The following is a 52,486-nucleotide window of genomic DNA, read 5'->3' as shown; positions in this document are numbered from 1 at the left end:
CTTCGCGTCGCCTCGGTTCGATTCTCCTCCCGCAGTGAATCACAACAAAACCCCTGCATCCGCAGGGGTTTTGTGTGCTTCATGTGCGGCCAGGGAGAATCGAACTCCCGACTGATCCTTGGCAAGGACCTGTTATACCACTTAACCATGGCCGCTCCATGCGTCAATCTAATATATTCAATCAGTGACGCCGTGTGCCCCCGCCAGGATTCGAACCCAGAATAACGGTTCCGAAGACCGTTGTGATATCCATTTCACCACAAGGGCATTTCTTATTTTTTAACTCCCTCTGGTCGTAACAAAATAAAGTCACACCACAGGTACAATAAAACTGCTTCGCAATTATACGACATATTCGTAAAACAGCCAAACTTGGAGTATTATTGACCTAATGAAAACAATTCCCGCATCGAAAATTCCAAAAGAGATTAATGACACTGCTGAGGTGTTAGAAGGGGCCGGTTTTGAAGCGTACTTGGTCGGCGGATGTGTGCGCGATCTTCTTCTTGGAAAAGCCCCAAAAGACTGGGACTTCGCAACCGACGCCACCCCCGAAGATATCCAAGGGCTTTTTGAGGAAACGTTCTACGAGAACGATTTTGGCACTGTGGGTGTTGTGCTTGAGACACAGCACCCTACACTCAAAGTGCTTGAGCTGACACCATACCGACTTGAGGGGTCATACTCGGATGCGCGCCGACCGGATGAAGTACACTTTTCAAAAAACCTTAAAGATGACCTGAAGCGCCGCGACTTTACCATAAATGCGATCGCATTCCGGCCAAAGACAGGTGAGTTGGTCGACCTTTTCAATGGGTCTGAGGATATTAAGAGAAAGAGTATCGTCGCGGTTGGCGACCCGAACGAGCGTTTTGAAGAAGATGCACTCCGCATGCTCCGTGCGATACGCCTCTCGGCAGAACTCAACTTCACCATTGATCCAGAAACCGCAAATGCTATCGTAAAGAACGCGACACAGCTCGGGAAGATCTCTAAAGAACGCATTCGTGATGAGTTTCTGCGCATCCTTGCTTCAGACACACCAATGCACGCAATTGTTTTTGCGCAGAAGCTCGGTCTCTTGCCATATATCGCACCTGACCTCGAGCGAGGAATCGGTGTTGAGCAAAATCAGGCGCATAAATACGACGTTTTTGAGCACCTGCTCCGCACCATGCAGCACGGCGCTGATATGAAGTGGAGTGTCGACATTCGTCTTGCCGGCCTCTATCACGACATCTCAAAACCGGAAACACGCCGGTGGTCAGAGGAAAAAGGGGATTGGACCTTTCACGGACACGAGGTGGTCGGCGCGCGTATCGCAAAAAAAGCGTTCAACGATCTTAAACTCCCAAAGAAACAGGTCGAGAAGCTGGTAAAACTCGTGCGCTGGCACATGTTCTTCTCCGATCCGGAGAAGATCACGCTCTCGGCAGTGCGTCGTATGATCCGCAACGTGGGTGAGGAGAATATTTGGGATCTCTTAAACCTCCGTATCTGCGACCGTATCGGTTCAGGGCGTCCGAAGGCACAACCCTTTCGTTTTCGTAAGTATAAATCAATGGTTGATGAGGCACTCCGCGACCCAACCTCGGTTGGTATGCTCAAGATTGATGGAGCGTACATTATGCAAGAGCTCAGTGAGAGGCCGGGTCCGCGCATCGGCTACATTCTTCACGCACTTCTCGAGGAAGTGCTCGATGATCCATCGCGAAATACAGAAGAATACCTCGGGAAGCGTGCGAGGGAGCTCACCGAGCTACCCGAGGAGACACTCAGGACACATGGAGAAGATGGTAAGCGCCGACGAGAGAAATTCGAAGAAGAGGCAGTCGCCGAGATCCGTAAAAAACATCACGTACAGTAGTTACCAAAAGAAAAACACCACCTCAGAGAGGTGGTGTTTAGGCATAAAAGGCCTGATTGTGCAGTTTTTTCAATAGAGCGCGGTGTGGTTCAAACTCAAGCAGCGAATCAAGCTTGTGAAGTGAAACAATACGAGTCTCTTCACCACTTGCGCCGTAGTCTTTAAGACCGCGCTCTTTGAATGTACCGGGAAGTGTTGCGCCGAAGAAGATATGCTTATGTGTTCCGCCTTCCCGAGAGGGTCGAAGTTCAGTATCAAGAACCTGAAGGAGGTTTTCTGATACACTAACACCGGATTCTTCTTTAGTTTCCCGTATCACGGCGACCGCAGGGGTCTCCTCGGGTTTTACATGTCCGCCGGGGAACTTCCATTGAGGATCCGTATGTCCCAAGTCCCTAACAAGGAGAACGTCTCCAGCAGCGTCGAGCAAAGCTATGGTAACTGCGGCTTCCATAGCGATTCCTTTCATTTGCTATGTTACCCTTTCTAGCGTAGATTATGAATGAAAAATATAAATATGTCAAGTCCTCCTAGGTAAAATAAAGCCGCATTGCTGCGAACCGGGGTGGAGTTGGGCAAATCCCAGATACGCGCGCATATGCGACTTTAAACATGTGCAAATTCACTCAGCGGCAAGATGTTTCGTGGTACGTAAGTACCTCAAAATCACAAATTGTTTGATGCTTGGTTGTGGATACACGTACAACCATGAAACACTTGTGACCAAATAAACTTGCAAGAGATCTCTTCTCAAGGAACTAAAAAGATCTTCTGTCTTTAAGAATACTCTCTCTAAAGGACATGTAAAGGACATTCATGTGGATAAATGTCCTTTACAAAGAAATCCCTGCCGTTTCGGGCAGGGATTAGTTGTTAAAGGGAACTACCAAAGGGTTCCCGGGCTCAAGAAACCAAGACCGGCTCCGCCTGGCGGGTCTTCGAGAAGCTCCGCCTGTGAACTCAGCACCTGAACAGTTTCTTCAAAGCGGTTGGTAAGCCGCTCAAGTTCTTCACGAAGTGCCTCTTTTGTATACGATGTATACCGAACGGACACTCCCTTGATCTCGCAGCCCACTTTCTCAAGCTCACTCAGGAGCTCGCTGAAATGTTCTTCCGGAACGGATATGATACTCGGCATACCTTGCCAGAGATTATCGTCCGAGACAACGCGAGCAGCGAACTCCTGCAGCTCATGGTGTTTGAGCAGGCTCAGGTCAACATCGGCATACCGAGGCAGAGCTTCAGGTATGCTAATGAAAGTCAGCGCAAGGAGACTGCGCATGCACACGTCTTGAATCGGGTGCAAGACTGAAGGGTTTTCTTCAGACATGTCAAAATCCTCCCTTGTTATCTCTGGGGCAAGACTAGACCCTAGAGAAGCGTCTGTCAAACTACATCTCAAACTCAACCTCAACCGGGCAGTGGTCTGAGCCCATGACCTCAGGGTGGATTTCAGCACTTGTAAGCTTCTTTTCAAACTTTCTGCTTGCAAAAATGTAGTCGATACGCCAGCCAACGTTACGCTCGCGTGCCTTATGCCAGTGGCTCCACCACGTGTAGTAGCCATTGCCCTCGGGGGTGAGGTGACGGAATGTATCGATAAACCCGGCGTTTATCATGTTATCCACGCCCTCACGCTCTTCTCTGGTGAAACCATGCTTGCCTTCATTTGGCTTTGGGTGTGCGAGATCCTGCTCTTTGTGCGCCACATTAAGGTCGCCGCAGAAGATGACTGGTTTTTTCTCCTCCAACTCTTTGCAGTATTCGAGAAAGGCGGGATCCCACTGCTTATAGCGGAGCGAGAGGCGAGAGAGGTCACCTTTTGAATTCGGGGTATAGACCGTTACCACGAAGAACTTCTTAAACTCGGCTGCAATGATGCGTCCTTCGGTGTTTGGATTGCCGTAGCCATCGTCTCCCACCTTGTATTTCTTCGCAATATGCTCGGGAAGGTCATTCATAACCGCGATCGGCTTTTCTTTCGTAAAAATAGCGGTACCGGAGTAGCCTTTTTTCTCGGCACTGTTCCAGTACTCGATATAATCGGGAAGATCGATAGGGGACTGTTCTTGCTGTGCTTTGGTCTCCTGAAGGCAGAGAATATCCGGCTGATGCTTCTTAATGAACGGCACGAATACGCCCTTACGGTCCACCGCACGGATGCCGTTCACATTCCATGACATGAGTTTCATATAAAGTGATTATATCGGCGAATGGTGATAGTACCAAAAGTAACTAAACAAAAAATGTGCTAGTTTTACTTCTTAGAAAGCACCAGAAAGGGGAGACTTCCATGAACACGACAGAAATACCAACCTTACCCGCTCTCAGTACTGCTCCCAATCTCGCCTCAGCACTCGTGCGACTGCGCGATATTGGCGATAGGCGTGCAGTTGCCGCACTCGCAAGAGAACCCGAACTTTACCAGACACTCTTTTCCGGCTGGCTTGGCGGTGTATGTCTGAGCGGACCAGAGATCCTCAGAGAACATGTCTTGCGTGCGCAAGCAGGGGCACTCACCACCACAGAGGCAGAGAACTTGCACCGCTTTGCAACACAGCTTAAGGATGCTCTTTCTCTCAAAACGACCTGTTAGCGCAGGTCGTTTTCTCTGTTTCGTCATTTGTCGTGAAGACTCTGGGTACCGCACCGCCAACCAGAAGCAGAGATGCGGGACGGGTATCACTTATTCATTACTCCGTTTCTTCCCGTGAAATTTCTTGTGAATGTTGTGCAAATGCACATCTGTCACGTGTGTGTACACCTGTGTTGTCGCGATATTCGCGTGACCAAGGAGCGCCTGAACCGAGCGAAGGTCGGCACCGTTCTGGAGAAGATCGGTTGCAAATGAATGCCGGAGTGTATGCGGTGTCACACGTTTGTCGATACCTGCTTTAACAGCATAATGCTTCACAATACGCTCAACACTCCGCGTTGAGAGCTGGAGTGAGCCGGAGTGAGCCTCAGCACGTGACGCACCTCTCCCAAGGTAGATGAAAAGGGCTTCGTCAGTGTCGGTACGCTCCTTCAGATATTTCTCCACTGCCACCTTTGCATCCGGCGAGATGAAGACTGGTCGCACCTTGCCACCCTTGCCTCTGACCGAGATCTCGTCACGAGTCCAATCGAGGTAACGCGAAAGGTTGCAGAGCTCCGAGACGCGAAGTCCGGTCGAGAAGAGAAGTTCGAGCATGGCTTTGTCGCGGAGCGCCTTGAGATCTGAGCCTTTGGGAGCCTTAAGAAGCCGCTCTAGCTCGACCGAGGAGATAAGATTGAGATCGCGCCCTGTTTCTTTCGCAAGCTCAATGGTATCAGGCGGCAATACTTCTTCGCCGCGCTTTACCAAGTATTTAAGAAACTGCCGCAGTGCGATGAGGTAGTAGTTTTGTGTTCGGCGATTGAGCCCAGCGCGATTCAATTCGAGTCGGTAGCGCCGAATCTTATCCTCTGTTATATCCTGCGCCGTCTTTACTTTAGCGAACTCAAAGAAACGACGGAGGTACCGGTCATAATTCTCGACCGTCTTCAGTGCGCGACCGCGCTCGATCTCGATGTATTCGAGAAACTCTTGTTTGCGTGCCTTAAGATCTCTATTCATTGTCTATAGGTGTTTTCTATCAGTATACCATCAGGTGTCGTGCCACAGAGGGTACTTCCATTTTTCTAACTCCCTCCGGTCGTAAGGAAAATTGGTCGCACCATACTTTCCCCCATAAACAGTGCTGACGAGCGCTCTCCTTGTATGGTATACATATATTTAGATATAAGTTGGCTGGGAGGAGTATCATGGTGGCACGCAGGATTATTGCGCAACAGGTTATGGCGGCACGCAGGCGCCTGCAACAAACATTACTACCCAAGGAGAGCGACGAAGACTGAGCTCAGAGCCAATAAAATAGACCGCATCAACCAATACCCTGTGATGCGGTCTCTTTTTTGACACGACGAGGCGCATCTTGCGGCGGGCCTGTATTTATGCTATGCTTTCCCCATGTTAACAAAACAGAAAAAGGCGCGCGCAATCAAGACCGCGCAGAAACACGAGACAGACACCGGCTCAGCCGAGGTACAAGTCGCGCTTCTTTCGAAGAAAATTGACGCGCTTGCGGCACACCTCAAGAAGAACACCAAAGACAAGCATTCGCGCCGTGGACTTCTCCAAATGGTTGCAGACCGACGTAAACACCTTAAATATCTTGAACTAAACAACAAGCGCTCATACAACGCGCTTATCAAGAAACTTGGTCTGAAGAAGTAATCACACCAATTCACCACAAGAAACACACAAAAGGGGAGCGGTAAGCTCCCCTTTGTAGTAGAATAAAGGCAGTCGAGTACTTCGACGGTCGCATTTACATACAATAAGTAATTCTATCAATATGGCAGTTATTAAACACAAGGGTCAGCGAGTTGGTGTATTCATCGACACGCAAAACCTCTACCACAGTGCAAAGAATCTTTACAAAGCAAAAGTAAACTTCGGCGCGATCCTCAAGAGCGCAGTCGCCGGACGAGAACTCATCCGCGCACGCGCATATGTCGTCACTACCGAAAGCGGGGAAGAGGCGAGCTTCTTTGAAGCACTCGAAAAATTAGGGATCGAGATCAAGACAAAAGACCTCCAGGTATTCTATGGCGGTGCAAAGAAAGCTGATTGGGATGTTGGAATCGCTATCGACGCAATCGCAGCAGCGTCAAAACTCGATGCGGTTATCCTCGCGTCCGGCGACGGAGACTTTGTCCCGATGGTTGAGTACCTTAAGAACAAAGAGGGATGCCAAGTTGAGGTTATCTCATTTGGAAAATCGTCGTCTTCACGGCTCCGTGAAGCATGCGACGACTTCATCGACATGTGTGACGATCCAAAGAAGTATCTCATTGGAAACCGCAACTGGAAATTCACTCGCGAGTAACCAGAATGAAGATTGGAGCGCTTAGCTATGTATTCTATGGACCCCAAAGAGAACAAGCCTGCACCAGACACACCACCACAAATAAACTCACCTACTTCGGACCAGCCGACAAGATCGCCCAAAAGTGAGCCGGCACGCACTCAAGTGAATGAGGGCGGGCTTCCGCGTGTTCGAACCTTTAAAGAAGATGTCGCAGAAGCGGTCAAAGGACAGAAAGCATCGCTCACCAGCATTGCGGCTGCCGAGGCGCGATGGCGCGCACGAATGACCTCGCAAGATTCTGCTGAACAAACAGAGTCCCCCGTACAAAAGATTGCAATGGTGCTCGGCGGCATTGTGTTTGTTGCCATTGGTATTGCCGCGGTTAGTTACGGGCTCTTTTTCTACGAACCTGAGCGCCCGACCATAGAAGAAGCGGTTTCATCTTTGATTTTTGCCGAGAAGCAGACGCGTGTTGATATCACTGACCTGAGTGCACGAAGTATTCTCGGGCGCCTTGAAGAGAAAAGACAATCTACACAACTCTCCCTTGGACAGATTGCGCACCTCTACCTCACCACGACAGACGCCACTACCGGGGAGTTGACTCTTCTCACCGCACAAGATTTCCTCCGCGCGATCGATGCGCGCGTAAGTAGTGCGTTTCTCAGGTCCCTTGATCCTGATTTTATGCTTGGTATACATTCGTTTGACCGCAACCAAACATTCCTTATCTTTACCACAGACTCCTACCAGCACGCTTTTTCCGGCATGCTCGATTGGGAGCCATCGATGATACGAGAACTCTCGCCGCTTGTTCTGCGAAACGTCGACAATGCAAGCAAACGCGCGATCGACCCCCAGACCAAAGAAGAGATTGTATACAAAAAGAGTTTCGAGGATGTGATTATACAAAATATTGATGCACGTGTACTCCGCTCAGACACAGAGATAACTCAACTTCTCTACGCATTCCCTGACCAGCGCACGCTCATCATCACGACAAACGAAAATACACTCATCGAGGTCATTACCCGCCTCAGAAACGTTCGTGTGTTTTAATGGACTGATTTAACGCGCCGATGACTGGTGGCTACTGACCGATTGCCCTTTTATGCTATTATTTGTGTATTAACAAATACCGCGTATGAATACAGAACACTATAAAGAAAAATTAGAAACCGAGAAACAGACACTCGAAGCGCAACTTCAGAGTATTGCGCAGCCAAGTGAAGAAACTCCCGGAGACTGGGAGGCGAAAGGTGCGGGACTCGATGTCGATGCAGCTGATCAAAATGAGCGTGCAGACGCAGTCGAAGAGTACGAGACCAATATCGCAACACTTAAAGATCTTGAGTTGCGTTATCGAGAGGTGAAAGATGCTCTCGAGCGCATCAACACAGCGACGTACGGCACCTGCTCGGTGTGTGGTGAAACAATTAGCGAAGAGCGACTTCTTGCAAACCCGGCCGCATCAACCTGTAGCGCACATATGAACGAGTAGCTCTCACTCTCTATGAGTTTCGCCAAGGTCTACAGTGCACAAACCTCGCTCCTCGAAGCTCACATCATCGATGTTGAGGTAGACCTCTCAAACGGACTCCATGCATTCTCGATTGTCGGACTCCCCGGAAAGGCAGTTGAGGAATCGCGCGATCGCGTCTCAGCCGCAATCAAAAACTCAGGGTTCACCTCACCCAAAAACAAAAACCAAAAAGTTATCATCTCACTCGCGCCGGCCGACCTCAAGAAAGAGGGGCCGGCGTTTGATTTGGGTATTGCACTCGCATACCTCCTCGCAAACGAGGATATCTCATTTGACCCGACAGGGAAGCTCTTCTTGGGTGAACTCTCGCTTGATGGCGAGCTCCGCGAGATCAACGGCACACTCCCTTTAGTGCGCAAAGCGCGGCAAATGGGCTTTAAGGAAGTTTTTCTCCCAGCGGGAAACGCGGAAGAAGCCGCGCTCATCGAAGGAATCGCGGTCTTTGGTGCGCGTACACTCAGCGAGATCATCAACCACCTTATTGCTGAAGCGGAAGAAGAGGCGTCTGAGTTGCCGCGACTAAAGAAACAACCGGAAACCAAGATCCCTGAGAGCTCGCACGAAGGGGTGATCGACTTCGGCGACATTCGTGGACAAGAGTCTGCAAAGCGCGGCCTGCTCATTGCGGCTGCCGGTAGGCACAACATTGTGCTCTACGGTCCACCAGGCACAGGAAAAACCATGCTCGCCAGAGCGTTTGCAGACATTCTGCCTCGGCTTTCGTTTGATGAAATACTTGAAGTCACCTCAATTCACTCGATTGCCGGGACACTCGACGAGACACTCCTCACCACACCGCCATTCCGCTCACCACACCATACTGCGTCATATGTTTCACTTGTCGGCGGCGGTACCACCCCGAAGCCGGGTGAGATTACCCTCGCACACCGCGGAGTACTCTTCCTCGATGAATTTCCTGAGTTCGAACGGCGCACCATCGATGCGCTTCGCCAGCCACTTGAAGAGCGCACCATCACCGTGACTCGCGCCAAGGGTTCCGCGCGTTTCCCGGCGAACTTTATCCTTGTTGCCGCAATGAACCCGCCTGAGCGCGACGGTATTGAGCAAGCACGGTTCGAGAAGAAGATCTCGGGACCAATCGTCGATCGTGTCGACATGTGGATCGAGGTTGGGCACATCGACCACAAGATGCTCGGAGACAATGAGGAGCGAGCACGCGAATCGGGTACGCTTCGAGAGAAAGTTGCGTGCGCGCGAAGTATTCAACGCGAGCGATTCTTGGGGGAAGAGAAGACCAACAATGAGATGACGGTGCGCGACCTCGGCACGCATGTCCCACTTGAAGAGAATGTACGCAATCTGCTTAATACCGCCGCCGGCAAACTCGACCTCTCGCCGCGCGCATATCATCGCGTCGTCAAGCTCGCCCGCACCATCGCCGACATCGATGAAAGCGAAGATGTCAAAGATACCCACATCTTAGAAGCGCTCCAATATCGTCCGCGCAGTTTTCGATAAAATACAAGCTGGATACATGAGGGACATTCGATATTCTTCATTAAAAAAACGCCAGGGTGTGCCTGGTGTTTCCTAAACCACAGCTTCAGCAAGCCACAATAAACGCTAACCTCAGGTTGGCGTTTATTTTTTCTTATTTGATCTATAAGCTAGCCTCCTGCGTTGAAACTCATCCCAGATATCCTCAGCCCTTGTTACTAGCCTATCTATATTTTTAAGCGTCTTCTCATCAGTAACAAAAGGTTTCGTTCTGATGAGAATGTTTAATCCAGTATTCCATAAAACAACTAAAGCATGATTCTTATTGCTCTCAGCAAAATCGGGGTGTACGGCAACACGTATCCCAATTGGATTCCCGTGCAATATATGCGAAAGAGATATACGCAAATAATTAAAGTCTGTTTTCTCTCGAAGTATCTCTGGCATATCAACATCTTTAATATACTTGGGAAGTCGATTGTTTGTTAAGTGACGGATCTTTTTAATTTTAGAGGGAGGTGTTTGTCCTCCTTCTTTAAGAATACTTTCAACACTTTCAAAAAGTTTCCTGGATTCCTGGTCTAATTTCTCTCTTTCGTCATTTAGAAGTCTGAGGAAATCTCTTGTGTGTGTCGGCACCTGTACTAAATCAGACAATGATTCTATCCTTTTAAACTCCATCCTATCCTCTTCAGAAACAGGGTCAGCAAATAGGGTGTCGATTCTACTAAAACCGATTTCATGGAGCGTCCTGAGAGCAAAGTAATTCATTCGGTTTCCTGGCTCGCTCAAAATTTGTTCTGCCAGCAGGACATAGCTGTCTAACACCAGTAATTCATGCTCCTCAAGATGGATACGGTGGATTACCGTCTCGATAGGTACCAAAACCCCTTTCTTACGAAAAAAGCCTTGGCGGAAATCGATTTCTCGTTGGTGAGTGAAATCGCTACCGCTCCCTATATCCACACGAATATCTTTAATACAATCCAGAACATCTTGTAGATACCCCTCAGGTTCAGTATTCATATACCAACAATACCCTATGGCATATATAAAACAAAAACTCAGTTTAAGATGAAGTGCGCGGCGCGGAGCGAAAAGTTTGTGAGCAATACTTACCGGTATTGTGAACAAACTTTTCGCGAACGCAACAAAGCAATTCGCTTAAACTGAGCTTTTGTTCTTAGAATGGGTTTTTGGCGCCGCGAACCTCAAAGTGCAGGTGAGGTCCGGTGCTTCGTCCCGTATTACCCAAATATCCGATAACCTGACCTTGGACCACGTACTGTCCTGAGTAGACGATCATGTTTGAGAGGTGTGAGTAGAGTGTCTGCGTACCGTTGTCGTGACGAATCGCAACATATACGCCGTATCCGCCGTTCCAACCTGAACCACGTGCGACGATAACGGTACCTGAAGCCGCTGCAAGAATCGGAGTTCCTGATGGTGCCGCGAGATCAACCGCGTTATAACCATGAAGTCCTTGTGACTTAACCGCGCCGACGACCGGGCGGATATAGTAGCCAGAGTACGACGGCACATTCGTACCACGCACCACCGTACCTGCGCTTGAGTAGGTCTTGGTCTCACCTTCGCCTCCAGGAATCGTGATCACATCACCGACGGCAAGTATTGCATCTTCTGGGAGGTTATTGTATTGGACCACTTCATTAAAATCACCCTTGTACTCCTTAACGATTCCCTTAAGCGTGTCTCCCTTCTTAACTGTGTGCTGCACACCGGAGATAGGAAGGATAACCAATGTTTGACCCTCACGGATGAGTGAGCCGCGCTTAATATCGTTCGCCCAAATGATCGTACCCGTTGAAACACCGAACATATTCGCGATCTGTGAGAGTGAGTCGCCTGAGCGCACGACGTAGATGCTGATCTGCCCGTTGTTCGGATGTTCTTCAATATCCGCTAAGGTGCCGGCAGGTCCGGTCTCTGCAAGAAGCGCGGAGCCATCAACGATAGTGATATCACCACCTCCCTTTGCTGGGTTTGGGTCGACATTAAGCGCACCACGAAGTGCTGAGGCTATCTGTAACCCAGTAGCGGTGGATACTGCTTCACTTTTACTACCCGCAAAAAGACCTGACAAGAAAGAAAAAATTCCGGCGTGCGCAGGGAGAGGAGAAGAAGCAAACAAAGAGAATACCAGCAATACTGACGGCATCACCGAGAAAAGAGCGGTCTTGAGCCGCGTGCGTACCTCTTTTGTCCTCCGACCAAATGTATTATGTGAGGGGTCGGAATCTTGTTGGTTTGATTCGATAAGCTAAAGGTTACTGGGAAATTCTGTCGTTCTATCTGAAGAATGGCTCTGTTAAGCCACAGAAAATAGCGCCCATACAGCTATGCACCCACTATATCCTCCACACATTTAAAGTCAACAGGTTGTACACAGCATGCCACACTCGCTTTTTAAGCCATATTTTAAGCCATATTCTGACGACTTCACCCCGCTTCGTGCTATAGTTTTTTTGTGTTAGATATCGAGCAAAAAAAACCGAGGAACCACCACCTCAACGGCCTCAACCCCGCACAAAGAGATGCTGTTGAGACAATCGAGGGACCGCTTCTTATTATTGCTGGTGCTGGTGCCGGCAAAACGCGTGTTTTGACTCATCGCATCCTTCATCTCATCAAAAACAGGGTCGACCCGAGCGCAATCCTCGCAATCACTTTCACTAATAAGGCAGCAAAAGAGATGCGCGAGCGGGTGATGGAGCTTATTCAGAACGATCGAGAACTCAACCTTCCTCTCGCACAAAGCGCGCGCGATCCAAAGCCGTTCATCTCGACCTTTCATGCGCTCGGTGTACACATCCTCAAAGAACACGCGCGGGAGATCGGTCTCAAGCGACACTTTTCTATTTATGATCGGAGTGATTCTATTCGTGCAATCAAAGAGGCGATGAAACGCAGTGATATCGACCCGAAGCAGTTTGAGCCACGCAAGGTACTCGGGATTATCTCGCGCGAGAAAGGAGATGGCGTATCGCTCAGTGAGTTTCGTGAGTCTGCCGGCAACGACTACCTGAAGCGGGTGACGCTTATGGTCTGGGAACAGTATGAAAAGATACTTAACGGCGAACACGCGCTTGATTTTGACGACCTTCTTCTCAAGAGTATGAAACTTCTTGAGAATAACAGCACAATCCGCAAAGGGTACACCGACACATGGAAGCACATTCTTATTGACGAGTACCAAGACACAAACAAAGTACAATATCGTATGAGTGAGTTGCTCGCTGGTGATGCGAAGAATATTTGTGTCGTTGGTGATATCGACCAAAACATTTACAGCTGGCGCGGGGCCGACATACAAAACCTTCTCGATTTTGAAAAGACCTACCCCGGCACAACGACAATACTCCTTGAGGAGAACTATCGCTCAACGAAGAATATTATTAACGCATCAAACGCGATCATTGAGAAGAACAAGAACCGCGTCCCGAAGACGCTCTTTACAAACGCCACCTCGGGAGAGAGGATCACAATTGCGGGAGCGTACGACGAAGCGGCAGAAGCTGCGTACATCACACAAAAAGTTGATGCGCTTCATCGACAGGGTGTGCCGTATCGCGAGATGGCGGTATTGTATCGGACCAACTTCCAGTCACGTGTACTTGAAGAAGTATTCCTCTACGAGGACATACCGTATCAAGTGCTCGGCACCAAATTCTTCGACCGCAAAGAGGTGAAGGACATACTCGCGTTCCTCCGCGCAGCACTTAACGAAGAGAGTACCGCTGACATCAAACGCATCGTCGACGTGCCACCGCGCGGCATCGGCAAGGTGACACTCCTTCGGATGGTGCAGAACGAAGATCATCTCCTTACACCTGCGACGCGCGCTCGTGTCGAGAAGTTCCGCACACTCCTCAGAGAGATCGGCGAGCACGCACTCAAGAAGAAACCATCAGAGACGATCCGTTTCATACTCACCGCAAGCGGACTCGAGACGCATCTTAAAGTCGGCAAGAAAGAAGAAGACATTGAGCGGCTCGCAAACGTACACGAACTGGTCTCGCTTGCCAGTAAGTACGACTCACTCGCGCCGCAAGAAGGTATCGAGAAACTGCTCGAGGACGCCGCGCTCGCGACCGACCAAGACTCGCTCGCGAAGGATCACGACGCAGTCAAACTGATGACCGTGCATGCGTCGAAGGGATTGGAGTTTGACTACGTGTTCGTCTCCGGGCTCGAAGAGGGACTCTTCCCGCAAGAGCGGGAAGACGACCGCGACTCCGAAGAAGAGCGTCGTTTGTTTTACGTCGCCCTCACTCGCGCACGCACAAAAGTGTTTCTCACGTTCGCTCATATGCGCATGATCTTCGGGTCAAAAGAAGCACACCTACCATCTGAGTTCATAAGTGATATCCCTGAAGAGTACTGCGAGGTCGAGGGCGCTGAAAGTGATACGTACGAGAAGTCTGGCACGACGGAATTCCTCGTGATTGAATAGAGACTATGAGAGCAAAGAAATCACTTGGACAGCATTTTCTCGTCGCACCACAATCCATTATAAAAACGGTCGAGGCGGCGGGTGTTTCACCAACGGACACTATACTTGAGATCGGGCCGGGCGAAGGTGCGCTCACCAAAGAGCTCGTGAAACGGTCGGGGAAGGTGATCGCGGTCGAGAAAGACCTTGAGCTCGCGCGCCGGCTCGAGGAAACATTTACCGAAGAAGTCACGAGCGGGAAGCTTGTTATTGTCCCTGGCGACATACTCGAGATAAACCTCGCTTCGCTCGGACTTCATGACCATGCGTTCATCGTGGTCGCGAATATTCCATACTATATCACCGGTCTTATTTTACGATCACTTCTTGAAAACACAGTCCAGCCGAAAAGTATTGTGTTTATTGTGCAAAAGGAAATTGCGGAGCGTATCGCTCGCGAGAAAAAAGAAAGCATTCTCTCGCTGAGCGTGAAAGCGTATGGCACACCACGTTATGTCGGCACTATAAAAGCCGGCGCATTCCGCCCCGTACCAAGAGTAGACTCGGCGATTCTTGCGATTGAAAATATTTCACGCGACTTTTTTGGAAACAGTACCGAAAGGCGCTTTTTTGAAATAGTGAAAGCGGGTTTTGCGAGCAAACGAAAGTACCTTTTAAATAATTTACAAACACTGACCGAGAAGGAAGCACTCATCAACATATTTAAAAAGATTGACCTTGATGAGAACGTGCGCGCAGAAGACGTGCCGCTAGAGATGTGGAGAGAGCTTACTGAAGAGATCTCTTAGATACCACTTGAACCGACCATTACCATAACCAGTCCAGTAAAGAAGATCGGCGGGTTTATAGAGACAACACAAATACCCGGACCTGCAGCATTCCCCAATACCCATCTACCGGGAGAAGGTGGCCCAAAGAGATATGTCCGTGTTCCCGGTGTCCATATATAAGCGCCTCCAACCGGTGGTCCGACGGTCGCGTGAATAGAACCACCCATACACGGGATGATTGCACCAACCTGACCACCAAATGGTTTGAGCGCGTGTGCGCGAGTTGGCACAAAAAGAAGGGTGAGTGAGAGCACAAAGAGGGAAGCGAGAATAATTATTGATCGCGTATTTAGTGTGTGCGTATACATACAAAAAGTATACACTCTGCGTGATATACTCACTACTATGTATGCACATCTTAAAGGGGTTTCTCTGCTTATTGCCCTGCTTGCACTTGTTTTGAGTAGTATATTTTTGCTTGCAGAAAACACTCAAGAGGGACCTGTTGGAGGACAACTTGAAGATGGGCTCACTGTTTCCGGATCGACAGGGAAACCATCTGGATATGAATCGATCGGCCAACTTCAGATGAACGCAGAGCGTACTTCATACGAACTTAGCCACACAACCCTTTCTGACTTTCTTGAGTCACGCACCAGCAGCACCATGACTCAAGATGAGTATGATACCAAATCCTCTTCGAGCTTTTTTCTAGATGAAGCAGCGGTTGCCTTAAAACGCTACGGCAATAGTGTCGGCACAACAATACAAGACCGCCTCGACTCTGGGCGCGATGAATCTGCGGTGCTTAATTCATTTATCACCAACCCGAAAGACACGACTTCGCGCCAGGCGATGAAACTACTTGCTGATGATTATGCTGCGACTGCCGATTCACTTCTCAGTATTACTCCACCTGAAACCGTTGCCGACATGCACAAAAACCTGATACAAGCATATCTCAGCATCGCCGGCGGCATGAATGCACTTCTCTTAAGTGCGGTATCAGTTGATGATCTTCTTGCCTACAACAACACGCTCACTCCGTTTATCGACGCGTATATGAACCTCGCGCAGACATTCCGCGTCTACGGTATTGTTTTTAATGAAAGCGAACCAGGATTGATATTCAACCTCCCTTTTTAGCGCACCTATTAGCGTTAGACAATTTGTTCACACTCACCAGTGAAAAAGAGTTAGAAACACTGCTATACTAAAGGAGTGGAAGGGCGTTTCGGAAAGAAAAACGTTGTGGCTATTGCCGTTATATGCGGGTTGCTTCTCGTTGGTGCAACATTTATAAAACATCAATTAAAGGAACGTGTTGGAACGACAACCATCACTGTTGGTGATGATTATACGAGCGTTAACACAAACACACTTGCCTCTATTGACTCTGATAATGATGGTTTGAGGGATTGGGAAGAAGTTCTCTTGAAGACTGATCCGAACCTAGCAGACACCGATGGAGATGGCACCTCAGATGGCGACGAAATAGCACAAGATCGCGACCCGCTCATATCCGGACCAAACGACACAAGCACCGGATCGTCACAAGGAATAAGTCGGGAAATGGTTGAATCACTCCCCGATACAGAAAAACTTGCTTTTAAACTATTCGAAGGATATATCGACCTAAAGCAGCGTGGTTATCTCGGTACTTCTATTGAGGAAAATTTTGTCTCGAGTCTTGTTGGAAGCAATGTTGTGCCAATAACTGCACCAATAAACACAGCGGATGATGTGCTTATCTCTCCTGAAGTAACCCCTGAAGCGTATCGCGCTTCGCTTCAGAGTGCTTGGTCGCCACTTTTCAATGTAAAAGAAGATGAGCTTATTACATTCACGCGCATTATTGATAGTGGCGATGAGTCTGGTTTTACAAAGCTCCAGTATGCAAAAGCCCAGTATGAAGCAACAATCACGCTTCTCAAAGGAGTCGCGGTGCCGACTGACGCTGTGTCGATTCATGTTGATATGCTAAACGCATTCAGTTTCTTTGTATCAGTGCTCGATGCTATGGCGAACACAAACAGCGATCCGCTTGCGGCACTTACCGCGATTAGTGGTTACACTGAAGGGGAAGCAAAGATCAAGGCGGCATTGGGGCGATTGAACACATATTTAATCATTAATAGCGTTGATTCATAGGCGTATGCACACATTCACTCACATTAAAAAATCCATTTCTTTCCTTCTTGTCTTGGCACTTGTCGCTCCATTTGGTTTTGGGTTTGTGCCTGAGACTGCATATGCACAAGATGCTGGTGAATTTGGAACAGGAGAGTACAACCCACAGACAGGTACCGGGTCATACGGGTCTGCGGCAGGTGGCATTCTCTCCTGTGTGGGTGGTGGGTATATTGATGCCGCTATCGGTGCTGGTGCGAGCCTCATCGGACTTGTGGTTCCAACAAACGACGCTGCAGTCACCGCAAACACCGGTACGATAAAAAACAAAGACTGTATCCTCGACGGTCTCACCACGGTCATTCGTGAGGTGCTTATCTCGAGCATAACCCGAAGTATTGTAAATTGGATCAATAACGGCTTTGATGGTGAACCAGCATTCGTCTCAGATCTTGAAGGGTTCATGCTTGATGTTGCTGACCAGGTTGTTGGGCGATATATCGAAGGGTCGGAACTCGCATTCCTCTGTAGCCCATTCAAGATTGATGTGAAGATTGCACTCGCACTTGACTACTACTCTTCGGCACGTGATAAAGCAGCGTGTACGCTCACCGGCGCAATTGAAAATGTTCAAGATGCGTTTGATGACTTCTCCAACCAAAGTGCGTGGGATGCGTGGTTCGATCTCACGATTAACCCAAACAACAACGCGCTCGGCTCATTTCTTGGTGCACGGCAGTCGCTCCGTCTTGCGATTGCAGAAGAGCAAAACCGGCAGATCAGTATTCTTAATTGGGGAAACGGTTTTAAGTCATATGAGATCTGTGACCAACCAACAGACGCGCAGGGGAGTGGTGCGCCGGTTATATCGGGCGGGATTGGCAACACACGAATCAACTGCCGCATTGCCACCCCGGGCGTAGTTATTAATGAGCAGTTGAGTAATACACTCGGATCAGGATTCCGCCAACTTGAACTTGCCGATGAGATCAATGAGATCATTGGCGCGCTCCTCGGACAACTCGCACAACAAACACTCGGTGGTCTTCAAGGAGGGCTCCGCGGTCTCAGCTCAAGTAGTTATAGCCGCCCGTCATATGTGGATCAACTCGTCTCGCAATCAGATACCGGGGCTAGAGCAGATTTTAAAAGCTATGCAGTAAGCACTGTTGAAGGGGCAATCGCGACTGAACAGTCATATATCTCAGAGAAACGAGTGTCTCTTGAGCGCTTAAACAACTCTGAATCACTTCTTGAATCGCTTCAGGCCTGTTATACCGGTAAACTAAGCACCACATTCTCACCAACGCTCACCACTGAGGAGCGGCAGACTGCATTGAACGCCATCGCGAGCGCATCTTCAACCATTACTGGAAGTATCACCCCGCTACAAAACCTTATTGAGAGTGAAATACATCAGGCAGAAACCACAATCTCAAAACTTCTTATTATTAAAGAGAACTTACTTGCTGCAAGTTCTCGTACGGGCGTTGAGCGTATTATCGCTGATGAACTTGATCCTCTAGTGAGGGCTGGAGAGATTCGCGACAACCAAGACTTCCTAATCGCACAACAGCAAAAAGAAGACCTGAAGGAAATCACCGACTCAATCAACCAAAGCACCAATACAAAACTTGGCGCATGTGAGTCATTCCCTCAACGCGGAAGTGATATATAAACACCATGAAGAAATTCATATTTATCAACCTTATACTTCTTGCACTCCTTACGCCGGTTTCCTTTAGCAGTGACGTAGTCGACACCCCCGTGCAATTAAACACGGCGTACGCACAAAATACGAGCGCTCCCCCTACAGAGGAGGAGCTGCCGCCTGGCACCCAATATAATAATGATGGTTTCATTGAAAGCAGTTGCAGCTCTCCTGCATGTTGGATTAGGGATGCACTCAACTCGTTCATGGAGACCATTGCGTTCTTGCCGATCTACCTCACGAGCTTCTTCTTGTATGTTGCCGGCGGACTGCTCGACGTTGTAATGGTTGAAACCGTCGTTAAATTAGGGACATACCTCTCAGATATTACCGCCATCACCGAAACATGGGGGGTTTTGCGCGATCTTGCAAATATATTCTTCATATTCGGACTTCTGATCATCGCTATCTCGACGATCCTTGGAGTTGCTAACTACGGCGCAAAGAAGCTCCTTGCGACACTTATACTAGTCGCACTTGTTATTAACTTCAGTCTCTTCTTCACGAAGTTTGTTATCGATGCGTCAAATATTTTTGCACTTCAGTTCTACCAAGGGATTGTTGGGTCACAAGACATATATACCTCCCAAGAGGGCGATTCCCTTACCGGAATCACTGCCAAGTTCATGAATCACTCCGGCATTGGGTCACTCTGGGACAACACAACCATATTAAAAACACTCAACAAGATAAACTATCAAAATGGCGGTATTGGAGTTATGTTCATTTACTCAATTTTCACTGGTATATTCTTCCTGGTGGCCGCGTTCGTATTCTTTTTCGCTGCCGGCATGCTCATTATGCGCGCAGTTGGGTTTATAGGACTCATGATCCTCTCACCAATTGCCTTTGCTGCCTTCGTACTTCCACAAACACAGAAGTGGACGTGGACGTGGTGGAAAAAACTCTGGGAGTACGCGATCTTCGCGCCGGCACTCTTTATCCTCTTTTGGGCAGTGGCAAAGGTCATGCCGGGTGTTACCGCCGCCTTCACTCCAGACGGCGCAGCACTCGCGGGAATACTCGCTGCAGATCCGGGTGGCAGAACAGCCGCCATCAAGATGGTCCTCAACTTCTCCATTCTCACATCACTGATGCTTGGCGCAATTATGGTTGCAAAGAATCTATCAATCGCTGGAGGGAAAGGTGCCTCGCAATTAGCAAGCAAAGCAACCTTCGGCACCATTGGCACCATTGGACGCCACACCTTAGGTCGCGGCTTCCGCTATATTTCCCAGAGTGAGGGGCTTAAAGAAGCTGCATCTCAAGGTGGCGCGCGTGGCTTCGCGGCTCGCCAAGCACTAAAGGCAACACGTGTGGGAGCAGGAGCGAGCTATGATATTCGCGCAACCAGAGCCGCAACTGAGGTAGCAAAGAGTGCAGGGGCAGATCTTGGTAAACCGCAGAAGGGTGGGTACGAAGCCGTCATCAAAAAACAGATTGAAGACCGCAAGAGTTTTGCAAAGACCCTCGGACCCGATGTTGTTACGGAATCAAAACTAAGAGAGTCTCGCGAAGCTGCCCAAAATAAAGCCGAGAAGGAAAAGGAGGTTGTCCTAAAGGAGAAGAGAGCGACACAAGAAAGGATCGGCGCCCTCGGCAGAGAGCGAGAGCGACGCGCAAGGGACGTTGGAGAGTATGCCCCGGAAGTTCAAGATATCGATACGCAGATAAATACCGCAAGCATTGAACTAGAGAACATAGAAACGAAAGTTCGCGCGGCGGAAGAGCGAGAGAAACAAGCAAAGAGTGAGCTAGAAAAAGTCGGGAAGATAGGAAAAGAACGAGCCGAAAGTTACGCAAACGTCCTTGGAACCTCAACTATCGAGCGACTTGGCATAAAGGTTCCGCGCAAGAACCAGGAAGCCACCATCGCAATCCGAAAGGAAAAGAGTAAAAAAGAGAAGCTTGCCGACCTTGCAAAAGAAGTCGCAAAGGAAGAGGACGAGAACGAAGAAAAAGAGGCGAGCCAAAGCGATGAGAAACCAAAAGAATAAGGTAAGAAACGACCATGAACCAAGTACGTAACATAATCAAAGACCAGTATGTGAAGCTCCCGCCCTCAATCCGAGAGTTCGTGCGAAGCACTAAACTCGAAGATAAGATAGACGCGCTGACAAACGCATATGCCCTTTCGTCAGAGGTCGCACAAACAGTCAGCGACGAGACACTACTTGTCATTATGGGGCTATCACCATTCGCCGAACTCAGCGCGAACATCGCAAAAGAGGCGGAGATTCCAGAGGATACAGCCTATACTATTTCAACCGAGATCACTGCAGACCTAATCGTTCCTATTGCCGATGATCTTGCAGACTTTTTGGAAAAAGAGGAGAAGGAGGAACTTCGTGAAGAACTAAGCTCACCACCGACGACTAGGATTGCAGGGAGAGAGAAGGTTGCGATTAAGCCCCCCATTGAGCACACTGAAGAGAGATCAAAAGTGACGAAGGAAAGCGAAGTAGCAACAGTGCGACAGATGCTCAGAGAGAACAGTAAAACGGTCGATATTAAAGATTTCCTTGCCAACCTTAAGTAAGCACTAACTCTAGAATTCCATGAACGATATTAATATACACCAACTCATACGCGATCGTTTCGCCGAGCTTCCGGAAAAGCTCCAGCAGGCGATCACCTCAACTGAGGTTGCAGAGAAGCTCCGTGAGATTGCAACAAAATACCGTCTTCACCTCGACCAAGGACAGATCCTCGAGAATGAGACCTATATGGTGCTCTTAGGCATTGAAGAGGCGGGAAAATACGAGGAGAATATTCGACACGAGCTCAACATACCAAAAGATCAGGCAGAAAAGATTGCGACTGAAGTCGCTCAAGATATCTTCCTCTCTGTTCGCAATGAATTAAAAGCGCGCACAACAGAGGTTGTCGTCTCGGAGGAGGGGTCAATGTCGCCAACCCAAAAGCTCGAGCAAACAGCTTCAATGCCGCCGAAAGAACCCGCAAAAACTCCTATTGCACCCACTATTTCACCAAAGCGGCCTCAAACACAACAACCACAACCGACCGAACAAAAGGAAGAATTCGCTGACGTGGTCACGCGAGGACATAAAGAGATCAAGCTTGAGCCACCAAAAGGGAGTTATGCGGTAGACCCCTATCGAGAACCAGTGGAATAGCCGTCGGTTAGAAGTTGTTGGGTAATCAGTGAATACGCCGCGAGCCTTGCTCGCGGCGTTCGTTAGTAACACCTTGTGACTGATGATTGATAACAGCTGGCAAACATCACTCGTGTATAAACTCGTTTAATTTGTACGCTAAAGAACGTATAATGAGGACATGCGCTACCAAGTACCGCAGTTTATTGAGGTCGAAGATAAGATATTCGGCCCTTTAACACTTAAACAATTCATTTATCTGGCGGGGGGAGCCGGGCTTTCGTTCGTTATTTGGAGTTTGCTCCCAACATACATTGCGCTCGTATTGGTCGGCCCTGTTGTTGCACTCTCTGTTGGTCTCGCTTTCTATAAGGTAAACAACCGACCACTCCTTAACATCCTCGAGTACGCGATAAACTATACACTTGGCAACAAGCTCTATCTTTGGGAAAGCAAGAAAGCGACACCAAAAAAGGAGGCGGTAGCAAAGGAGGCGGGAGGAGCACAGACACTCTCGGTCCCTAATCTCTCCGAAAGCAAATTAAAAGACCTTGCTTGGAGTCTTGATATCAAAGAGACGATTAATCCAGCAACCGGATCACATAACCAGACGAACGTATAACTATGGCGGAACAAAAAACAAAAGCCTCACAAGACTTTGTACCGGTAGAAGAGATCCGCGATGGGATTGTGGTTCTTAAAGACGGGTCATTGCGTAGTGTGTTTATCGCGTCTTCTCTTAACTTTGCGCTCAAGTCTGCCGATGAACAGAATGCGATCCTCTCGCAATTTCAGAATTTTCTCAACTCCCTCGAATTCTCAGTTCAGATATTCGTGCAATCTCGTGAGCTTGATATCCGGCCATATGTTGCGCTACTTGAAGAACAGCTCGAGAACACAGTTGACGATCTTATGCAGATACAGATCCGTGAATACATAGACTTTGTGAAGAGTTTTGTGGATCTCTCAAACATCATGACCAAGAACTTCTTTGTCATTGTCCCATATGCCGCGCCTATTGTGAGTCGGGATGGCGGTGCGTTCTCTAGAGTATTCGGGAAAAAGGACAAAAAAGAAGACGCGCGCAATGTAAGTTTTGAAGAAAGTCGCTCACAACTTGAACAACGCATGGCGGTAGTCGAGCAGGGATTAGTTCGCTCTGGAGTGCGTGTAATCAAGCTTGATACCGAAGAGCTTATTGAACTTTATTATAAAATGTTCAATCCTGGTGAACAGGAGAAGCCTATTGCGTTAAATCAGGGAGTGCAGCGACCATGATGCACGCACCCTGTTAAATCCTTTCAAATCAATTTCTATGTTCTACTATATATATGTACTGCTATCGAAAAAAGACGGCATGTTCTATACGGGTTATAGTACCGATTTGAAAGGACGACTTGAGGCTCACCAGAGCGGTCGTGTAGCATCGACGAAAGACAGGCAACCATGTGAACTCATCTACGCTGAAGCTTGTCTTGATAAAGCTGATGCGCGACATCGTGAGGAGTATTTAAAAACACACCATGGTAAAATGTTCTTACAAAATCGCCTCAAGTCGTATTTAACAGGGTCGAGAGCTTCTAAATTCACTAACATTCATTAAGAATATCTACATGGCATTTCTTGATTTCTTCAGAAAAGAACAAAAAAAAGATGAGACATTCATCCCAATCCTTCCTGAGGAGATTTTTCGCGCAGGTGCACTTGAACTCAAGGATGTGATCGCGCCATCAGCACTCAAGGTTACCCCAAAAGAACTTCATTTAGGAGACAAGATCGCCCGCACGTTCTTTGTTATCTCATACCCACGATTCCTCAATGAAAGCTGGTTCTCACCAATCATCAACCTCGACAAAGTCTTTGATGTTTCGATCCAGATTCACCCAACCGACACAGCTGCGGTGCTCCGGAAATTTCAGAAGAAAGTCGCTGAAATTCAGAGTCAGATCTCAATACGTGAAGAGAAGGGGCTGGTCCGCGACCCAAAGCTCGATACCGCGTATGGTGACCTTGAAGCACTCCGTGACCAACTCCAACAAGCGCAGGAGAAGATCTTTGATGTTGGTCTCTACATCACCATCTACGGCGACTCAACAGATGAGCTCGATAAAGTAGAGTCGGAGATCAAGTCGATGCTTGAGTCGAAGCTCGTCTACCTCAAGCCGGCTCTTTTTCAGCAAGAACAAGGCTTTCGAAGCGTCTTCCCCGACGCAACCGATGAGCTTAATGTTCATTCAAAGCTCAACTCGTCACCGCTCTCCAGTATTTTCCCGTTCATCTCTTTTGATCTCACCTCTGATCGTGGCATACTCCACGGCATCAACCGCCACAACTCAAGCTTAGTGCTCTTTGATCGGTTCTCACTTGAGAACTACAACTCAGTGATGTTCGCGAAGTCTGGTGCAGGAAAATCCTACGCCATAAAACTTGAGATACTACGCACACTTATGTTTGATACTGAGGTAATCGTGATTGACCCTGAGCGTGAGTACGAATACATGGCAGAGGCGACTGGTGGGCGCTACTTCAATATATCGCTTTCTTCAGAGCACCACATCAACCCATTTGACTTGCCAATACCGCGCGAGGATGAGAATCCCGCTGACATCATTCGTTCCCAGATCATCAATCTTGTTGGGCTCTTCCGCATCATGCTCGGTGGTCTCACTCCTGAGGAGGATGCGATTATTGATCACGCAATTACGGAAACGTACGCGCTTAAAGACATTACCCCGCAATCAGACTTCTCGCACATCGAGCCACCGCTTCTCTCCGACTTTGAACTCGTACTTGCCGGCATGGAGGGAAGTGAGTCTCTTGTACAGCGCCTTCATAAATACACGCGCGGCACGTGGTCAGGATTTATTAATCGACCAACCAATGTTGATATCAATAAGAAGTTTGTAGTCTTTTCAGTTCGTGATATGGAAGACGACTTGAAGCCGGTTGCCATGTATATCATCACGCACTTTATCTGGAACATGGTCCGTAAACAACTTAAAAAACGCCTTCTGGTTATTGATGAGGCGTGGTGGATGATGAAGTCGGAAGACACCGCATCATTCCTCTTTGGTATCGCGAAGCGTGGTCGAAAATACTTCCTTGGACTTGCTACTATCACCCAAGACGTGTCTGACTTCCTCGATTCGCCCTATGGCGCACCTATGATCAGCAACTCATCCATTCAGCTGCTTATGAAACAATCGCCAACTTCGGTCGATAAGGTGCAGGAGGTGTTTAAGCTCAGCGACGAAGAGAAGTATTTGCTTCTTGAGTCTGATGTGGGAGAGGGGATCTTCTTCGCCGGGTTAAAACATGTGGCAATCAAAGTTGTCGCGAGCTACACTGAAGACCAGATCATCACCTCGGATCCGTCGCAAATCCTTGCTATGAAGAAGAACAAGGCGCGAATCCGAGGGATAGGGGAGGATTCAACAACCAGCACCTAGGCTATGGATACAAACGCTGAGTTTAAACCGCGGATATCTAACACTCTTGCTTTGGTCTTGGTCTTATCGGCGATTATTACCGACCTAATACAAGGGGCTCTCACACTCATAGGGTTTGTGGTTTTAGGCGCAATACTTAATACACTAGTGTCGTTCTTCGCGATGTGTTTTTTTGGTATAGTATTAGCAGTGAATGGTGTTTCATTCTTATCGACACGAAAGATTGCGCTCGCAGGTGTGACGATTGTGACAGAGGTGCTCCCAATTCTAAACAATATTCCTTCGTGGACACTTTCTATGATTGCTCTTGTTGTTATGGTGCGAAAGGAGGATCAAGAACAGTTCAATATCTCTCAAAGGTCTGTAAAAAACAAACCTGCACGATCAAATCGTAATGAAAATACCCTCTAAACGTATGCTTACTACTCTTTTTGAAAAAAAACTCCTTCTTACGCTCGGTATTTTTTTGTCTATGTTTGTGTTTCCACACCCAACAAGCGCGCAGATCGTTCCTGAGCTCAATAATGTGCTTGTGCCCTCGGTGATGCCGCGAAACCCTGGAGCGAACCAAGATGTTTCCATATTAGTGAAAAGCTACTCGATCGACCTTAATGTGGCGACCTTGTCATGGTTTATAAATGACACACTCGCACTTCAAGGTGTTGGACAAACCTCTTTTACATTCACCACTGGTGGACTCGGCAGCATCTCAACAATAACCATTGTGGCTGAGGACACATCACGTGTCTACACACAGGAACTCATTATAAGACCAGCAAAACTCGACCTCTTGTGGCAGGCGCAAACGCACACCCCAGCGTTCTATCAAGGACGGAAGCTCCCCTCAATCGGCAGCTTGATCGCGATTGAAGCAGTGCCACTTTTTATAAATGATATTGGCGCTCGTATTCCTGACGACGAACTTGTCTACACTTGGTATGTTGATGGGAGTATTGTTGAGCGTATCTCAGGGAAAGGGAAGCGTGCCGCACGCGTTTCTCAAGCAAGGCCTCGTAAAAGTATTAACGTTGAAGTGCAAGCAGAGACTCTTGATGGGCTTTTGGTGAGAAATACGAGCATCAACATACCTATCGTCTCTCCGGAAATCATTGTGTATGAAAACAACCCACTCCTCGGACAACTCTACAACCAAGCTGTATCGGGAACTTACAACCTGGCCACAACAGAAACAAAATTTGTTGCCTCTCCGTTCTTTATGTCATTAAGTGATCGAAATGCTTCACATATCACCTACGCCTGGCAACTCGATAAAAAACCCGTCTCACTTGGGGATGACCGTGGGAGCATTACTGTGCGACAATCTGGTGAAGAAGCGGGGAGAGCAAACATCACCGTTTCTGTAGAAAACACACGCGATATTTTCCAAAAAGCAGCCGCGTCATTCTCTTTACTCTTTGGTGTCGCTTCATCAGGATCTAGTTTTTAGATATGAAACACTTACAAAACAAAAAAATATATGTTTATGGAGCTAGTCTGGGGCTACTCATACTCCTTCCTGTTCTCGCCTACGCACAGCAAGAAACCTTTATCCCACTGACACCACTTCCGGGGGTTACAAGCAGTATGTCATTTGGTGATTTTCTCAACACTGTATTCCGTATTGGTTTGGCAATCGCCGCAACACTCGCTGTTGTCATGATAACCATTGGTGGTATTGAGTACATGACCTCTGAGGCCGTCTATGGAAAAACAGAGGGGAAGGAGCGTATCACTAACGCAGTTCTTGGACTACTTCTCGCACTCCTTATCTGGGTAATCCTCTACACTATCAATCCAAATTTGATCAATTTTGATATCAATGTTACCCCATCGGGAAGCACTTCTTCACAAAACCTTGAATCAAAGACAAGTAAGGGTGGTGTTGGTCTGTGGGAATTTGAAGGCGTCACCTCAAGTGGTACTAGTGTAGATCAAGAGCCGGCAAGTGAGTTTGGAACTGGTTCCGGTGTTGGTAATCAATAATATGGTATGAAAAAACGAACCAAGATTCTACTCATCATCATTATAGTCTTCTCACTTTCTCTTGGAGTGCTTTTCTTCGCGTATCAGCACTATCTGAAAGATACTTTTGATTTTCCAATGGGTATGGGTGTTGATGGGAAAGGTGGTGGTGGACTTTTCCCCACATCAGGCACATCAAGTGGAGATGCTCGAGACACTCTAGATGCACCAGCTGATGAGGATGTCTATATACCAACATTGCGACAGATCTCAAGAGTTCCGAGTGTACGGGGTATCATACTTACCGAGGAGACAGAGACCCGGATACGCTACATTGAGCGTGCTACCGGGCATATCTATGAGGTGGGGGCGAACTCACTCCAAGAAGAACGCCTTTCAAACACAACCATCCCTCGTATTCAAGAAGTAGTTTGGAGTCCAGAGGGAGATGCGGTAATCCTCCGCTACCTCGATGAAAATGAAACTTTGCGGAGTTTTTACGGGGAAATAATCAAAGAGGATAATGAACTCGATGGATGGTTTTTAACAAATAATATTATCGGCCTTTCAGTACATCCAGACGGTGACCTGTTCTACCTACAACAGACAAGTCAACAAGTCGATGGATTCTTATCAAATTTTGATGGAACCAACAGTAGGTTGCTCTTCTCTTCCACAGTATACGACTGGACGCCACATTGGTTCGGTGACGACATAACACTAACCTCAAAGGCTTCTCGCAGTGTGGTTGGTCATACCTATCGACTCAGATCAGGAAGTCTCACTGAAATTATTTCTGGTGAAGGGTTGGTTGCTACCCCAAACCAAAAGGGCACAACACTCCTTATATCCAAAAGTGGGGACGCCGGGACAGAGCTCGCCATCTACAATACACGCACTGAGGATCTTTCCATACTTCCTTTCAGAACTCTTGCCGAAAAATGTGCGTGGGCGAATGACACGAAACTTTACTGCGGATCCCCATATTCACTCGATCGGAGCGCTTCTTATCCTGACGATTGGTATAAAGGCATTGTGTCATTCTCTGATGATATTTGGGTCTTTGACACCGAAACATCTCGAGCACAATTGATCTATGACGCCGAGGAAGCAGGGTATGATCTTGATGTCATCAACATATCTGTTGATCCGGAAGAACAGCTACTCATCTTTACAAACAAAAAAGATTCCACACTCTGGGCGCTCTCTTTGAAATAGTCTTTATGGAAACAAAAAACAGCCTGCATGGGCTGTTTTTTGTTTTTACTCGTTGTTGTTTCTAGAGTCTAGCTCTTTATCTCGTTTTTTTCCATCATACGACGACGAACGAATATCTCCTGTCCTATCATAAAGAGGTTGCTTGTGCTCCAATAGATCGCTACTGCGGCAGAAATACTGTAGGCGATAACCCCAACAACAATTGGCATAACATACCGCATTTGAAGATGCATACTCTTTGCGAGATCGTTTTTAAATGATGGTTCTCCATTATTTTCCTGCGGCTTAGGGAACGAGAGTTTTGTGTATATATATTGTGTCACCCCCGCAAGAAGCGCAAACAAAATACTCTTACCCGCAACATCAATAAAGCCCAGGAAGTGCATATTAACAACGATTGGTATATCAACAAAAGAGTAGAGGAGCTCTGTCTTTATATTTGGCAAACCACCACGGAAGAAAACCCAATAGAGACCGAATATAACTGGTATTTGGACGATTAGTGGAAGAATTATTGAAAATGGGTTGATTTTTTTTTCTTTATAGAGATCCATTGTTTTGCGCGCCTGTTCTTGTTTGTCTTCTTTATATTTCTCACGAATATCCTCAAGATCTGGCTTGATTGAATTCATAAGGATCTGCGAACGTATCCCACTTTGCGCTACAGGGAGCAGTATGAGTTTTACTGTAATAGTGAGGAGAATCACCGCAATTCCAACATCAGCATAGGGAACAATATCAATGAAAAAAACAAGACCGTTGTAAAGCGGCGCATACACAAAATTGTGAAAAAAAGCTGAAAACATGGGCTTATTCTACCCCACAAGAGTGCCGACAACAACTATTTCAATGCCTTCTTTGTAAGCTCTTGCAACTCAGCTCTCAGGTCATCGAATGACACCTCGCCAACACCCTTCTTTGCGAAGACAATAGCTTGAATTGGGGGGTGTATTTCTTTAAAAATCGCGCGGATGCGTCGTTTTAATCGATTTCTTGACACCGCTGAGGATACGACCTTCTTTGAGACAACAACACGAACCGGCGCTTCTCCTCCTAAAAGAAACTTGAGGGAGAGGTGTGGAGAGTGGTGCAGGCTTCCACCCCTCATTACTGAAGTGAAAAATTCTTTTGTTTCTTCTTTCATAAGACAAAGTATACCAAAAAACGACCTGAGAAGGTCGATTTTGGCTTATTAGAGCGGTTTTACCTGATTGGCGGTCTAAACAGCGAGTTGTTTGCGCCCCTTTTGACGACGACGTTTGAGCACGTTACGCCCTCCCGCTGTCTTGGTGCGCGACAAAAAGCCATGTGCTCGCTGGCGCTTTCGTTTTTTAGGATTGTATGTCTGTGACATAGTTGTGTAAATATACGCTAAAAACCTTCTGATTTCAAGTGATTCTCCAGTCTTCAACCACATAGAGTGTACTGGGCACCTTTATACACAGTTTATTAACATAGTTGATCACACTCCGCAAGTTTTACCATCGTTGGTATATCTATATAATGAATAGCACTTTCACAAGAAACTATTATTAAGCATGATTAAGAATACCGACACAAAGCAACTCTGGGAAAACACTCTTGTTGATATTGAGTTATCAATCTCTAAGGCAAATTTTAGCACTTGGTTCAAAAACACAGGGATTCAGAAAATTGATGGGGGGGTGGTCTATCTTGGAGTCCCGAACCAGTTTGTCAAAGACTGGCTCACAAACAAATACCATACATTTATATTAAAGATCTTACGCACACTTGAACCAGGTGTTCGTGGTCTCGAGTACATCATCTCCAAAGATCAAAAAAACAACAACAAAAAAGCAGTGGGAGCAAAAAAACAAAACGATATGTTTGGAGTAAATGAACTTCCGCTTGATAACTTCTATATAAACAAAAACGACAACCTTAACCCACGCTACACGTTTGAGACCTTTATTGTCGGACCATTCAATCAACTCGCGCACGCAGCAGCACAGGTGATCACCCAAAAACCGGGAATAGTGTATAACCCACTTTTTATCTATGGATCAACCGGGCATGGAAAAACACACCTTATTCAGTCTGTGGGGAACCAACTAAAGAAGATAAATTCCAATAAAAAAGTATTTTATGTCACCTCTGAGCGTTTTGCGGTTGATTATCTCAACTCAGTCCAGGAAGGGAAAGCAAATTCATTTAAAGAGAAGTACCGCCAATATGATGTCCTTATTATGGACGACATTCAATTTCTTTCAGATAAAGAAAAGACCCAAGAAGAACTCTTCCATCTGTTCAACGCACTCTATGACAACAATAAGCAAATAATCTTCTCTTCGGACAAACATCCGAATTACATTCCTGGTCTTGAAGACCGTCTAAAATCAAGGTTTAACGCCGGTATGATTGTTGATATACCAGAGCCTGACCACGAGTCTCGTATCGCTATATTGAAAGCAAAATCCGCACTCAACAACTTTATTCTTCCGGATGATCTTGTTGAATACATCTCAAATGAAGTACGGGGAAACATTCGAGAACTCGAAGGTCTCCTTAATTCAATTATTTTCCAATCTCAAGTAAAAGGTAGGGTACCAAACCAAAATGAAATACGATCAATTATAAAAAACAACTCTAAACCAAAAAAATCAGTATCAACAAAAGATGTAATTAAAAAAATAGCTGATTTTTATGAAATAGAAGAAGGGAGTATTTATGAAAAAACACGTAAAAAAGAAATCGTAAAACCACGACAGTTGATTATGTACATTTTACGTGAGGATTTTGGTGTTTCATATCCAAGTATTGGTGAGAAACTTGGTGGTCGAGACCACACTACTGTTATTCATTCTTGTGAAAAAATTAAAAACTCAATCAAGACTGATTCAGTCTTGAGCCAAGAGATAGATCAGATACGCGCACTTTTATAATGTGGATAGTGTCTGTGTATAGTGTTTATCTTTTGTGTATAAAACTAGAGTAACTAACATGAAAACGAAAATATTATTTTTAAAAACAGATAACATACTCAAGTTATACACAAATTGTATATATTATTTAGAGAATAATATATACAAAAAAAGCCTTATATATGACTTTTCAACATATACACACCACTAATAGTAATAATACATAATATATAAAAACATGAAGATCGAATGTGAAAAAAAAGATTTACTGAACGCACTCTCTGTTACTGAGAAGATTGCGGGAACAAATCCAACACTTCCAGTGCTCGGATGTGTCCTCCTTGTTGTTAAAGAAAATACACTCACTGTTCGATCAACAAATCTTGAATTAGGTGTTGAATCGGTTTTGCCAGTGAATTCTGAAGAAGATGGTGTTATTGCGGTACCAAGTGCGGTTTTTTACAACACAATACAAAATACATTTGACTCAAAAATAACACTCCAAACAAAAGGTGACACGGTTGTTATTTCAACAAAACACAGTACCACCACATTAAACACACAACCAAATGAAGATTTTCCATCACTACCAGTCATTGACAGTAGTGTTGGGTGTACAATAAAAACAGATGAGTTAATACGTGGCATCCAATCAGTTGTATACAGTGCATCACACTCAACAATTAAACCGGAATTATCAAGTGTATACATCTATGAAAACGACAAGAAAATAAATTTTGTCGCGACTGACTCGTTTCGACTTGCTGAAAAGGTTATACAAATAAAACAAAAAAACTCTCTTTCACAATCTTTTTTATTACCATTACGTAATGCGGTTGAGATAGTTCGTATTTTAAATCAGATTGGTGATACTGATGTTGTTTTAAAAATAACAGATAACCAAATCTCTTTTGAGGTGGACAATATATACATAACCTCACGGGTGATTGACGGTGTATTTCCAGACTACAAACAAATAATTCCCAAAGACTATGTGACTGAAGTTGTTGTATTAAAACAAGATCTATTAAATACATTTAAAAAAATAAATATATTTTCAGATAGATTCGGACAAGTATCTATTGCAGTAGAACCAAAAAAGAAACTGTTTACCGTAAGTGCACACAACTCATCTGTTGGTGAGACAAACGATAGTATTGACGCTGTAATAAAAGGGGAGAGTATTGATATGCGGTTTAATTATCGTTATATATATGACTGTCTTTCTTCTATTCATTCAGATAGTATAACGTTACTTTTTACAGGTATAGGGAAGCCGCTTATAATCAAAGGTGTTTCTGATGAGTCATTCCTCTATCTTGTTATGCCGATGAACAAATAGAACGTATATAAAACACAAAACATGAAAGGTATCGCTGATTTTTTTGAAAAGTTTTCAAGTTTAAAACCAACATCACGCATCATCAAGAAAACAGCTTTCGCTGTTCTCACCGAGATGAATATACCTGTTTTAGAAGAAGAGATTGTATACCACAATAATGTGATTTATATAAAAACAAATACAACTATAAAGAACGAGATATTTTTATCAAAAGAAAATGTGTGTTCAAAGATAAACAAGAGTCTTGGGTTAGATCAAGTAAAAGATATTCGATAATTTTTCGAGTCTAAAAAGATAGTAGCAGGTCCGTTTCAACGCTGTTCTTATTGAATACAGAATCATACACAACCGCTTTGAGAGTATTTTCCCTTTGAATATTTTGAATAGTGTGTGGTGAGAATGTTAACGAGAAGGGCGATTGTGAAGAAGATCCGATAAACGCTCCATTAAGGAAGTAGTCAACTTTTTGAATAGGGAATACACTGGTATATGACACCTCCACTAATATTTGATCAGTGACTGAGTATGCCACAGTGGGATTGATCGAAGTAAAGGTTGTGTGTGGTTGGTTTTGTGGTGTGTGTATAGTGTCAACTTCTGTTGGTTTTTCTCCGCCCTCGATAATATTCTTTTCTTCAACCCACTTTCTGATAGGGTATTCCCAAAGGTTAAATTGAGGGTCTTTTTGAGGAGTGGTTGGTAGAGGCCCGTTTGGATTATTTTTCTCTACCCAATAAAGTATCGAGTGAACATTGGTGAGGACACGAGCCGCTCGTGTTTCAGACGGGGTGAACTCAGTTGCGAGTTTTCCTGATACAGTATCGACGATATACTGCTCACTTCCTTGCCACTCCCCCTTTAGCACCGGTTTAACCTCCTCACCATACTCAAGAATTGGTTTTTTGAAATCTTTTTGGGGTTGAGTTTTAAGTGCCTCACGCATGAATTCGTTCCAGAGCGGTGCGATAATGAAACCGGCGACTTTCTTCTCCATGGGGCTGTTATTGTTATTCCCTGCCCACGCGCCAACAGCAATCATTGGAGTATAACCAACAATCCATGCGTCGCGATAATCGTTGGTGGTTCCTGTTTTTGACGCAACAGTATGGTTTTCGAAATAGAGGTATGAGCGCTCTCCAAAAGCGGGTGCGCGAGCATTGTTATCTGAAAGAATGTCGGATACCTCTCGCGCAACTTGTGGTTCAAGTACTTGCGCAGGACGTGACACGAAACTCTCCACAATATTCCCATCACCATCTTCTATACGCAGCACCCCGGTGATTGAGTTTTTCATACCGTCATTTGCAAAGACGCTATATGCTCCAGTTATTTCAAGGAGTGTAACTTCACCACCACCAAGGACGAGTGTGAGACCATAACGATTCACGTCAGTAAGTGTGGTGATACCAAGATCGCGCGCAGTATTTAGCGAGTCGGTGAGTCCCGCAAGATACAATGCTTTGATTGCGGGGATGTTGATTGATTGTGCGAGTGCGTTTCTAAGTGTTACCGGCCCACGAAACACATTGTCGTAGTTCCCGGGTGAGTAACACTCACCTTCAGTTTCAAGGAAGTCAGGCTCGCATGAGCTCGCAAACTGTGTCTTAAGGTCAAAAACAACCGTCTCAGGAGTGTATCCTTTTTTAAATGCGGTTGCATATATGAAGGGTTTAAATGCTGAACCTGGTTGTCTTTTTGCGAGCGTAACATTAAAGTTCCCATCGATCTCCTCATCAAAATAATTACGTGAACCAACCATAGTAAGTATTTGCCCAGTCCCCGGGTCGACGGCAACAAGTGAAGCATTTTCTGCATTGAATTTCTCAACATTCTCAAGTGCGTAGCGCTCAACAATTTCCTCAGCTTTCTCTTGGAGTTCGTAGTTGAGCGTGGTGATAACTTTAAAACCGCGCTCATCAACTGCACGCTTCCCATACTTCTCTTCAAGACGTTCTTGGATATAGAATACAAAATGCGGTGCTTTTATGCCGGTGTCTGTGCGTGGTTTGAAATCAACCACCTCTTCTTTTGCTGATTCGTATTCAAGTGAAGATATAAAATTATTTTCAAGCATCTTCGCGAGTACAAGGTTTTTTCTGTCTTCAAGTTTATCTCGATTGTTTCCATAAGGTGAGTAGTATGTCGGCGCTTGAGGAAGTGCGGCGACATAAGCCGCCTCGGCAATTGAGACATCAGCTGCTGATTTTCCAAAGAAAGCTTGGCTCGCTTCTTCAACACCATAGAGGTTTCCACCATATGGTGATTCATTCAAATAGATTCCAAGAATCTCTTCTTTGTTGAGCGTCTTTTCAATTTTAACCGCAAGGACCCATTCTTTAAGTTTTCGTGAAATCCTTCGTTCGCTGGTAAGTAGGGAGTTTTTGACCACTTGTTGTGTAATGGTTGATCCTCCTTGAACACCTTTACCACGAAGCGGTTGGATGAAAACAGCGCGGAGGGTTGCAAGCGGGCGGATACCGCTATGGTCGTAGAATTCAGTGTCCTCAATAGCAACAGTGGCGTTTTTGATATTTCGTGAAATATCTTCAAAAGGAATAATTGTTCGTCTCACATCTTCATGAAGGTCATATAAAAGGACTTCACCGGTGCGGTCGTAGATCTTTGTTGATTGGGCAACTTTGCGTTGCTCAAAAGACTCAAGATCAGGAATCTCAAGTGTTGCCGCCCAGAGGATAAAAATACCCGAGCATACGAAACCTATTGCGACCGTCAGTCCAAGGACCTCATAGAGAGAATAAGGGTTTTTCGTGCGCTTCATATGATTTGATAGTACCTATAGTAGCACAGAAAGGCTCTGGAATGAGAGTGTCGTTTCGTGCTACAGTTAGCGGTATACGACTATGTGGCCGCTTCAAAAAAAGATCAATACAGACCCGAAAAAGATCAATGAGATTTTATCGCGTGGTGTATCAAACGTTGTAGATAAAGAGCATCTACAAGCGCAGCTTCTCTCAGGCAAAAGGCTTCGCATTAAGCTTGGTATTGACCCAACAAGCCCAAATATTCACCTTGGTCGTGCGGTCTTGTTGTTGAAACTCAAAGATTTTCAAGACCTTGGACATAAGGTGATTTTGCTTATTGGAGACACAACAGGTGTGATTGGAGACACATCAGATAAGACGAGTGAACGTCCTCTCTTGAGTAGAGAGGAAGTAAAAAAGAATGCACAGACCTATTTTTCACAGATTGGTAAGGTTGTTAACCTTAAAGATGCCGAGCAGCGCCGGAACTCAGAGTGGTTGCTTAAGCTTGGCTATAACGATATTGGGGAGCACGCCGACCAATTCTCACTCGCTGATTTTATTGCACGTGAAAATATAAAAAAACGCCTCGATGAAGGGAAGCGTGTCTCACTTCGTGAAATGCTCTACCCGCTGATGCAGGGGTATGATTCAGTGGCACTGCGCGCTGATGTTGAACTTGGAGGCAATGATCAATGGTTTAATCTTTTAGCTGGACGTAAGCTCCAAGAGCGCTTTGGGCAGGAGCCGCAAGACATTCTTACTACCAACCTTATCCTTGGAACCGACGGGCGCAAAATGAGCTCGAGTTGGGGGAATACCATCAACCTTCTTGATGTTCCTGAAGATATGTACGGCAAGATTATGAGTATTCCTGACGAGCTCATTGAATCATATCTCGTCCATTGTACACGCGTCCCCATGGCTCGTGTGGAGGAAATAAAGGAAGCGATGTTAAAGGGTGAGAACCCACGTGATTTCAAGATGGAGCTTGCACATGCAATCGTCGCACTCTACCACGGAGAAGATGCAGCAAAAAGTGCCGAGGAGAGTTTTGTAAATGTCTTCCAAAAGAAAGAGGTTGGGGAGATAGATGTGGTCAAAGTATCTCCTGGAGTAAATAAAGAAGTACTCAAAGATGCACTTATAGATATAGGATTGGTGAAGTCAGGAAATGAATTCAATCGACTTATTAAAGATGGAGCAATCACGCGTACTGACACAGGAGAGAAGATCGACCCGGATGCGCCAATAAAAGACGGGACATACAAAATAGGGAAGCGCCGGTTCGTAGCTGTTAATGTAAAAAACTAAGGCTCTTCACATAAAAACAAAAACACCCCGTGGGGTGTTTTTGTTTTTATGTGAAGAGATGATTACATCTCGTCGTCCATGTCCGTGTCATCTGACACGCCCATATCTTCATCGTCCATGTCCATGTCCGCATCATCGTCCATGTCCATGTCATCCGACATCATCTCATCGTCGAAATAGATCATATAGCATCGATTATTGCTTGCCTCTAACCGACCAATAACTCATATCTCGCGCGTACGCAAAAATATGACCCCCTATTTTTACCAAAAACAACCTCTTTTTCAAGAGCTGAGAAATCCTTTTGTGGATAAAGTGTGAATATCCAAAATGTACTTATTTTATGCGCTCCGTTGCGATACAGGTAAGAGCAATCGCAATCGCATCGTACTCATCGTCAAGCATATACTCCTTCTTAATGTCGATAAGGTGATGGGTCATCTTAGCAATCTGCGACTTGTCGCTTTTTCCGTGTCCGGTGACGGCGCTTTTTATCTGGAGTGGTGTGTATTCAAATTGGCGAAGCTTGTATTTTTCTGAAAGATAGCGCGATACGCCGCGCACCTCAGCAACATAGAGAGCCGTCGTCTTGTTTGAGCTGAAGTAGAGCTTTTCTGTCGCAAACACCTCCGGTGTGTACTCTTGTATCAAGCGCTCGATCTCTTCTCCAATCATATGAAGACGTTTCTCAAAAGAATCTTTCGAGTTTGTGCGGAAACAGTCCGAGTAAAGTAGAGTATCTTTATTTTGTGTCGCTGTTTCAATAATCGCAATACCTAATCGTTCATACCCGGGGTCTGTTGCAAGGATGCGCATATGTGAGATCTAGTCGAGAGCGTCAGCTGTCGTGTAAATGTCCTGCACATCGTCTTGCTCCTCGAGTGATTCAATAAGCGAAGCAAGTTTTGCCCCGTCTACATCTGAGAGCTCTACCGGGCTACTTGGAGTGTACCCTTCAGTGGTCTTGGTAAAAGCCCAAGCTGCTGAACCCGGGGTGCCGAGCTGGTAGCCGGCTTTTGAGAGAATGTGTCGTATCTCCGGCGCAGTGCGATTGTTGTTATCGGTCACCGCGGTGATAAGAATAGCAGTACCACCCGGTCCAAATGTTTCAAAAATCACTTCTTCAAATGCGGCGCCTCCTGACCCGCTTCCTTTAGCCACCGCACGTTCAATATTTTCCTTTGGCATCGAGTCTTTCTTCGCGCGTTCAATAGCAGCCACGAGTCCAGGGGAGGTAATATCGCCTCCTGCTTTGCGTGATTCCATTACAATGAGACTCGCGTGCTTACCAAAGATCTTGCTCTTCTGGGCGTCAGTTGCTGCTTTTTTATGTTTGATCTTAGACCATTTGTTATGTCCGGCCATGTGATTAGAGGTTAGAAGATTTAAAGTGTGAAATAGCCTTTGTGGCGTTATTGTAGCAAAGACGGTGTGTCTACAACAGAGTATTGTTCTGTATCGGCGGTGTTTTACCAAAGTGTTCATATGCGCGCTCGGTCACCACACGCCCACGAGGGGTGCGCTCAAGGAGTCCGAGCTGGATAAGGTACGGTTCGTGCACCTCTTCGATTGTTCCTTGTTCTTCAGATGTCGCCGCGGCGATAGTACCGAGTCCGACAGGACCACCGTTAAACTTAGAGATAATGGTTAAGAGCAGGTCTCGGTCTGCCTGAGTGAGCCCAAGCTCGTCTATCTCTAAGAGTGAGAGTGCTTCGTCAACCAATTCTTTATTGAGTTCTGTTTTATTTATCTGTGCGAGGTCGCGACAGCGCTTAAGAAGGAAGTTTGCAGTTCGCGGTGTTGAGCGGCTGCGTTTTGCGATCTCGCTGATACCTTTATTGTCCACCAGTACTTCAAGTAGGCTAGCTGAGCGGTTCAAGATTTTCTCGACCTCCTCTTGTGTGTAGTAGTTAAGTCTGAATGTCCCACCAGAGAAGCGCGAGCGAAGCGGGGAAGAGAGGAGAGAAATACGTGTTGTTGCGGCAATAAGTGTAAATGGCGGAAGTTCGAGTTGAATAGTGCGCGCAGAGGGTCCTTTGCCAATGATGATATCGAGTGCACCGGATTCCATAGCAGGGTAGAGCACTTCCTCGATAGTTTTGTTGAGGCGGTGGATTTCATCAATAAAGAGCACATCGCCGGGGGATAGGTTGGTGAGAATAGACGCAAGGTCACCCACGCGCTCAATTGCGGGGCCTGAGGTCACCTTCATTTGTGCACCCATCTCGCGGGCGATAAGGTGTGCGAGCGTCGTTTTTCCGAGCCCCGGGGGCCCATAAAAGAGGATATGCTCAGGCGGATGTTTACGTTCACGTGCTGCGGTGAGTAAAATATGCAAATTTTTCTTTATCGGTTCTTGCCCGATGTACTCACTCCATATATGTGGGCGAAGTGTCTGGTCTAGAAATGCACGATCTCCATTCTCAGCGGGTTCTGTGTGGGGGGTTGACATAGGCATTCTTTTATGTTAGCATGAGTGCATAACCATACAAATGGTCGTTCCTTAGAAATCCTCGTTATAAACCTCTAAACAATTAAGCCACGCGCTTTGAGATATGGTTGAGGACGTAATGGTCCTGCTCTTTTGAGCAGAGCGCTGCTACTATCCTTAAACTAATAGCTGGCTTTGGTTCCCACTAAAGCATTGTTTAGAGGTTTATGACTGGGATTTTTTGTTTTCCCAAAAGGGTGCTTATGCATCCTCCCTACTTCCTACAGTAGCACCATTTTCCTCTAAATCAATAACTCGTTTTAATTCTGAAAGAGAAGTAACTCCTTGTAAAGCCTTAATAACCCCGTCTTGTGCCATAGTGAGGAGCCCTTGTTTTGTTGCGGCTTGTGCGATTTCTCGCTCACTCGGACTCTCTTTGATGAGACGCTCTATTTCTTCATCAACAACGATCGCCTCGAATATACCGACGCGCCCACCATACGCTTCTGGTGAATCAGTGGTTGGTTCATAGACTGTAGTCGTATTCTCAGGTATGAGACTCTTATCAACAATTGAGTCAAGAATTCGATCGATATGTTTTTTATCCTCTCCGGTAAGCGGTACTTCTTTTTTGTAATCATCTTTAAGGCGTCTCACGAGACGTTGTGCCATCGTGACATTGATCGCGGAGCCCATAATCTTTGGATTAACTCCAAGATCAATAAGTCGTGGGAAAGTACCAGCGGCGGTATTGGTGTGGAGAGTTGAAAAGACGAGATGTCCGGTAAGCGCGGCGTTTATTGCAACACTGGCCACTTCACTGTCGCGGATCTCACCAACCATAATGATGTCGGGGTCTTGGCGGAGTGCTGAACGAAGACCTGATGCAAATGTGTACTTCTCGCCAGCGGTCTGTGTTTGGGTGATGCCGGGAAGATGGTACTCAATCGGGTTTTCGATGGTGATTACCTTAATGCCGGGCTGTTGCACTTCTTTGAGAAATGCGTAGAGGGTTGTTGTTTTACCGGACCCGGTTGGACCGGTGTTTAATACCATACCGTTTGGGCGGTCAATCTCGTGCACAAGGACTTCCATAAGATTCTTGGGGATACCAAGCTCTTCGAAAGAGAGCGCAATCGTGCGCGGGTCAAGCACGCGAAGTACGATTGATTCACCATATGCACCGGGAAGTATCGACGAACGAATCTCAATATCTGTAGCGCTGATCTCCACACTGAATCGCCCGTCTTGAGCGGCATTCTTCACATTAAGTTTCAACCCAGAGAGAAGCTTGATGCGTGACGCGAGGAGGTGATAGGTTGCTTCATCAAAAGTGAGAATATCGGTAAGCACCCCGTCGAGGCGGTAGCGGAGGCGTATGTTTTCTTCTTCCGGTTCAATATGGATATCTGACGCTTTCAATGCGAGGGAACCTGCGAGAATCGTCTCAAGGATGCGTGAGATGCGGTATGCTTTTTTCATCTCAAGCACCTCATTGATTGCTGTCTTTACATCATCAATGTTTGAGAGTGATTCAATCAAGGTTGCAACCTGCTCACCTGAGATATCGAGCACTCCTGCCCGAGTTTCGACTGAGTACGAGAGTTCTTTATATCGCTCCCAGGCGCGCAGAAGGCTCGCGCGTGAGACCATAAAGAGCGTTACCTCATAGCCGAGGCGCTCAAGTTCCTTCACGGCGATTCCTACTTCTTTTTTCTGAGGAGCGCGTACAGCAACGGAGATTTTCTTGCCAACTTTTGCAAATGCGGCAATCTCGAAGTTGCGCGCGTCCTCTTCTTTAATGAGTCGGAGTGCGTCGGTGTTGATTGAGACCTGCGAGAGGTCGGTGTACTCAACACCGTATTTTCCTGAGAGAATACGCGCGAGCTCCTCCTCTTCGTGCGTGCGGAGCTCTGCAATTTTTTCTTCTTGCTGTTCTTCGTCGAATCTCGCCATAGATGGCTTAATTGTAAGCTTTTTATGGGTCAGCGACAAACAAAAAGGGTGTATAGAGTCATTGACAAACATGTATTCTGTGTGATATAATTCATCTAGATGAAACACAGGCGCAAAGTGCGCCACAGACCCGAGGAGGGTGTGTCATGAAGACAAAGATCATTTCACTGGTTGTTGTCGTACTCACGCTTATCCTGAGCGGGTGTGTGACAAACCAAACCGGACAGCCACGAGTGGCGGATACGGTTTCGCAAGACTGCACCTTTTCAAATTCCACGTATGGTGGTGAGCGGGTGTACTGTCGTGGCAAAGCGGCACTTTCTGGTGTCGATGCGCGACGGGCCGTTGAAGAATCGCGCCGCGCAAACGGCGTTCAGAGCCTCTTTGGCGGTGTGGTCCAGGTGCGGAGCTACCCCGGTTATGTGACCACAAGTAAGTGGCAACGTGAGCACTACGGCTACCCGAAGTACATGCCGCGAAACGGTGGTTACCACTACCACGTCGGCGGTCATATCGGGACACGCTGAGCAGCAGCTCAGATAACGACGGGCAGAATCATGTTTGATTCTGCCCGTTTTTCTTTTTTGTAAAATGGTAGAATAGAGTCATGGCGGAACTCACCGAAAAAGACCTTGAAAAAGAAGCCCGTTCACTTATAGACTCACTTACGGTAAAAAAGTGTGCCGCGGTGATCGCGCTTTATGGAGACCTTGGCGCGGGGAAGACCACACTCACCAAGGCTATTGCGCACACCCTTGGTGTTGAGGAGACGGTAACGAGTCCAACTTTTGTGATTGAAAAGATCTATCGACTCGACCCAAAGAAAACTACGCAACACTTCGCCCGACTTATTCATATTGACGCGTACCGCCTTGAGAATAGTCACGAGCTCATGGAGCTTGGGTGGGAGGATATCGTTCGTGATCCGGAGAACCTTATTGTCATCGAGTGGGCAGGAAAAGTTGAAGACATTCTTCCTGAGAGTGCGCAGAAGATTGACCTTAAAGTGGTGACCGAAGAGGTGCGCACAATAGCGTATAGAGAATAACTATGCCGACAAAGAAAACATCAAAAAAGGAACGTCTCGTGCTTCTCGATGCGCACGCCATCTTGCACCGTGCGTACCACGCACTGCCCGACTTTACTTCTCAGAGCGGTGAACCGACAGGTGCGCTCTACGGCGTGGTCGCAATGCTCATGAAGATTATCCCGGAGCTGAAGCCTGACTACATTGTCGCGTGCTACGACCTTCCTGAGCCGACATTTCGGCATGGAGTCTACGAAGAGTATAAGTCGGGTCGAGCAGAGATTGAGGACGCACTTGTTCATCAGCTCAATCGCTCACGTGATGTGTTTGAAGCGTTCAATATTCCGATATATGAAAAAGCAGGCTACGAGGCGGACGACATTCTTGGCACTATTGTCGAACAAACAAAGAAGAACAAAGACCTTGAGATTATCATTGCCTCCGGTGATATGGATACACTTCAGCTTGTTGAGGAGGATCGAGTGTACGTCTACACACTTCGCAAGGGAATCCAAGACACCGTGCTCTACGATGAGCAGGCGGTAGTTGATCGTTTCGGTTTCGGCTCAGACCTCATCCCTGACTTCAAAGGGCTCCGTGGTGACCCGTCAGATAATATTATCGGTATTCCCGGTATTGGTGAGAAGACCGCGACAACTCTAATCACCACGTTTGGCACCATTGAAGACATATACAAGAAACTCAAGAAAGACACTGAAGTATTTGAGAAGGCGGGTGTTAAGCCGCGTATTATAAAGCTTCTTGAAGAGCATGAGGAGGATGCACTTTTCTCAAAGATGCTCGCTGAGATTAGGCGTGACACACCGATCACCTTCTCACTTCCTAAAGAGTCGTGGCGTGACGGACTCGACCCGGATAAAGCACTCAAACTATTCGATGATCTCTCATTTCGTACACTCCGCGATCGCTTCAGGAGTATGTTTGCCGACACCGGGAATGAAGAGGCGAGCGTCGGGGAGGAAGGAGATGATAAACCAGACGATGAGAAGATTGATTCAAAAGAGCTTAAAGAAACAGCAGTTGCACTTTGGCTCTTACGATCAGACATTACCAACCCTGAGCTCGAAGATGTGTTGCGATTCGCAAAGACAGACTCTTTTCAGGTTGCGCACAAGCGCATTTTTACTCAGCTTAAGGAAGAAGGACTCGATAAGGTCTACGAGAAAATCGAAAAGCCGCTTATTCCGATTACTGACGAGATGAAAGTTGTTGGTATTAAAGTTGACGTCGCATATCTTGAAGAGCTTTCAAAGGAGTACCATAAAGAGCTCACCAAGATAGAGAAGCGTATTTACACACACGCCGGTGGCGAGTTTAATATCAATTCACCAAAGCAGCTTGGTGAAGTGCTTTTTGAGACGCTCGGCCTTTCAATAAAGAACCACAAGAAAACCTCCGGTGGGCAGAAGTCGACTCGTGAATCGGAGCTTGAGAAGATGCGCGAGCTTCACCCGATCATTGAAGACATTCTTGCCTACCGAGAGATCCAAAAACTCCTCTCAACCTACATCGACAATATTCCAAAGATGGTCGGTAAAGATGGTCGGCTCCACGCTGAGTTCCTGCAAACAGGAACCACGACCGGGCGTATGGCGTCGCAAAATCCGAACCTTCAAAACATTCCGATCAAAACCGAGCTCGGTCGCCGTATTCGCAACGCGTTCGTTGCTGAGAAAGACTTTGTGTTACTCGCGTGTGATTACTCGCAGATCGAACTTCGTGTTGCAGCGTTCCTCTCGGGCGACGAGAAGCTCACGCGTATCTTTGCTGAAGGAGGCGATGTCCATACTGCGGTCGCGGCTGAGGTTTTTGGTGTCCCTCCTGAGCAAGTCGACTATGAGCTCCGTCGTCGGGCAAAGGTAATCAACTTCGGCATTATCTACGGTATGGGTGTGAACGCGCTCCGCCAATCGCTCGGCAAGGATACAACAACACTTGCTGAAGCACGACAGTTTTACAACGATTACTTCACACGCTTCTCGACTTTGGCACATTACCTCGACCGTGTAAAAGCGCATGCGGCGCGCACCGGACATACCGAGACATACTTCGGGCGCAAACGGTACTTTGAGGGCATCACCTCGTCAGTGCCCTTTGTTCGTGCTTCCGCTGAGCGTATGGCGATCAACGCACCAATTCAGGGTACTGAAGCGGATATTGTGAAGTTGGCGACGATTCGCATTCATGAATATCTTAACGAGCACGATATGCTTGATGATGTACGACTCATTCTGAATGTTCACGACGAGCTGGTGTATGAGGTGCGCAAAGATGTCCTTGATACAATCGCACCGGAGATCAAGCGACTTATGGAGACCATTGTCCCGAAAGAGGAGAGCAGAGGCATTGTGTTTACGGTTGATATGGCAGCAGGGAAGAATTGGGGGCAGCTTAAGAAATACGATGCACAAGTATGATTTATTTATTTTATGGCACCGATACGCAGAGATCACGAGTAAAGCTCCACAAGCTTCTCGACGCGCTCGCAAAGAAACGTCCTGGGGCGGAACTTTTCTTTGTGACTCTCGAGAATAGTGATGCATACCATCTCGCTGAGCTCACCGGATCTCAGGGACTCTTTGAGCAGAAGTACATTGTTGTTTTCGACCAACTCTTTGCGGATAAAGATAAAAAAGAAGAGCTTACCGGTGCATTCAAAGAAATGCAGACGACTGAGCATATGTTTATCTTCCTTGAAGGAAAACTCGACAAGAAGACACTTACCCGGTTTGAAAAGTACGCAGAGAAAGTAGAAGAATTCACTGCCAAAGAGACAAAGAAAGAGCGCTTTAATACGTTTGCACTCGCGGATGCGCTCGGTGGTCGTGATCGAAAAGGTCTTTGGACACTTTACCAGCGCGCAAAAAGAGAGAACATTGCTGATGAAGAGTTGCACGGGCTTCTTTTCTGGCAGGTGAAGAGTATGCTCTTAGCTTCGCAGTGCGGGAGCGCAAAAGAAGCAGGTCTCAACCCGTTCGTGTTCCAGAAAGCAACGCGGTTTTTAAAAAACTACACTGAGCCGGAGCTTCGTGCACTCTCAAGCAAATTGGTCGCACTCTCCCACGACGCTCGTCGCGGCATACACGACTTTGATGTAGCTCTTGAGCGGTTTATTTTGAATGTCTAGAAAATGCTCAGTAGAGCCAAAATAAACGCCAACCACGCGGTTGGCGTTTATTTTGATTGTAAACAGTATTAAAGGGTTGGCTGATTAAGTTTTAATTCTTTAGAAACGAACAATAGTTTGTCCACACTACACTAATTGTCCGCCCACCAGGACTCGAACCTGGGACCTTCTCCTTAAAAGGGAGCCGCTCTACCAACTGAGCTATAGGCGGTAAGGTGTTCTAAAACACCGTAAAACTATACCATAAAACGGCTTCTGGTCTAGTTTTATTTTACTGGGCTCTAGAGCGGCAAATCAACTGCGATGATGCCCGGGCCGGTGATGAGGAGTGAGAAGAGTATCACAATAAAGAGAATGTACACGAGTCGTTGGTGTTTTGCGAAGTGCGGACATTCAACCTTGAAGTAGAGCATCTTGAACATGTAGATAATTCCAAAAATGGCGGCAATTTGCGTAAGGAACCCAGCAATGAGAGAAAGTCCAATGGCTACTTCAACAAGAGCGACAAGCACCACAAAAGGTTTCGCAAAAGCATGAAGCCATTTGGTCATATCCGCGACCACACCAGCTTTTTCTTCTTTAAGGTGGCGATAGCCGCGATCAAGGAAGAAGAGTCCGACGGTCATACGAAGAATGAACGGCGCCACGATGCCGTAGGTGAGCAATGAGGGGAATATACTTAACATATGCTCAGTATACCATGTTGACTTTGCTCCATGCCACAGCTAGGCTCTAGGTGATATGAATATGATTGCTATTTTTCACAATGTGCGCAGCACGCACAACGTCGGCTCACTCTTTCGCACTGCTGAGTGTGCGGGGGTGGAGAAGATCTACCTCACCGGCTACACGCCCGCACCGATTGATCGCTTTGGCAGAGAACAGCAAGCAATTGCGAAGGTGGCTCTTGGCGCACAAAAGTCAGTTCCGTGGGAGTCCGGGAACATCGTGAAGGTTGTCGAGAATCTTAAACAAAGCAACCACGTGATTGTTGGCGTTGAGCAAACGCCAGAGTCAGTACCCTACAAGGACTATACCGCTCCCGAGAAAGCCATATTCATCTTCGGTAATGAGGTAGACGGGCTTCCTGAGGATGTGCTTGCGCTGTGCGACACTGTTGTCGAGATTCCTGTGCGCGGGGAAAAAGAATCACTGAACGTGGCGGTTACAGCAGGAATAATTCTTTTCCACTTTAACTAATACGAAAATACGTCAACAACCTTCCCGTTCTCATCGAGAAGGCGGATGATGTCGCGGTCTTCCCAAAGTTCATCGCTTTGCTTAAGGAATATACGCCACTCATCCTCAAGGAAATCAGCGTCATCGCGATGGTTCTTCACGCAGGTGTTGTAGTTAATCTTCTCGGTGATGAAAAGTGCGCAGGAGTTTGGAAATCCAATGGGGAGTGCCTCAAGAGGCATAATACAGCGCGGCAGTCGCTCGATATAGTTGAGACACTCACTCCCAAAAAGGTAAGGGTCGTCATCAGCGAACATTAGCTCATCTTTTGCATATGGACACTGTTTTGAGAGAGTTGGAGTAAAATCTTGAAACTGCTCAAAGTATCCTGAACACTTGTTTACGCGGAATGAATAGCCGGTCGGCGGTTGCCCGGTGGTGATATACAGTCGGTCGTGAGCGGAGATAACTACTGAACTTTCGATATTGATATTCCCCGAAGTTGACACCTGTGTTGCTTGACCGATTACCGCAGCTTTGTTGGTGGTCATGCTCTGGAGTTCCCAGCCAGTGATTGAGATTGGGTCACCGAGCTTATAAGAGGTGTTGAGGACCAAGTACTCTTCTTCAGGACTCGTGTTCTTCATACCTCCCGTTGAGTGTTCGATGGTGACGAGTCCCCAGTGAGGAGAGGTCTCGCCGTAATCACGAGTGCGACCAAGCTCTTCTTCAAGGTCTCGGTATTTTTTATAATTTTCACTCTCTTCTCGCTGTATAGGCAAGAAGAATCCGGTGAAGTTTGGAGAAAGTACCCCTTCTTCGCTTGCGCGCTCGAACTTGACCAACTCTTCATCAGTGGTTCGGGTCGGTCCGCCGGAGAGAAGCCATATTACACCAAGAATAAGGACGACGCTCACCACGAGGATAAGGTCGCCAGTTGCGTTTCCGGCTGTTCTTTGTGTCATCTCGGGGGTATGTTTCATGCTCTCAATGATACGTCGAGGGAGCTTTTTTGTTAAGCGTTTGGGAGAATACGTGCAAGTTCTTCCTCAGCGACCCGCTTGTCGCTCCACGAGGTCTTCTTGCCGTTCGCTTCCATGATGAATGGGTCAGTACCCTTGCCAGAGATAAGCACCGCAGTGTTTCTTGGGTCACGAGCGGCGTTCTCGATTGCTTCTCGGATCGCTTCTCGGCGGTCCATGATAATAGAAGGTTCGCGCTCCATGCCGGCCGCCATTTCACGAACAATTTTTTCTGGATCCTCATCGTACGGGTCTTCGTTGGTGAGTATGACAACATCGCACGCCCGATCAGCGATCTTTCCCATCTCAGGTCGCTTCCACGTGTCCCTGCCGCCACCGGTGTTACCGAGGACACACACCTTCCGCTTCCCATCAAAGGCGTCGTAAAGTGCGCACAGCGAATCAGGGGTGTGTGCATAGTCGATTACCACATCGAACATTTGACCTTTGTGTATATGCTCAACACGTCCAGGGATAACCGAGACATTTTCAATACCGCGTCTAATGGTCTCAAGTGGAATGTTGAGATACTCACCAAGTTTGATTGCGGCGAGAATGTTGTATGCATTGAAGGCTCCTTTGAGTTTTGAATTGATATCAATATCTTTATACGAAAGAGACACCCCGTTTTCTTTTGATCTAAAGGTGACGTCGCTGAGCGAGAAGGGGATTGGTGTTGCGTGCGACACATTGAGAAAATCCTTTCCGTGCGCGTCATCCGTGTTTGCAATCATCGCGGTGTTTTCTTTTAAAGATGCTTCAAGCGCGTCACGGAGCTTGAGTTTTGCGGCGAGATAATTCTCAAACGAGCCATGCGACTCAATATGCTCAGGGGCGATGTTGGTAAAGATAAGTGCATCAAGATCGATAAATCGGTGACGAAATTGCGTGACACCTTCGGAAGTCATCTCAATCACTGCATGTGTACAACCGGCATGTGTAGCGTCGAAGAGGAAGCGTTGGACAAAAAAGCGCCCAGGCATGGTCATTTTAAGAAGATTTGGTCGCGACTCATCGCCAACTTTGAAGCGTATTGTAGAGAGAAGTGCTGTTGTGTACCCAGCTTCTTCCAGAATTGCATTCACAAGCTCAGCAACACTCGACTTGCCTTTGGTGCCAGTAACACCGATTACAACAAGTTTTTGAGAAGGAAAGCGGTAGCGAAGCGCTCCGGTAAGCGCGAGTAAAAAATGGTAGAGCGCAAAGACTTGTTTCGGGAGTATGCGTTTAACAAACGATTTCATAAGACCAGTGTTATTTTCCAAGAAGTTTAAGCGCTTCAGTGAGTCGCTCGCTCGCGCCGCTCACTTCCTCGGAGATCTCCTTAAGCGCCTCGCGCGCTTCTCTTCGCGAGTAGCCGAGAGAGAGAAGTGCCTCAAGTGTGTCGGCGTCTTCTGCGTGTGCGTGCCCCCCGTCTTCTCCAAATGATGCAATTTTGTCGCGAAGTTCGATAATGATCTTCTCGGCGCTCTTCTTCCCAATGCCGGAGACCTTGGTGAGGTACGTGGTGTCGCTCTGAAGAATTGCCGAAGAGAGTGTTGGCACCGTCTCAAGATTCATAATAGCGAGCCCTGATTTGGGGCCGATACCGGAGACGGAGATGAGTAACTCAAAAAAACGCATCTCTTCTTCGGTAGAAAATCCATAAAGCTCAAGTGAGGTTTCGCGTACCGAGAGGTGGGTGAAAAGTGTGATCCCTTCGGTCTTCCCGGAAAGCACCTGCGCGAGCTCACGAGAGGTATGCACGAGGTAGCCAATACCTGCAACATCAAGAATGACATAATCCAGGCCACTTGCGACGATAGTTCCGTGTAGTTGTGCGATCATTACCGACTATAATACCACTAAAAGTGCGGTTCGAGCGCAGGCACCCATACTAGTTGCGTTTTAGGCTTTTTTTGGTATAGTGTCTCCACAACAAAGATATGGCAATAACCAGTTCAGCAAAAAAAGCGCATAAGAGCTCACTCAACAAGCGAGTCTTTAACCTGCGCCGCACTCGCGCGATGCGCGAGACAATAAAGGAGGTAACATCCCTTATCACAGAGAAGAAACAGAAGGAGGCGCAGGAAATGCTCCCTGCAGTTCAGAAGGCGATTGATAAAGCTGCGAAGCGAGGCGTGATCAAGAAGAACACCGCTAGCCGCAAGAAGTCTCGCATAGTCGCAGCGATCAAGAAATTGAGTGCGTAATATTTCAACACAACAAAAAGCCACGGATACCACCGTGGCTTTTTGTATGAGCATTTTGTGAGTATTGACTGTTGCCTTAATAGTATGTAAATATTAGCCTTGGAAGAAAGGAGGTGATCTGACATGTACGCAGAGCTTCATTTTGGCGGAGACGACGACTGGGATGATGTCCCGGCCGAAGAACAAGGGAACCTTCCGGGTCAATAGGCTCAGCAGGTTCGCGATACGCCAACCAAAAAGAGGGGTGCCCCATTAATGCACCCCTCTTTTCCAAGATGTATTTCAATACACTCTATAATGAAAAAGAAATCGGAGCGACAAATTGTATATGAGCGAGCGTGGGAGTACGCAAAAGATAACTTGCGTGAAATCTCGGTTACTGCAGGGGAGTATGAAGGGAGTCAGCGGTGCCAACATATTTCACGCCAGCTTCTTGAAAAGGATAATAAAGCCCTTGTCGTTGTAGCTTTATCTTTTGTCCCCAAAAGTGGAGTAAATATACACTTCATCAACAATGTGAACGGTGAGTATATCGATAATACTCTCGGCTACCTTTCAAAAAATAATACGTACTTCTTGATCTCGGAACATTCGTTATTTGATTTAGAGGGCGTAGATATGAGTAAGATGTTGGTTCAAGAAAAGGAAAAGATGCTCGGTGTATTATTTACTGAAGATGAACTTAGTGAATACAGCATAACACTTGCTCATATATGATTTAATAAACGTAAAAAACACCTAGCAGTGGCTAGGTGTTTTTTACGTTTGCCTTTGTGCTCTCGCCAAGAATCGAACTTGGATCGCAGGTTCCGCAAACCTGTATTCTATCCGTTGAACTACGAGAGCAGTGGCTAGTACTCTACCAGCAACAATGCTTTTCGTCCAGAAACATAATGAAAAGATGGCACAAAGATACTCGTGGTATAGTTCTCGTAATGGTCAAGAAAAAGCTGAGCTTGCACATATTCTTTTTTGTAGGGTTGGGTACCCTCTGCGCTTTTTCCCTCCATGTGGCTACTCTTACTCCATCAAACAATCGAGATTGGAAGAGTTACCATAATGTTTTAACTACATTGGATATTTCTGGTTCGAAGATTGATATGCACAACGTGCGAAATTTTCGTTATGAAGGGGAGTTGGTGGTTGTAAAGGATTATTATGACAAGATTGTTGATGTTAGAGATATTACATCAGTGGATCTTGTCACATATTCATTCCCTGACGTTGGTATTGATGTCATACACTCGTTACTACTCTTTCACTTTAAAGATGGGAGCACCACCACAATTTCGGTTGAGGCACGCCGAGAGAAGGATGAAATGTACAATGTCATCGGATCATTGTTTCGTGCTTATGAACTCGCGTACATCTTTGCTGACGGGCAAGACGCTATTTCTCAGAGGGTTGAAAGGGGGCTTGTGGTATACGCACTCCCTCTCAAGCTTTCTCAAGCAGAGCGTGCGTTACTGTTTCTCACCCTTGCAGAAGATGCGGAGCGCATACGTCTTAATCCCGCTTTCTATAACGTACTTGTGAATAATTGTATATACGGAACCCTTCAGAGCGTGTTTGCGGTATCAGGAGATCGAGATATTTATATACGCAACGTATTCTCAATGGTCTCTGTTGAGGGTGTGTATGACTATCTCTTTCGGGTAGGGTTGTTGGACATCCCCCGAGAACTTCCACCAGTAAGTTCTTTTAGGGTCTCAGAAAGGCGGTAGGCGGGTTACGTTGCATATCTTTTTGCGGTTAATAACCTGGGGTACAGAGATAGAATGAGCATCCCTCACCGTGTGCTTGGGGATACATACCGGCTTTTAGGGCGTCTTGAGGAGTCGCGTGAGCAGTATGAGAAAGCGCTTGAGATCTTTAGTGGGGATTCGTTTGCCAGAGCCGGCCTTGAGCTTTTGGATTAAGCAGGCTCTTTGAAGCTTATAATAAAGAATAATCGGTCTTCACTTTACGAGTGAAGACCGATTAGTTTTCGGAAGTTGGGAGGTCTGAATTATTTCAGTTTCATACCAACCAACCCCATGATGACTCCTTTACTTCCACCAGTCCATTCCCAGAAGGAGTCCTTGAGGATGTATTGCCACCGGGCTTCCGGTGCAAGCCATTCATCAGTACTGGTTTTGCCAACATAGCCCTGCCACGTGTAGGAACCCTCGTGTTTGATGTGTAGCGCACGCCAGGTCTTGCCGGCGACAGTGACATCTTCCCATCCGATGACGGAAACCAGAAGGTTGAACTGTACTTCTCCATCCGAGTCATCCTTGGTGTAGGATACTTTGTGAGTGTCTCCGATTTGGATCGGGTAAAGGAAAGTTGAGGTGTGTGGCGAGTAGGAAGTGACCTTACCTTTCTTTGTTCGATACTCGGTAAGATTCCCGCTACCATCGAAGCGCTTTCGGGATTTGCCCTCAGCTTCCATGGTGAAGCCGTTCGGTGACACTTCTGTCACCGAATAGTGTTTTTCCCACTTTCTCTTGTCAGCGTCCAGGTTGTTTTGGGACGTGAATCTTGCGTAGACGAACTCATCACCCACCTGAGGGAAGACCGGCGCCGTGAGGATTGGTTCCTCAACACCACCAGCGTATGTGGTGGAAGTGAGGGCAATAAGGAAGAGTGCCGCCAT

Annotated in this window: 57 protein-coding genes and 4 tRNA genes; 36 read left to right on the top strand and 25 right to left on the bottom strand. The window is 46.8% G+C overall.

Features of this window, described 5'->3' with window-relative positions; genetic code table 11:
- Window positions 1–84: 84 nt before the first annotated feature.
- Together OQJ98_03245 and OQJ98_03240 are read right to left on the bottom strand one after the other, a co-directional pair.
- A tRNA-Gly gene (locus OQJ98_03245) sits at window positions 85–155 on the bottom strand.
- Window positions 156–195: 40 nt separating this feature from the next.
- Window positions 196–267, bottom strand: a tRNA-Arg gene (locus tag OQJ98_03240).
- A gap of 124 nt (window positions 268–391) precedes the next feature.
- On the opposite strand from OQJ98_03240, the gene OQJ98_03235 reads away from it, so the two are divergent.
- Entirely contained in the window at window positions 392–1,867 is a 1,476-nt protein-coding gene (locus OQJ98_03235) for an HD domain-containing protein (protein ID MCW9054963.1), read from the top strand.
- Between the two features lie 37 nt (window positions 1,868–1,904).
- On the opposite strand, the gene OQJ98_03230 is transcribed toward OQJ98_03235, so the two are convergent.
- From OQJ98_03230 to OQJ98_03220, 3 genes are all read right to left on the bottom strand, one after another.
- Entirely contained in the window at window positions 1,905–2,336 is a 432-nt protein-coding gene (locus OQJ98_03230; protein MCW9054962.1) for an NUDIX hydrolase, read from the bottom strand.
- Between the two features lie 414 nt (window positions 2,337–2,750).
- Window positions 2,751–3,197 carry a hypothetical protein gene (locus tag OQJ98_03225; GenBank protein ID MCW9054961.1) on the bottom strand — a complete coding sequence of 149 codons (447 nt, stop codon included), beginning with the start codon at window positions 3,195–3,197 and terminating at the stop codon, window positions 2,751–2,753.
- Between the two features lie 61 nt (window positions 3,198–3,258).
- A complete protein-coding gene (locus OQJ98_03220; protein ID MCW9054960.1) occupies window positions 3,259–4,059 on the bottom strand; it encodes an exodeoxyribonuclease III in 801 nt (266 codons plus the stop codon).
- A 101-nt stretch (window positions 4,060–4,160) separates the two neighbouring features.
- Between OQJ98_03220 and OQJ98_03215 the strand changes: the two genes are divergently transcribed.
- On the top strand, window positions 4,161–4,463 hold the full coding sequence (locus OQJ98_03215; GenBank protein ID MCW9054959.1) for a hypothetical protein: 303 nt from the start codon (window positions 4,161–4,163) through the stop codon (window positions 4,461–4,463).
- Between the two features lie 90 nt (window positions 4,464–4,553).
- On the opposite strand, the gene OQJ98_03210 is transcribed toward OQJ98_03215, so the two are convergent.
- Entirely contained in the window at window positions 4,554–5,465 is a 912-nt protein-coding gene (locus tag OQJ98_03210) for a tyrosine-type recombinase/integrase (GenBank protein MCW9054958.1), read from the bottom strand.
- 393 nt (window positions 5,466–5,858) lie between these two features.
- Here OQJ98_03210 and rpsO point away from each other — a divergent pair, with 393 nt between their 5' ends.
- The 5 genes from rpsO to OQJ98_03185 all read left to right on the top strand — a co-directional run bounded on the left by rpsO (window position 5,859) and on the right by OQJ98_03185 (window position 9,784).
- Window positions 5,859–6,125 carry a 30S ribosomal protein S15 gene (gene rpsO / locus OQJ98_03205; GenBank protein ID MCW9054957.1) on the top strand — a complete coding sequence of 89 codons (267 nt, stop codon included), beginning with the start codon at window positions 5,859–5,861 and terminating at the stop codon, window positions 6,123–6,125.
- Window positions 6,126–6,246: 121 nt separating this feature from the next.
- On the top strand, window positions 6,247–6,780 hold the full coding sequence (locus OQJ98_03200) for an NYN domain-containing protein (GenBank protein MCW9054956.1): 534 nt from the start codon (window positions 6,247–6,249) through the stop codon (window positions 6,778–6,780).
- Window positions 6,781–6,816: 36 nt separating this feature from the next.
- Entirely contained in the window at window positions 6,817–7,821 is a 1,005-nt protein-coding gene (locus OQJ98_03195; GenBank protein ID MCW9054955.1) for a hypothetical protein, read from the top strand.
- An 85-nt stretch (window positions 7,822–7,906) separates the two neighbouring features.
- Entirely contained in the window at window positions 7,907–8,263 is a 357-nt protein-coding gene (locus OQJ98_03190; GenBank protein MCW9054954.1) for a TraR/DksA C4-type zinc finger protein, read from the top strand.
- A 12-nt stretch (window positions 8,264–8,275) separates the two neighbouring features.
- Window positions 8,276–9,784 carry a YifB family Mg chelatase-like AAA ATPase gene (locus OQJ98_03185; protein MCW9054953.1) on the top strand — a complete coding sequence of 503 codons (1,509 nt, stop codon included), beginning with the start codon at window positions 8,276–8,278 and terminating at the stop codon, window positions 9,782–9,784.
- A gap of 123 nt (window positions 9,785–9,907) precedes the next feature.
- Here the strand turns inward: OQJ98_03185 and OQJ98_03180 are convergent, their stop codons facing one another.
- Both OQJ98_03180 and OQJ98_03175 read right to left on the bottom strand, forming a co-directional pair.
- Entirely contained in the window at window positions 9,908–10,789 is an 882-nt protein-coding gene (locus tag OQJ98_03180) for a hypothetical protein (protein MCW9054952.1), read from the bottom strand.
- 157 nt (window positions 10,790–10,946) lie between these two features.
- Window positions 10,947–11,942, bottom strand: coding sequence for a M23 family metallopeptidase (locus OQJ98_03175; protein MCW9054951.1), 996 nt, complete (start codon window positions 11,940–11,942; stop codon window positions 10,947–10,949).
- 309 nt (window positions 11,943–12,251) lie between these two features.
- Here OQJ98_03175 and OQJ98_03170 point away from each other — a divergent pair, with 309 nt between their 5' ends.
- Both OQJ98_03170 and rsmA read left to right on the top strand, forming a co-directional pair.
- Window positions 12,252–14,237, top strand: coding sequence for a UvrD-helicase domain-containing protein (locus OQJ98_03170; protein ID MCW9054950.1), 1,986 nt, complete (start codon window positions 12,252–12,254; stop codon window positions 14,235–14,237).
- Between the two features lie 5 nt (window positions 14,238–14,242).
- Window positions 14,243–15,025: a 16S rRNA (adenine(1518)-N(6)/adenine(1519)-N(6))-dimethyltransferase RsmA gene (rsmA, locus tag OQJ98_03165; GenBank protein MCW9054949.1), complete on the top strand. Its 783-nt coding sequence runs from the start codon at window positions 14,243–14,245 to the stop codon at window positions 15,023–15,025.
- On the opposite strand, the gene OQJ98_03160 is transcribed toward rsmA, so the two are convergent.
- A complete protein-coding gene (locus OQJ98_03160) occupies window positions 15,022–15,375 on the bottom strand; it encodes a hypothetical protein (protein MCW9054948.1) in 354 nt (117 codons plus the stop codon). The two genes, rsmA and OQJ98_03160, sit on opposite strands and share 4 nt — an antisense overlap.
- A 37-nt stretch (window positions 15,376–15,412) precedes the next feature.
- Here OQJ98_03160 and OQJ98_03155 point away from each other — a divergent pair, with 37 nt between their 5' ends.
- The 14 genes from OQJ98_03155 to OQJ98_03090 all read left to right on the top strand — a co-directional run bounded on the left by OQJ98_03155 (window position 15,413) and on the right by OQJ98_03090 (window position 28,593).
- The gene (locus OQJ98_03155) at window positions 15,413–16,153 is read left to right on the top strand and encodes a hypothetical protein (protein ID MCW9054947.1); all 741 of its coding nucleotides are present in this window, start codon (window positions 15,413–15,415) and stop codon (window positions 16,151–16,153) included.
- Window positions 16,154–16,228: 75 nt separating this feature from the next.
- On the top strand, window positions 16,229–17,158 hold the full coding sequence (locus OQJ98_03150) for a thrombospondin type 3 repeat-containing protein (protein ID MCW9054946.1): 930 nt from the start codon (window positions 16,229–16,231) through the stop codon (window positions 17,156–17,158).
- Between the two features lie 4 nt (window positions 17,159–17,162).
- Window positions 17,163–18,815: a hypothetical protein gene (locus OQJ98_03145; GenBank protein MCW9054945.1), complete on the top strand. Its 1,653-nt coding sequence runs from the start codon at window positions 17,163–17,165 to the stop codon at window positions 18,813–18,815.
- 5 nt (window positions 18,816–18,820) lie between these two features.
- The gene (locus OQJ98_03140; GenBank protein ID MCW9054944.1) at window positions 18,821–20,845 is read left to right on the top strand and encodes a hypothetical protein; all 2,025 of its coding nucleotides are present in this window, start codon (window positions 18,821–18,823) and stop codon (window positions 20,843–20,845) included.
- Window positions 20,846–20,859: 14 nt separating this feature from the next.
- Window positions 20,860–21,387, top strand: coding sequence for a hypothetical protein (locus OQJ98_03135; protein ID MCW9054943.1), 528 nt, complete (start codon window positions 20,860–20,862; stop codon window positions 21,385–21,387).
- A 19-nt stretch (window positions 21,388–21,406) separates the two neighbouring features.
- Window positions 21,407–21,985 carry a hypothetical protein gene (locus OQJ98_03130; protein ID MCW9054942.1) on the top strand — a complete coding sequence of 193 codons (579 nt, stop codon included), beginning with the start codon at window positions 21,407–21,409 and terminating at the stop codon, window positions 21,983–21,985.
- Between the two features lie 160 nt (window positions 21,986–22,145).
- On the top strand, window positions 22,146–22,586 hold the full coding sequence (locus OQJ98_03125; protein MCW9054941.1) for a PrgI family protein: 441 nt from the start codon (window positions 22,146–22,148) through the stop codon (window positions 22,584–22,586).
- A gap of 2 nt (window positions 22,587–22,588) precedes the next feature.
- Window positions 22,589–23,242, top strand: coding sequence for a hypothetical protein (locus OQJ98_03120; protein ID MCW9054940.1), 654 nt, complete (start codon window positions 22,589–22,591; stop codon window positions 23,240–23,242).
- 37 nt (window positions 23,243–23,279) lie between these two features.
- Window positions 23,280–23,567 carry a GIY-YIG nuclease family protein gene (locus OQJ98_03115; protein MCW9054939.1) on the top strand — a complete coding sequence of 96 codons (288 nt, stop codon included), beginning with the start codon at window positions 23,280–23,282 and terminating at the stop codon, window positions 23,565–23,567.
- 10 nt (window positions 23,568–23,577) lie between these two features.
- Entirely contained in the window at window positions 23,578–25,413 is a 1,836-nt protein-coding gene (locus tag OQJ98_03110) for a DUF87 domain-containing protein (GenBank protein MCW9054938.1), read from the top strand.
- A gap of 3 nt (window positions 25,414–25,416) precedes the next feature.
- Window positions 25,417–25,824: a hypothetical protein gene (locus tag OQJ98_03105; protein MCW9054937.1), complete on the top strand. Its 408-nt coding sequence runs from the start codon at window positions 25,417–25,419 to the stop codon at window positions 25,822–25,824.
- Window positions 25,825–25,828: 4 nt separating this feature from the next.
- Window positions 25,829–26,860 (top strand): hypothetical protein, encoded by a 1,032-nt coding sequence (locus OQJ98_03100; protein MCW9054936.1) that lies wholly within the window; start codon window positions 25,829–25,831, stop codon window positions 26,858–26,860.
- A 2-nt stretch (window positions 26,861–26,862) separates the two neighbouring features.
- Window positions 26,863–27,396, top strand: coding sequence for a pilin (locus tag OQJ98_03095; protein MCW9054935.1), 534 nt, complete (start codon window positions 26,863–26,865; stop codon window positions 27,394–27,396).
- 6 nt (window positions 27,397–27,402) lie between these two features.
- Window positions 27,403–28,593 carry a hypothetical protein gene (locus OQJ98_03090; protein MCW9054934.1) on the top strand — a complete coding sequence of 397 codons (1,191 nt, stop codon included), beginning with the start codon at window positions 27,403–27,405 and terminating at the stop codon, window positions 28,591–28,593.
- Window positions 28,594–28,661: 68 nt separating this feature from the next.
- On the opposite strand, the gene OQJ98_03085 is transcribed toward OQJ98_03090, so the two are convergent.
- The 3 genes from OQJ98_03085 to rpmH form a co-directional block, all read right to left on the bottom strand.
- Entirely contained in the window at window positions 28,662–29,399 is a 738-nt protein-coding gene (locus tag OQJ98_03085; protein ID MCW9054933.1) for a YidC/Oxa1 family membrane protein insertase, read from the bottom strand.
- Window positions 29,400–29,434: 35 nt separating this feature from the next.
- Window positions 29,435–29,737, bottom strand: coding sequence for a ribonuclease P protein component (gene rnpA / locus OQJ98_03080; GenBank protein ID MCW9054932.1), 303 nt, complete (start codon window positions 29,735–29,737; stop codon window positions 29,435–29,437).
- 75 nt (window positions 29,738–29,812) lie between these two features.
- Window positions 29,813–29,947 carry a 50S ribosomal protein L34 gene (gene rpmH / locus OQJ98_03075; protein ID MCW9054931.1) on the bottom strand — a complete coding sequence of 45 codons (135 nt, stop codon included), beginning with the start codon at window positions 29,945–29,947 and terminating at the stop codon, window positions 29,813–29,815.
- A 184-nt stretch (window positions 29,948–30,131) separates the two neighbouring features.
- Here rpmH and dnaA point away from each other — a divergent pair, with 184 nt between their 5' ends.
- The 3 genes from dnaA (at window position 30,132) to OQJ98_03060 (ending at window position 33,093) form a co-directional block, all read left to right on the top strand.
- Complete coding sequence (gene dnaA, locus OQJ98_03070) at window positions 30,132–31,496, top strand: chromosomal replication initiator protein DnaA (protein MCW9054930.1); 1,365 nt, start codon at window positions 30,132–30,134, stop codon at window positions 31,494–31,496.
- A gap of 217 nt (window positions 31,497–31,713) precedes the next feature.
- Window positions 31,714–32,817 (top strand): DNA polymerase III subunit beta, encoded by a 1,104-nt coding sequence (gene dnaN / locus OQJ98_03065; GenBank protein ID MCW9054929.1) that lies wholly within the window; start codon window positions 31,714–31,716, stop codon window positions 32,815–32,817.
- Between the two features lie 21 nt (window positions 32,818–32,838).
- A complete protein-coding gene (locus tag OQJ98_03060; protein MCW9054928.1) occupies window positions 32,839–33,093 on the top strand; it encodes a hypothetical protein in 255 nt (84 codons plus the stop codon).
- Window positions 33,094–33,103: 10 nt separating this feature from the next.
- Here the strand turns inward: OQJ98_03060 and OQJ98_03055 are convergent, their stop codons facing one another.
- The gene (locus OQJ98_03055) at window positions 33,104–35,596 is read right to left on the bottom strand and encodes a transglycosylase domain-containing protein (GenBank protein ID MCW9054927.1); all 2,493 of its coding nucleotides are present in this window, start codon (window positions 35,594–35,596) and stop codon (window positions 33,104–33,106) included.
- Window positions 35,597–35,678: 82 nt separating this feature from the next.
- On the opposite strand from OQJ98_03055, the gene tyrS reads away from it, so the two are divergent.
- On the top strand, window positions 35,679–36,893 hold the full coding sequence (gene tyrS / locus OQJ98_03050; protein ID MCW9054926.1) for a tyrosine--tRNA ligase: 1,215 nt from the start codon (window positions 35,679–35,681) through the stop codon (window positions 36,891–36,893).
- Window positions 36,894–36,955: 62 nt separating this feature from the next.
- Here the strand turns inward: tyrS and OQJ98_03045 are convergent, their stop codons facing one another.
- The 5 genes from OQJ98_03045 to OQJ98_03025 form a co-directional block, all read right to left on the bottom strand.
- Window positions 36,956–37,078, bottom strand: coding sequence for a hypothetical protein (locus OQJ98_03045; GenBank protein MCW9054925.1), 123 nt, complete (start codon window positions 37,076–37,078; stop codon window positions 36,956–36,958).
- 151 nt (window positions 37,079–37,229) lie between these two features.
- The gene (gene ruvC, locus OQJ98_03040) at window positions 37,230–37,709 is read right to left on the bottom strand and encodes a crossover junction endodeoxyribonuclease RuvC (protein ID MCW9054924.1); all 480 of its coding nucleotides are present in this window, start codon (window positions 37,707–37,709) and stop codon (window positions 37,230–37,232) included.
- 9 nt (window positions 37,710–37,718) lie between these two features.
- Window positions 37,719–38,258: a YebC/PmpR family DNA-binding transcriptional regulator gene (locus OQJ98_03035; GenBank protein ID MCW9054923.1), complete on the bottom strand. Its 540-nt coding sequence runs from the start codon at window positions 38,256–38,258 to the stop codon at window positions 37,719–37,721.
- 70 nt (window positions 38,259–38,328) lie between these two features.
- The gene (ruvB, locus tag OQJ98_03030; GenBank protein MCW9054922.1) at window positions 38,329–39,345 is read right to left on the bottom strand and encodes a Holliday junction branch migration DNA helicase RuvB; all 1,017 of its coding nucleotides are present in this window, start codon (window positions 39,343–39,345) and stop codon (window positions 38,329–38,331) included.
- 240 nt (window positions 39,346–39,585) lie between these two features.
- The gene (locus tag OQJ98_03025) at window positions 39,586–41,280 is read right to left on the bottom strand and encodes a GspE/PulE family protein (protein ID MCW9054921.1); all 1,695 of its coding nucleotides are present in this window, start codon (window positions 41,278–41,280) and stop codon (window positions 39,586–39,588) included.
- A 146-nt stretch (window positions 41,281–41,426) separates the two neighbouring features.
- On the opposite strand from OQJ98_03025, the gene OQJ98_03020 reads away from it, so the two are divergent.
- From OQJ98_03020 to OQJ98_03005, 4 genes are all read left to right on the top strand, one after another.
- Window positions 41,427–41,807 carry a hypothetical protein gene (locus OQJ98_03020; protein MCW9054920.1) on the top strand — a complete coding sequence of 127 codons (381 nt, stop codon included), beginning with the start codon at window positions 41,427–41,429 and terminating at the stop codon, window positions 41,805–41,807.
- Between the two features lie 80 nt (window positions 41,808–41,887).
- Entirely contained in the window at window positions 41,888–42,328 is a 441-nt protein-coding gene (tsaE, locus tag OQJ98_03015) for a tRNA (adenosine(37)-N6)-threonylcarbamoyltransferase complex ATPase subunit type 1 TsaE (GenBank protein MCW9054919.1), read from the top strand.
- Window positions 42,329–42,330: 2 nt separating this feature from the next.
- Window positions 42,331–44,745: a DNA polymerase gene (locus tag OQJ98_03010; GenBank protein MCW9054918.1), complete on the top strand. Its 2,415-nt coding sequence runs from the start codon at window positions 42,331–42,333 to the stop codon at window positions 44,743–44,745.
- Window positions 44,742–45,455, top strand: coding sequence for a hypothetical protein (locus OQJ98_03005; protein MCW9054917.1), 714 nt, complete (start codon window positions 44,742–44,744; stop codon window positions 45,453–45,455). The genes OQJ98_03010 and OQJ98_03005 overlap by 4 nt, the downstream gene beginning before the upstream one ends.
- A gap of 138 nt (window positions 45,456–45,593) precedes the next feature.
- Here OQJ98_03005 and OQJ98_03000 read toward each other — a convergent pair.
- Both OQJ98_03000 and OQJ98_02995 read right to left on the bottom strand, forming a co-directional pair.
- Window positions 45,594–45,666, bottom strand: a tRNA-Lys gene (locus OQJ98_03000).
- Window positions 45,667–45,736: 70 nt separating this feature from the next.
- A complete protein-coding gene (locus OQJ98_02995; GenBank protein MCW9054916.1) occupies window positions 45,737–46,141 on the bottom strand; it encodes a DoxX family membrane protein in 405 nt (134 codons plus the stop codon).
- Window positions 46,142–46,196: 55 nt separating this feature from the next.
- Between OQJ98_02995 and OQJ98_02990 the strand changes: the two genes are divergently transcribed.
- A complete protein-coding gene (locus OQJ98_02990; GenBank protein MCW9054915.1) occupies window positions 46,197–46,655 on the top strand; it encodes a TrmH family RNA methyltransferase in 459 nt (152 codons plus the stop codon).
- On the opposite strand, the gene OQJ98_02985 is transcribed toward OQJ98_02990, so the two are convergent.
- The 3 genes from OQJ98_02985 to ruvA are packed head-to-tail and all read right to left on the bottom strand — an operon-like array spanning window position 46,652 to window position 49,483.
- Window positions 46,652–47,617 (bottom strand): hypothetical protein, encoded by a 966-nt coding sequence (locus OQJ98_02985; GenBank protein MCW9054914.1) that lies wholly within the window; start codon window positions 47,615–47,617, stop codon window positions 46,652–46,654. The genes OQJ98_02990 and OQJ98_02985 overlap by 4 nt on opposite strands.
- A gap of 32 nt (window positions 47,618–47,649) precedes the next feature.
- Window positions 47,650–48,900: a UDP-N-acetylmuramyl-tripeptide synthetase gene (murE, locus tag OQJ98_02980; protein ID MCW9054913.1), complete on the bottom strand. Its 1,251-nt coding sequence runs from the start codon at window positions 48,898–48,900 to the stop codon at window positions 47,650–47,652.
- Between the two features lie 10 nt (window positions 48,901–48,910).
- Window positions 48,911–49,483 carry a Holliday junction branch migration protein RuvA gene (ruvA, locus tag OQJ98_02975; protein ID MCW9054912.1) on the bottom strand — a complete coding sequence of 191 codons (573 nt, stop codon included), beginning with the start codon at window positions 49,481–49,483 and terminating at the stop codon, window positions 48,911–48,913.
- Between the two features lie 98 nt (window positions 49,484–49,581).
- Between ruvA and rpsT the strand changes: the two genes are divergently transcribed.
- The gene (gene rpsT / locus OQJ98_02970; GenBank protein ID MCW9054911.1) at window positions 49,582–49,848 is read left to right on the top strand and encodes a 30S ribosomal protein S20; all 267 of its coding nucleotides are present in this window, start codon (window positions 49,582–49,584) and stop codon (window positions 49,846–49,848) included.
- Window positions 49,849–50,145: 297 nt separating this feature from the next.
- The gene (locus OQJ98_02965; protein MCW9054910.1) at window positions 50,146–50,565 is read left to right on the top strand and encodes a hypothetical protein; all 420 of its coding nucleotides are present in this window, start codon (window positions 50,146–50,148) and stop codon (window positions 50,563–50,565) included.
- 57 nt (window positions 50,566–50,622) lie between these two features.
- Here the strand turns inward: OQJ98_02965 and OQJ98_02960 are convergent.
- Window positions 50,623–50,694: transfer RNA gene (locus tag OQJ98_02960), tRNA-Arg, on the bottom strand.
- 254 nt (window positions 50,695–50,948) lie between these two features.
- Between OQJ98_02960 and OQJ98_02955 the strand changes: the two genes are divergently transcribed.
- Window positions 50,949–51,572 (top strand): DUF4105 domain-containing protein, encoded by a 624-nt coding sequence (locus OQJ98_02955; GenBank protein MCW9054909.1) that lies wholly within the window; start codon window positions 50,949–50,951, stop codon window positions 51,570–51,572.
- 54 nt (window positions 51,573–51,626) lie between these two features.
- Complete coding sequence (locus tag OQJ98_02950; protein MCW9054908.1) at window positions 51,627–51,767, top strand: tetratricopeptide repeat protein; 141 nt, start codon at window positions 51,627–51,629, stop codon at window positions 51,765–51,767.
- Window positions 51,768–51,856: 89 nt separating this feature from the next.
- On the opposite strand, the gene OQJ98_02945 is transcribed toward OQJ98_02950, so the two are convergent.
- Window positions 51,857–52,486, bottom strand: a 630-nt coding sequence (locus OQJ98_02945) for a hypothetical protein (GenBank protein ID MCW9054907.1), incomplete at its 5' end; no start/stop codon positions are given.

The organism is Candidatus Paceibacterota bacterium (genome assembly GCA_026195275.1).
In the GTDB taxonomy this organism is placed as follows: domain Bacteria; phylum Patescibacteriota; class Minisyncoccia; order Phycocordibacterales; family JABMNX01; genus JABMNX01.
The sequence above is the reverse complement of the archived record's forward strand: the minus strand, read 5'-3'. Positions and strand labels throughout refer to the sequence as shown.

What these genes read in the sequence shown, in the direction of transcription:
- OQJ98_03085 (MCW9054933.1), bottom strand. Translation starts at nt 29,399, where the DNA reads ATGTTTTCAGCTTTTTTTCACAATTTTGTGTATGCGCCGCTTTACAAC.
- OQJ98_03115 (MCW9054939.1), top strand. Translation starts at nt 23,280, where the DNA reads ATGTTCTACTATATATATGTACTGCTATCGAAAAAAGACGGCATGTTC.
- OQJ98_03175 (MCW9054951.1), bottom strand. Translation starts at nt 11,942, where the DNA reads ATGCCGTCAGTATTGCTGGTATTCTCTTTGTTTGCTTCTTCTCCTCTC.
- rnpA (MCW9054932.1), bottom strand. Translation starts at nt 29,737, where the DNA reads ATGAAAGAAGAAACAAAAGAATTTTTCACTTCAGTAATGAGGGGTGGA.
- rsmA (MCW9054949.1), top strand. Translation starts at nt 14,243, where the DNA reads ATGAGAGCAAAGAAATCACTTGGACAGCATTTTCTCGTCGCACCACAA.
- OQJ98_03130 (MCW9054942.1), top strand. Translation starts at nt 21,407, where the DNA reads ATGAACGATATTAATATACACCAACTCATACGCGATCGTTTCGCCGAG.
- rpmH (MCW9054931.1), bottom strand. Translation starts at nt 29,947, where the DNA reads ATGTCACAGACATACAATCCTAAAAAACGAAAGCGCCAGCGAGCACAT.
- dnaN (MCW9054929.1), top strand. Translation starts at nt 31,714, where the DNA reads ATGAAGATCGAATGTGAAAAAAAAGATTTACTGAACGCACTCTCTGTT.
- OQJ98_03210 (MCW9054958.1), bottom strand. Translation starts at nt 5,465, where the DNA reads ATGAATAGAGATCTTAAGGCACGCAAACAAGAGTTTCTCGAATACATC.
- OQJ98_03060 (MCW9054928.1), top strand. Translation starts at nt 32,839, where the DNA reads ATGAAAGGTATCGCTGATTTTTTTGAAAAGTTTTCAAGTTTAAAACCA.
- murE (MCW9054913.1), bottom strand. Translation starts at nt 48,900, where the DNA reads ATGAAATCGTTTGTTAAACGCATACTCCCGAAACAAGTCTTTGCGCTC.
- OQJ98_02990 (MCW9054915.1), top strand. Translation starts at nt 46,197, where the DNA reads ATGAATATGATTGCTATTTTTCACAATGTGCGCAGCACGCACAACGTC.
- OQJ98_02995 (MCW9054916.1), bottom strand. Translation starts at nt 46,141, where the DNA reads ATGTTAAGTATATTCCCCTCATTGCTCACCTACGGCATCGTGGCGCCG.
- rpsO (MCW9054957.1), top strand. Translation starts at nt 5,859, where the DNA reads ATGTTAACAAAACAGAAAAAGGCGCGCGCAATCAAGACCGCGCAGAAA.
- OQJ98_03185 (MCW9054953.1), top strand. Translation starts at nt 8,276, where the DNA reads ATGAGTTTCGCCAAGGTCTACAGTGCACAAACCTCGCTCCTCGAAGCT.
- OQJ98_02955 (MCW9054909.1), top strand. Translation starts at nt 50,949, where the DNA reads ATGCACAACGTGCGAAATTTTCGTTATGAAGGGGAGTTGGTGGTTGTA.
- OQJ98_03200 (MCW9054956.1), top strand. Translation starts at nt 6,247, where the DNA reads ATGGCAGTTATTAAACACAAGGGTCAGCGAGTTGGTGTATTCATCGAC.
- OQJ98_03160 (MCW9054948.1), bottom strand. Translation starts at nt 15,375, where the DNA reads ATGTATACGCACACACTAAATACGCGATCAATAATTATTCTCGCTTCC.
- OQJ98_03025 (MCW9054921.1), bottom strand. Translation starts at nt 41,280, where the DNA reads ATGGCGAGATTCGACGAAGAACAGCAAGAAGAAAAAATTGCAGAGCTC.
- OQJ98_03100 (MCW9054936.1), top strand. Translation starts at nt 25,829, where the DNA reads ATGCTTACTACTCTTTTTGAAAAAAAACTCCTTCTTACGCTCGGTATT.
- OQJ98_03125 (MCW9054941.1), top strand. Translation starts at nt 22,146, where the DNA reads ATGCGCTACCAAGTACCGCAGTTTATTGAGGTCGAAGATAAGATATTC.
- ruvC (MCW9054924.1), bottom strand. Translation starts at nt 37,709, where the DNA reads ATGCGCATCCTTGCAACAGACCCCGGGTATGAACGATTAGGTATTGCG.
- OQJ98_03135 (MCW9054943.1), top strand. Translation starts at nt 20,860, where the DNA reads ATGAACCAAGTACGTAACATAATCAAAGACCAGTATGTGAAGCTCCCG.
- OQJ98_03230 (MCW9054962.1), bottom strand. Translation starts at nt 2,336, where the DNA reads ATGAAAGGAATCGCTATGGAAGCCGCAGTTACCATAGCTTTGCTCGAC.
- OQJ98_03055 (MCW9054927.1), bottom strand. Translation starts at nt 35,596, where the DNA reads ATGAAGCGCACGAAAAACCCTTATTCTCTCTATGAGGTCCTTGGACTG.
- ruvB (MCW9054922.1), bottom strand. Translation starts at nt 39,345, where the DNA reads ATGTCAACCCCCCACACAGAACCCGCTGAGAATGGAGATCGTGCATTT.
- OQJ98_03235 (MCW9054963.1), top strand. Translation starts at nt 392, where the DNA reads ATGAAAACAATTCCCGCATCGAAAATTCCAAAAGAGATTAATGACACT.
- OQJ98_03180 (MCW9054952.1), bottom strand. Translation starts at nt 10,789, where the DNA reads ATGAATACTGAACCTGAGGGGTATCTACAAGATGTTCTGGATTGTATT.
- OQJ98_03020 (MCW9054920.1), top strand. Translation starts at nt 41,427, where the DNA reads ATGAAGACAAAGATCATTTCACTGGTTGTTGTCGTACTCACGCTTATC.
- OQJ98_03225 (MCW9054961.1), bottom strand. Translation starts at nt 3,197, where the DNA reads ATGTCTGAAGAAAACCCTTCAGTCTTGCACCCGATTCAAGACGTGTGC.
- OQJ98_03215 (MCW9054959.1), top strand. Translation starts at nt 4,161, where the DNA reads ATGAACACGACAGAAATACCAACCTTACCCGCTCTCAGTACTGCTCCC.
- OQJ98_02965 (MCW9054910.1), top strand. Translation starts at nt 50,146, where the DNA reads ATGAAAAAGAAATCGGAGCGACAAATTGTATATGAGCGAGCGTGGGAG.
- OQJ98_03105 (MCW9054937.1), top strand. Translation starts at nt 25,417, where the DNA reads ATGGATACAAACGCTGAGTTTAAACCGCGGATATCTAACACTCTTGCT.
- OQJ98_03035 (MCW9054923.1), bottom strand. Translation starts at nt 38,258, where the DNA reads ATGGCCGGACATAACAAATGGTCTAAGATCAAACATAAAAAAGCAGCA.
- OQJ98_03010 (MCW9054918.1), top strand. Translation starts at nt 42,331, where the DNA reads ATGCCGACAAAGAAAACATCAAAAAAGGAACGTCTCGTGCTTCTCGAT.
- OQJ98_03190 (MCW9054954.1), top strand. Translation starts at nt 7,907, where the DNA reads ATGAATACAGAACACTATAAAGAAAAATTAGAAACCGAGAAACAGACA.
- ruvA (MCW9054912.1), bottom strand. Translation starts at nt 49,483, where the DNA reads ATGATCGCACAACTACACGGAACTATCGTCGCAAGTGGCCTGGATTAT.
- rpsT (MCW9054911.1), top strand. Translation starts at nt 49,582, where the DNA reads ATGGCAATAACCAGTTCAGCAAAAAAAGCGCATAAGAGCTCACTCAAC.
- tyrS (MCW9054926.1), top strand. Translation starts at nt 35,679, where the DNA reads ATGTGGCCGCTTCAAAAAAAGATCAATACAGACCCGAAAAAGATCAAT.
- OQJ98_03110 (MCW9054938.1), top strand. Translation starts at nt 23,578, where the DNA reads ATGGCATTTCTTGATTTCTTCAGAAAAGAACAAAAAAAAGATGAGACA.
- OQJ98_03220 (MCW9054960.1), bottom strand. Translation starts at nt 4,059, where the DNA reads ATGAAACTCATGTCATGGAATGTGAACGGCATCCGTGCGGTGGACCGT.
- OQJ98_03145 (MCW9054945.1), top strand. Translation starts at nt 17,163, where the DNA reads ATGCACACATTCACTCACATTAAAAAATCCATTTCTTTCCTTCTTGTC.
- OQJ98_02950 (MCW9054908.1), top strand. Translation starts at nt 51,627, where the DNA reads ATGAGCATCCCTCACCGTGTGCTTGGGGATACATACCGGCTTTTAGGG.
- OQJ98_03195 (MCW9054955.1), top strand. Translation starts at nt 6,817, where the DNA reads ATGGACCCCAAAGAGAACAAGCCTGCACCAGACACACCACCACAAATA.
- OQJ98_03140 (MCW9054944.1), top strand. Translation starts at nt 18,821, where the DNA reads ATGAAGAAATTCATATTTATCAACCTTATACTTCTTGCACTCCTTACG.
- OQJ98_03155 (MCW9054947.1), top strand. Translation starts at nt 15,413, where the DNA reads ATGTATGCACATCTTAAAGGGGTTTCTCTGCTTATTGCCCTGCTTGCA.
- OQJ98_03090 (MCW9054934.1), top strand. Translation starts at nt 27,403, where the DNA reads ATGAAAAAACGAACCAAGATTCTACTCATCATCATTATAGTCTTCTCA.
- tsaE (MCW9054919.1), top strand. Translation starts at nt 41,888, where the DNA reads ATGGCGGAACTCACCGAAAAAGACCTTGAAAAAGAAGCCCGTTCACTT.
- OQJ98_02985 (MCW9054914.1), bottom strand. Translation starts at nt 47,617, where the DNA reads ATGAAACATACCCCCGAGATGACACAAAGAACAGCCGGAAACGCAACT.
- dnaA (MCW9054930.1), top strand. Translation starts at nt 30,132, where the DNA reads ATGATTAAGAATACCGACACAAAGCAACTCTGGGAAAACACTCTTGTT.
- OQJ98_03045 (MCW9054925.1), bottom strand. Translation starts at nt 37,078, where the DNA reads ATGATCTATTTCGACGATGAGATGATGTCGGATGACATGGACATGGAC.
- OQJ98_03095 (MCW9054935.1), top strand. Translation starts at nt 26,863, where the DNA reads ATGAAACACTTACAAAACAAAAAAATATATGTTTATGGAGCTAGTCTG.
- OQJ98_03120 (MCW9054940.1), top strand. Translation starts at nt 22,589, where the DNA reads ATGGCGGAACAAAAAACAAAAGCCTCACAAGACTTTGTACCGGTAGAA.
- OQJ98_03005 (MCW9054917.1), top strand. Translation starts at nt 44,742, where the DNA reads ATGATTTATTTATTTTATGGCACCGATACGCAGAGATCACGAGTAAAG.